Genomic DNA, 57671 nt, shown 5'->3' on the forward strand with positions numbered 1-57671 from the left:
AGTGTGAAGCGGCTCAACCCCCAACCACCAAGGTCTAATGTTGCTTCGAGCATTTTGCCAGAGGGGGCGCTTACCAGAAACCGGCTAATGCGGGCAGGCTGCAGCGGGGCAGGATCTGCACCGATAGAAGCCAGGTAAGGGAGCACTTCGTCAGAAACATATTCGCCACAGACACGGTGAAAGGGGTAGGCTTTTTTCTCGACCAGGGCTACTGAAAACCCAAGCCTTGCCAAACCTATGCTGCTGACCAGCCCGGCCAAACCACCTCCTATAATTAAGATATCTTTCAATATTTTGATCAAAAAACTATAATATGGAATTAGTACAATGTTGCTGTGAAAAATTATGTTAAAAGAGTGGTTTTGTTAAGAAAAATGCAATAACTAAATTTAATTTAAAGCGTTTTAATACAAATAGACATATATTTTTACGTATTGCGACCTAACTCTCTATGAAACAAATTATACTTAGTGTTCTTCTAAATTTGGTTGTACTGATAACCTACGCGCAAGCCCGTAGCTCTGCGTCGGGGCCTGTAGTACAGTCAGACAAAGAACAAGCGCTGGAACAGGAAAAACCAGACGAATATGAAATTTCGATATACCCAAACCCTAACTCAGGGGTTTTTACAGTTTCTTTGCCCGAAGCAGAAGCCCCACAGGCCGAACTACGTATTATGAACGTAATAGGTAATGAAATTCACCGCGAGGTGCTCACAAGATCAAATGCACAATTCTCTACCACCATTAACCTGAGCAAGTATGCCAAAGGCTTATACTACGTAAAACTCGAAACCGATAACTTCAGCGCCATCAGGCGGGTGGTTATAAAGTAGTATAAAAACTTTAAGGTACAGAATTAACTAATATAGCGTTTAGCTAACCTTTTGTTAGTAAGGCGGTGACTCTGCAAAACAGAGTCACCGCCTTTTTTGTTTTGCAAGAAAAACCGAGCAGCTGCTTTAAACCCTTTCTTTCTGAGCCAGTCAAAGAGCAAATGTTCATAAAATAGATTAATCATGAAAAAAGTAACCACACTTGGCCTGATGCTTTGCTTAGGTGTTTTCCTATCGTTTGGTGCTACAGCACAGCAGCGCGATCGGGCGCAGGGGCAACGTCAGGGGCAAACCACGGGTCAGGATCGGAGTGCCCAGATGCTGAAACAATACAAAGAGCAATTGAACCTGAGCAATGAGCAGGAAACAAAAATTGAGGCTATTCTATCCAATGCTTTGGAGCAGCAACAGGCGCTTCGCCAGAGTGCCAACCGCGAAGAAGCAATGACCAAGCGCAGAGCCATCATGGAAAAGACCCAGACAGATATAAGAGCTATTCTGACGGCAGACCAGGCAAAGCAGTTCGATGTTTTGGTGGCAGAGCGGCAGCAACGTATGCAAAATAACCCAGGGCAGCGACAACGCAGTAATTAATTTATAGTAAAAAGTAGCGCTAATGATTCAGCAGATACTGCTGTAGTTCTAGTTGTGCCTAAGATTAAAGTAACCCACTCTGGTGTAGCGCCAGGGTGGGTTTATTTTTAAAGTAGCAGGAGCGGCAACATGTTTAGATTGACCCACGCGTAAAGCGCGTGCCGGATGAACCGAGGCTAAGGTTATTCTGGTAAAATGGCTTTGGGAATAAAGCCTACATATTCTTTCTCTTCTTTCTTTACTCGCACTTTCGTGAAAATTACATCAGAGGTATCGATTACCTGCAAATCCTGTGAGCTTTCGAAGCTGGTAATGGTGGCGCCTTCAAAGCTTGCCTCGTCGTAAAGCTGTCCGCCAATAAGCGGTTTAGTGATGCTGATTACATCTGCAGGAAGTTCCTTCCGGTTCGTTGTGTTTGCCTGATCGTCAGTAGATTTGCCGCCGCACCCTGTTAATAAAAGAATAAACAAAACCGAATAGAGGATGAGCAGAGACTTCATAAGTAAAAGTTTAAATCTACAAGAAGTATATGTCTCTTTAAGACATAAGGTTGCTTTGGATCTGAGAATCTTTTTCTAAAATCAGTGAAGTGGTTTTATGCTTTAAGTATAATCAAGTAGAAAAATACCGAGAAACGGGTATTGTTAAATCTAAGTAGCACCTCTACTTTTAATTTTCGATCAATAAATTCTTTTTAAAGTTATTTTTTAAGCCTGCCAGCACAATTATTTTTCTAGGCAAGGTGCATGAGGTGCATTTTTAATTTTCAACTTAAATATAAATTACATGAAAAAAATTTTACTTCTCCTGCTTGTAATGATTTCAGTATCAGAGCTACAAGCAAAAGTACTTACGGTTAGTAATCGGGCCGGTGCTTCTGCACAATATCAAACGGTGCCAGCGGCTATTGCCGCCGCCGCTGCCGGTGACACTATATACATACATGGCTCCGAAACAAATTATGGTGCCATTACCCTCGATAAGAAACTAACAATTATTGGTACTGGACACAAACCTAAGAAGGAGCTAGCTCTTATTTCGGAGTTAACTTCAGTAACTATAGGCGTTCAGAATGCAGCTGCAAGTGGGTCTGCGCTGATAGGTTTAAAATTAAGCAGTGTCTCAACTTCGAATTATGGGCAGAAGGATATTGTCATCAGAAGGTGCTACATAAGCAATATTGTGGCCAATGGCACGACAGGTGGAATTTGTACAAATTGGATTATTGAGAACAATATATTCAGTAGTCTCCAAACGTCTAGTAATAGAACTAATGTTTACAACTTCCTAATCAGGAACAATATAATTACCAGTTATCTCTATTACACGAATGCCTGCGTCATCAACAATAATATATTTTTAGGAAGTCAGTCACCGAGCTTCTCTGATGTTCACTATGCTATTATTCAGAATAACGTATTCTATGGCAGAAGTCCACAGGGTGCTAATAATTCTACTTTAAATAACAACATCAGCTTTAACAGTACTGAAACAGCCATGCCTTACGGTACCAATAGTGGCAGCAATAACAAAGTAAATGTTGATCCTAAGTTTATTACTTACTCAGGAGGCACCTTTAACTACGAGCATAATTACAACCTGCAGGCATCTTCACCGGGCAAAGCCGCTGGTACCGACGGAACAGACATTGGTATTTATGGCGGTATGGGATTTTCTGAAACAGGAGAGCCTCCGATTCCTATGGTGCGTGCCTTTTCAATTCAAAATGGTGTGGTTGCTCCAAATGGCAAGCTTAACGTCATCATCAAAGCAGAAGCTAAGAACTAGGAGCCACGGATATGAAGCTTTATCATATTACATGGATAATAGGGCTTTTTCTTCTGTGCGTTAACTTTTCTTCCTGGGGTCAAACTGTAGTAGGGGCAGAGTATTTCTTCAATTCCGATCCTGGAATTGGTAAAGGAAAAAAAATGCCAGTAACTGCTGCCGGGGAGGTAAGCATAGCAGTCGAGATACCTACAGAGGAATTACCGAATGGTTTTCACACCTTGTTTGTCCGTTTCCGCGATTCACAAGGCAGCTGGGGCATGAGCGAGGGGCGCACCTTTTTAGTTGAACAGCAGCGACAAACGGCGGCTAGCGTAACTATTACGAAAGCAGAATACTTTTTTAATACTGATCCGGGTATAGGAAAAGGAAGAAGCTTGCCTGTAACTGCTGCTGGGCAAGTGAATGTGGTAACTGAAATAGCTACAGAAGGACTGGCAAATGGTTTTCATACGCTGTTTGTGCGGTTCCGTGACCAACAGGGGAACTGGAGCCTGAGCGAGGGGCGTACCTTTCTACTAGAACAACGGCAGAGTACTTCCAATACTTATATTGTAAAGGCCGAGTACTTTATAGACTCAGATCCCGGGGCTGGTAAAGGTGAAAAAATAGCTGTTGCCCCCTCAGAACAGGTGGACCTTGTAGCAGAAATTGCTATAAATGAGCTGGCTCATGGTTTCCATACTCTGTATACCAGAGTCTTGGATAATGCAGGTAACTGGAGCTTGGCAGAAGGTCGCCCATTCTTTACTGATAAGTCTGTAGAATCGTTTGCTACGATTGTGGCTGCCGAGTACTTTTTTGATGACGCCAACCCTGAGCCTGGTAAGGGAATTCCTTTAGTCTTTGAGCCGGGATCACACTTAACCTTAGAAGAGCAGATCGATTTGAGGGGGCTGGCCCTTGGTAAGCACCGGTTGCACCTGCGCATGCGCGACGATAAAGGAGTCTGGAGCCATACCGAAATCAAGGAGTTTACAGTGGCGAATCCCCGCTTAGATGAAATTACACCTGTGGCTGGTGGTAACGTGGGAGATGTGACTGTGAATATTGTGGGGGCAAGCTTTGATAAGGGGACAAAAGTTAAACTTACTCGCAGTGGCCATCCTGATATTATAGTTCCAGATTCAATGATGGCAATTAATAGAGGTGAGCAAATTCAGGCACTTTTTGATTTACGCGGTAAGGCAGTTGGAGAATATAATATTGTAGCTACTTTGGCCAATGGTACAGAGCTAACTATACCCAACGGGTTTTCAATCTTAGAAGGTGTAAAGGCTCATCCTTGGGCCGACGTAATTGGCTTTGACAGGATAAGGAGAGGCCAATGGCAGACATATACTGTTACTTATGGCAATAAAGGAAATGTTGATGCCACAGGCGTACCGCTCTGGATTCAGATTCCGGCTGATAGTGAGTATGAGCTTGATTTTGAATTGTATAAGCCTGAGAGCAGTACCATCCTATGGGATACTATTCCGGATTCTTATATAACTGACACAATTATGGGAGTGCCAGAAAGAGCAAGGATTATTCCATTGGTAATACCTCATATGGCCCCAGGAGAACTAGGTACTTTGACTTTCAAATTAAAAACAGATAATAATGAGAGTTTTGTGGTTTCAGCTTGGGCATCTCCTCCGATGTATCGTAGTCCACTTGATCCCAAAACTATTGATTGTTATGCCGACGTAGCTGCAGCTGTTGCAGGTCTAATTCCAGGTGTGGGTTGTGCCTACAGTTTTTTAGATATTGCAATTAGACCCATGTTCAAAAAGGCAACTACAGGTATTGATGGATGGTTCTCAGGTGATAGTGGGTTACATGATAGTAACGGTAAGCCAAAAGCTGGAAGTTTTTTTGCCAGTGTAGCCTTTGCAACAGCTGGTTGTATACCAGGGGGGAGGCTAATTGGTACAGTAGGAAAAGTTGTCAGCGGAATGGCAGCGGCTGGGCATGTAAACAATGGAATGAACGCAGTTTTAAGTTGTCGTGATCCATTCTTGCCTCCTGAATATCCAAAGAAGAACAAGCCAGTACAACCCGTAGCCTCTTTCGACCCGAATGACAAGCTGGGTTTAGAAGGTGCCGGTATGAAAAACTATATCACAGGCAATGAGATCTTCCCTTACCTGATTCGGTTTGAAAACAAAGCTTCGGCTACGGCAGCAGCCCAAACGGTACTGATCATCGATACTCTGGATACAAATACCCTGGATATCTCTACGCTGCAGTTAGGCTTCTTCAGCTTCGACGATGTGGTGGTGAACATACCGCCCGGACGTAAAAACTATACTGCCGATGTAGACCTGCGGCCTAAGAACGATCTGATAGTAAGAATAGAGGCAAATCTGGATGAACAAAAAGGTATACTCACCTGGCTATATACTTCACTAGATCCCAGAACGCTGAGACCTACCGAAGATCCGGATGCAGGGTTTTTGCCACCAAACAAAACTGCACCGCAGGGAGATGGTGGTGTCTTCTTCACGATCAGGCCAAAAGCTGATCTGTCGACCAACGCTGATATCAAAAACATGGCCTACATCTACTTCGATAACAATGAAGTAATTCCTACGCCTGTTTGGGTAAATGCCATTGATAAAACACCGCCTGTGAGTAAGGTTAATGAACTGGCGGCAGTGCAGACCAGCAGCGAGTTTACAGTGAGTTGGAGTGGTACAGACGAAGGATCAGGTGTAGCGACTTATTCCATATATGTGGCCGTGAACGATCAGCCTTATAAACTGTGGCTCGACAAGGTGCCAACCACCTCGGCTGTGTTTACTGGCAAGCAGGATTCGACCTATCACTTCTACAGCATTGCTACAGATAGTGCCGGTTATGTAGAAGCAGTTCCTGCCGTAGCACATGCTTCTACTACCATGGCTATTGTAACAGGAATAGAGGCGGATATCGAAAAGCAGGTGGTGGTTTATCCAAACCCCGCTTACCATACACTAATTGTGGAACTGCCGGCCCTGCTGCGAAAAAGTAACCTCAGCTTAATTAACATGCATGGCGCTGTGGTCTTCCAACAGCAAGCAGAAGATACAAGTACCAGCATACCTGTCAGCCAAGTAGCTAAGGGAATGTACCTGCTCCGCATTTCAACCGAGAATTATGTGATAACCCGCAAGGTGATGATCAGGTAACATGTAAAGAAACATGAATCTCTAAAAAACCAGAAGGCCCATCTCATAGATTATTCTAATGAGATGGGCCTTCTTCAGTTACATCAATTGCTGCTTATTTCTTCACCATCTCCAGCATAGCGGCGGCACGTTTGCTAAGCCACTCGTAGCCATCGCCGGCATCTGCTGGTTTCTCGAACAATTTAGAGCCAAGGCCTGTGGCGGTTACGCCGGCGCTAAACCACTCGTTCAGGCTTTCTTTGGTTGGTGCCACACCGCCTGTTGGCATAAAGAGCAGGTTCGGGAACAGTTCTTTAATCGCTTTCAGGAAGCCACTGCCCAGCACGTTGCCAGGGAACAGTTTTACAAGGCTGGCACCAGCTTTCTCGGCCTGATCTATTTCGGTAGGAGTCATACAACCTGGAATCCAGAGCAGACCTTGCGCGTGTACCGTTTTGGCAATGTCGGCGTTCATGATAGGGCTCACAATAAAGTCGGCACCTGCCTCTATAAACTTAGTGGCCATTTCGCTGTCTTTAATCGTGCCGATACCCAGCTTCATTCCAGGATATTGCGCTTTGGCAGTTTCTACCAAAATTTTAAAGTTAGCAAGCGCCTGCTCGCCACGGTTGGTAAACTCAAATACCCGCATACCGCCTTCGTAGCAAGCGGCCAACACGGCCTTACAAACCTCAGGGTCAGCATTAAAAAACACGGGAATAACCGGAGATGATTTGATGGTATCTAATACCTGGTTTTTATCTGTTGCCATTTTAAATTTTTTAAATGGACACAGGACATAGGACACAAGATGTAAGACTTTTTACTTTTGAAAAACCCTGTGTCTTATGTTCTATGTCCTGTGTCTTTTTAAGCTGGAATAATATGTTGTTTGATATGCGATAAGGAGTGGTTGCCGAAGTCGCCGGGAACGAAGAGCTTTTGGTAAGCAGAGGCTGTAGCGAAATCAATCACGTCTTGTCCCTCCAGTTGCTCGTGCAGGCTGTAGATGAGGCCGGCCATAAAGGCGTCGCCGCTGCCGATCCGGTCTACCACTTCCTGGGTTTCGTAAGTGTGCGATACGTACTGCTGCTGCCCGTTGTAGTACGTGCCGTAGAAGAGGTTGTGGTTCGGGTTATCCATAAAACGGAAGGTGAAGGCTACGTGCTTGCACTCCGGGAATTTTTCCATAATAGCCTTCGCCGACTGCTCGGCATGCTGCAGGTACTCTTCCTGGCTGGTTTCGCGGTTCAGGCCTTCTGCCACTGGGGTACCCAACATAACGTTAGCGGCCCAGATGTTGCCCATTATTACATCGCAGTACTGCACCAGTTCCGGCATTACCTCGAGAGGAGTTTTGCCGTAAGTCCAGAGGCGGTTGCGGTAGTTTAGGTCTACAGATGTAGTTAGGCCCAGCTTTTTAGCAGCTACCAGTGCTTCTTTGCAAAGAGCGGCCACATTCTCGTTGAGAGCCGGCGTAATGGCACTCCAATGGAACCAGGAAAAGTCTTTCAGGATGCTTTCCCAATCGATGCTGCCGGGAGTAAGCTGGCTGAAAGAAGAATACTTACGGTCGTATACTACCTGGCCGGTGCTCAGGCCATTGGCAGATAATAAAAAGTAAAGTCCTACACGGTCACCCTGCTTTTGCACCAGGTCTGTTTTAACGCCCCGGCGCACAAGTTCCTGCAGCGCTTTGGCTGAGAGTTCGTTTTCGGGTACGCAGGTTAAGTAGGAGCAGGGGATGTCCCACAGGCCCAGGGAGGCGGCGACATTGGCCTCAGCTCCACCCGGATAAATCTGTAATAAGTTATCTGCAGATTCCAGGCTTTTGTTTACGGAAGCCAGGCGCCATAATAATTCTCCGAAAATGAGAACTTTCCCTTCTCTCATATGCTATAATTATGTTAAGAGTGTGCTTAATTTTGACCGTTTGAGGTTGAACTTTGACTAAAGTTAGGTAGTTTTACTTTCTTTGCAAACGATTGCAGGAATAATACATGAAGAAACAGGTTCAGCACACAATAAAGGATGTGGCAGCGGCCCTTGGCTTGTCTGTTTCTACAGTGTCGCGTGCGCTGAACGACCACCCGCACATTAGCCAGGAAACCAAGCAACGCGTACGGGAGGCGGTAGAAAAGCTGGATTACCGCCACAACGCCCTGGCGGCCAGCCTCCGCAACAGCCGGTCCAACATGATAGGCCTCATCGCCCCGCGCATTACCATGTACTTTCAGTCTACTGTTATCACGGCTATTCAGCACAAGCTGCATGAGTACGGCTATAACCTGATGGTGTGCCAGTCGAACGATTCGCCCGCCATAGAGCAGGAGCTGGTCGGCGTGATGTATGCCTCGCGGGTAGAGGGCCTGATTGTGTCGTCTACGCTCTATACCGAAGATTTTTCGCATTTCGATATCTTTAACCGTGCCAACATTCCGCTCGTATTCTACGACCGGGTACCGCGCGATTATCTGGCCCACAAAATACAGGGCGATGATTACCAGGGAGGCTACCAGACCACGCGTCACCTGCTTGAGCAGGGAGCCCGACAGGTAGCCTATATCACCGGCCCCTTAAGCTGCAAACTCTACAGCGACCGGTACGAAGGGTACAAAGACGCGCTCCGCGAGTTTAAGGTGCCCCTGGATGAAAGCCTGATTTACTGCCATGAGCTGAACAAGGAAAATGCGCTGCAGACCTGCAGAATGTTGTTTTCTGGTGATAAACACCCCGAGGCTATTTTTGCCGGCAATGATACAACGGCGGTAGCTGTGGTGCAATTTGCCAAAGAGAAGGGAATAGCGGTGCCACAGGCGCTGAAGGTAACAGGCTATTCTAATGACTCCCGCACCGAAATTATTGAACCATCCATTACTTCGGTAGAGCAGTTCCCTTACGAGGTGGGGGTGCAGGCGGCCTCGCTCATGATGGAGCTGCTGGAGCAAAAACTGAAGCCCAATCAAAGCTATATTTCCCTTACCACGCCTATTGAGTTGGTAAAAAGGCAGTCAAGTGGAGTAGTCGAAATACCACAAAGGCATGAATAGACTGGGAAAGACGTCTGAAAAGTTTAATTTTGATCAATATATCAACTATAAGTGTATAAGAAGCATGTAAACGTAGAAGAAAGTAGTTAACAGCCTTTGGTTGAATTAACTGAAATGTGTTACTATCTTTTATTACAAAACAGCTACCGTAAATTTCGTCCTGCATCTGGTGGTGCAGGCTTCACTCTAAAAATATATAAAATATGAGTATGCAATACGACGTGCGCTATGCAGTAAGTCCGCAGGAAACAAAGCAGATGGACACGGAAGCGCTGAGAAAAAACTTCCTTATCGAAACCGTTTTCGCAGCCGATCAGATTCAGCTGACTTATACTCATTACGACCGCTACATTGCTGGTGGAACCATGCCTGTAAGCACAAGCGTAAAGCTCGATGCTATTGACCCGCTAAAAGCCGACTTTTTTCTGGAAAGAAGAGAAATGGGCATTATTAACGTAGGTGGTGCCGGTACTGTAGTAGCCGATGGCGAGACTTTTGAGCTTCAGCACAAAGAAGCCTTGTATTTAGGCAGAGGCACAAAAGACGTTACCTTCTCTAGCGCCGACGGACAAAACCCCGCTAAATTTTATATCAACTCTGCTCCGGCACACCATGCTTATCCATCTAAAAAAGTAACCCGCGAGCAGGCAGAAGTGGTAGAGTTAGGTAGCCTCGAAACAGCAAATGCCAGAACCATAACCAAACTCCTGATTTCGGGTGTAATTGAAACATGCCAGTTGCAAATGGGCATGACGGAGTTAAAGACTGGCAGTGTATGGAATACCATGCCTGCGCACTCGCACGACCGTCGTATGGAAGTGTATCTGTATTTTGATGTGCCGGCAGAGCAGTCGGTGTGCCATTTTATGGGAGAGCCTACTGAAACGCGCCACATCTGGATGCAGAATGAGCAGGCTGTTATTTCTCCGCCTTGGTCTGTACATTCTGGGTCCGGCACCTCTAACTATACCTTTATTTGGGGTATGGCCGGCGAGAACCTCGATTATGGAGACATGGACATCCGCAAAATTACAGAATTAAGATAAGGCTATTAAAATCTGATAATATGATATTAAAGCAATTTGATCTTACCGGAAAAGTAGCCTGGATCACAGGCGGTACACATGGCCTGGGAATGGCCATGGCTATGGCGCTTGGCGAAGCTGGTGCTACGGTGGTAGTAAACGGTAACTCTTCGCAAGAGAAAATAGATCAGGCCTTAGAGGCTTATAAAGCGGCCGGTATAAAAGCATATGGTTACCGTTGCAATGTAACCGACCAGCCAAAGGTGCAGGAGCTGGTAGCTACCATAGAGCAGGAGGTTGGCCCAATCGACATACTGGTTAACAATGCTGGCATCATTAAACGTATTCCGCTGGTAGATATGCCGCTGGAAGAGTGGAAGGAAGTAATTGATGTTGACCTTACCTCGCCTTTTATTGTAACGCAAGCCGTTATCAAAGGCATGATCGAGCGTCGCCAGGGCAAGGTTATTAATATATGCTCTATGATGAGCGAGCTTGGTCGCCAGAACGTGGGGGCTTATGCCGCTGCCAAAGGTGGTCTTAAAATGCTAACCAAAAACATGGCCACGGAGTGGGCTAAGTTTAATATACAGGTAAATGGGTTGGGGCCAGGCTATTTTGCTACCTCACAAACTGCCCCGATACGTGTAGATGGTAACCCATTCTTCGAGTTTATAAATAACCGAACGCCAGCAGGCAAATGGGGCGAGCCTGATGAATTAGGCGGTGCCATTGTGTTCCTGGCTTCGCAGGCAAGCAACTTCGTAAATGGCCAGATACTGTATGTAGACGGTGGTATTCTGGCAACAATCGGCAAGCCGGCAAACGAATAGATACTTACGCCATTAGCTTATCAAAAGCCTCTCTTTCTGCTGGAAGGAGAGGCTTTTTTTATGGTTACAACTTCACCAGCCGCTCTGCGGCCTCGCGTAGCGTATCCTCAGACTTGGCAAAGCAGAAGCGAAGAAACCTGTTATCGGTTTTGTCGTGGTAAAAAACAGAAACCGGAATAGAGGCCACGCCTATTTCCTGAGTAAGGCGTTTGGCAAAGTCCAGGTCGTGCTCGTTAGAAATAGCGTCGTATTTTAAAAGCTGAAAGTAAGTGCCAGACGACGGCAGCACCTGAAACCGCGATGGCTCCAGCAACTCGCAGAACAAATCGCGTTTGGCCTGGTAAAATGCCGGCAGGTTCTGGTAGTGCGTTTCTTCATCCAGGTAATCAGCAAGAGCCATTTGCATGGGAGTAACCGTGCTAAAGGTCAGGAACTGGTGCATTTTGCGCAGTTCGGTGGTAAGGGCAGGAGGCGCTATGGCATACCCTATTTTCCAGCCGGTGGTGTGGTAGGTTTTGCCGAAAGACGATATAACAATGCTTCGCTCCCGTAGCGAAGGGTGCAGCAAAACACTGCTATGTAGCTGCTCATCGTACACCATGTGCTCATACACCTCATCGCTGATAATAATAATATCGGTGGTTTCTATAATGGCAGAAAGCGTTTCCATATCCTGCCGGGTCATAACGGCTCCTGTGGGGTTATGGGGGGTATTAATAATGATGGCGCGCGTGCGGGAGCAGATACACTTTTTTACAAGGTTCCAGTCTACATGAAAATCGGGCACTATCAGTGGCACGAAAACAGGAATACCCCCTGCCAGTCGTATGGCCGGAATATAGGCATCGTAACAAGGCTCCAGCACCACCACCTCATCGCCGGGCTTCACAATAGCGGCAATGGCGGCAAACAAGGCTTCTGTGGCACCCGATGTTATAGTCACCTCCCGTTCCGGATCTGGTAGGTAGCCATAAACCCGCTCCGTTTTCTGGCTTACCTTTTGGCGCAGGCGTGGCACACCTGGCATGGGAGCGTACTGGTTATGTCCCTCGCGCATATACTTGGTTACAAGCTCTATAAGTTCTTCGGGGCAGTTAAAGTCCGGAAAGCCCTGCGAAAGGTTTATTGCCTGATATTCAGTGGCCAACCCCGACATAACAGTGAAAATAGTAGTAGATATATCGGGAAGTTTACTGGATGGGTAGTTTATCATCGGGGTAAAGTCAATTGGAGGCTTAATATAGGTAAATACAATGAAAAATTTGTATTAAAATGAATTATAATATTAATCTGATTTGCTCTTGCAACACCGGTATCGCATCTTGCTCAAACCATGGGTTCCGTTTCAGCCAAAACTGGTTTCGGGGCGATGGGTGGGGCAGGGGCATAAACTCGGGCAGGTAAGTGTGCCATTGTTCTACTGTTTCGGTAAGCGTAGGACAGGCGCGGGGCCCCAGAAAATAATCCTGTGCGTATTTGCCTACCAGCAAAGTGAGTTTTACCGAGGGGAGCAAGGCCAGTAACTGCTGGTGCCAGTGTTGCGAACACTCCGGCCGTGGCGGAAGGTCGCCACTTTTGCCTTTGCCAGGGTAGCAAAAACCCATCGGGATAATGGCTACCTTTGTTTCGTCGTAGAATGTTTCTTCGTTCAGGTTAAGCCATTGGCGCAGGCGTTTTCCGCTTTGGTCGTGCCACGGAATGCCGCTGGCGTGTACGCGGGTGCCTGGCGCCTGCCCCACAATAAGCAGTCTGGCGCTGGTCGAAGCCGTGAGCACCGGCCGTGGCCCCAGCGGAAGGTGCTCTTCGCAAAGGCGGCAGCTGCGCACTTGCTGCAGTAAAGTTTCTAAATCCTGATTTACTGGCATATGAAGTACAAAGATACACACCCCGCTTCTATGGCACTAGCAAGTGCATAAGGTAAATTCTGCTAATCAAAATGGCCTTCCGGAGGCATTTGTATCGACACAAGACATAGGGCCCAAGATGTAAGACCTCTTAAATCACAGCCTTATCTTATACCTGTCTGGTCCAGACATTTGCAGGTCTGAAAGACGCTGCGAACGTATTCCCTGCTCTTCTCCAAATCAACAATTTAACCATTCAACAATCAGCAACCGACAATTAGCCATCAACAACCAACACCTAAGTTCAGCTAATGAAAAAGGCCTTTCGGAGCGTGTAGGTTACCATGCGAAGTTGGTAGTTGGCATCCGGATTAGTGAAGACTCCTGCAGGAATATTAACTTTATAGCTTCTTGGGAGTAAAAGCAGAAATATGTGTCGTATCTGGTTTATCTTATGGCTTTTGGTTTTGAGTGTTTTGCCCATTGCTGAGCTTAAGGCGCAGGAGGCTCCTGCATTTAGAAATGCCATTACTGTAAAGGCATTTGGGCTTTCGATACATCTAAAAGAGAGTCCTTATCCCGAAATTTTTCCAAACAGGCTCGACGACAAAGGCTATGCCACTGTAAATTATGGTGGTATTGTTGGCTACGATCGCTTCGTTATAGGCAATGACCTGAGTGTGCGGGCGGAGCAGGGCTTTTATGCCGACTGTGCAGCGTCTATGGCAGGGTTTACGCACATTGGCTTCCGGGGCAAGATCTTCCGCAAAGGCAGGCATGAAATAAACGGTGGCATAGGGCCTACCCTCGTATACCGCCACGACTGGAACCGGCTTGAGGGCTACATAGACGATGGCTACTTTAGAAAAAGAGGCGACTGGCAATATAAGTTCTACTGGTACGGGGGTGAATTCGAATACAATTACCAGCTATCTGCTCAAAACGATCTTTCCATTACACTCATCCCGGGCATTCCGGAAGTGGTATCTTTCGGCATTGGCTTCAGGAGGAGGTATTAAATTGGCGCTTACTCTTTGTGTTTAGCAGGTTAGCTGCCAGTATGGGTTAAGCAGCCTCATAAAAAAAGACCAGATAATTATCTGGTCCTGTGGTTACTGCCTTCTTCTGTTGCGGCGGTCTTCTTCCCAATCTCTGAACTGCCTGTTGTAGCGTCTGCGAAGCTCTTCCTCGTGCATCAGGTAGTCGTCTTGGTGGTGCCAGCGGTCGTTGGCATACTGGTTATGTCTGTTATACTCTTCTTGCTGTTGCCAGTGCTCCCGGTCGCGCCCGGAGTCCTGCTGATTTCTGTACTTGCTCTGATACCATTGCTCATACTGATCGCGGTGGTGTGGGTGCTGCCCTTGCATGTTGCTATTCCGATCGTAGTTTCTGAAACGCGCACGTTCATCATCCTCTTCGGTCCGGAAGCTGTGTAAAGGAGGCACCGGCTCATTCCACCGGCTGGCGAAATCGTTAAAGTGTTCCTGGCTTTCAGGCCTGGGCCGTCGGTTTCTGGAGCCGTGCTGCCATCTTTCCTGATGGTTTCTGTGGTCGTCTTCCTCGTAGTGCATCCTGATTTTTTTTAGGTTCAAAAATATACTTTCCAGCTTCAACTTCCTTAGTTTGTACGCATGCTTTGTAAGGAGGTTCAAGGCCTTGCTAACTGTTTAAAATTCTGCTTAAACGCTATTTAAGTTTTGTAAGTAGTTTAAATATAAAGCAATAAGAAATGCAACGCAAGTGTTGGTTTAGAAGTTTGGAGCTTATGTACCCTATAAGCGAATGAGGTTCAGTGTTAAACACCACGATTTATGAGGCCAGATCTTTTAAAGATTTAATGCTTTTTTTCTGTTGAAGAGTTCTTTTTTCTGGTAGGTAGAACGCTTCAGCATCTTGTGAAACCTTTTTTTGGGGAGGTTCCAAGCCTTGGCCGTTCTGCATAAAAGTTGCCTCCGGAAGGGCTATTTCATTAGTAGAATCTGAATTGGTTGTTGGTCGCTAATGGTTGATTACTGAATTGTTAAATAGTTTATCTCAGAGTGTACATCCATTTTTAACTCCTAATTTTTAACTATCAAAGGGTCTAGCATCTAAAATCTCTGAAATGCCTCCTGAGGGCCTTTTTCATTAGCAGAATTTGACTTGTGCGACAACATAGAAGGAAAGAGCCAGTGCATGTGCACTGGCTCTTTCCTTTTATAATCTTCAGTTATCTTCTGTAGCGTTGGCTTCTGTCGGAGTCGTTGTAATAGTCGTCGCGGCCAGAGTCGGTTTCGTCGGCCCAGCGGGGGCCTCCTTCATAGCCACGGTCGTAGCGTCTGTCGCGGTATGGCTCCGACCCCATGCGCACGCGGTCACTTCCTCTTTCAGGGGCATCGTAACCCTGGCTTCTGTTCTGATAATCCGGATCGTCGGAGTGCATTATGTCGTTCCAGGTATCGCGAATGCCTTCGCCCATGCGCTGAAAAAAGCCCCTGCCATCGTCGTGCTGGTCTCGGTCCTCATCTGGCGTGTACCGGTTTTCGCGGTACCAGTTGTGGGAGCCGCTGCCATAGCGATAATCGTCTTCTTTGTAGCGGCTGCGGGAGCCAGGCCCTTCGCGGTGCAGGTTATCTTTTTGGGAAAGGGGTTCGTTGTAATTGCCAGGCTGAGAGCCGGCACCACCACCTGTATAGCGGTTTTGGCTATTAGTATTTCTGTCGCCGTGGTTCAGGTAAGAGCGCTCGTTGCGATAGGCACTACTTTGGCGGCTTCCGTAATGATCGTTTGTGTTTTGACCTTCTTTATAAGGTCTGTCGCTACCTGTGTAGGCATTGTTGTAGGAGTTGTGGTCGCGGTCCTGAGCGCCTCTTTTGCTAGGCCCGGTATGAAAGTAGGAATCTTCTCCCCATTCCTGATAGCCAGCACTCCTGGGGGTGTTTCGGTTTTGGTTTCTTTCCTGGTCTTTTCTGTATAATTCGCGGCCCAGGCGTTGGTTGTAGTCGCCACGATTGCTATAGTTAGTATCTCTCTCGTTATTTTCCATTGTTTATCTTTTTTATATAAACTTTCATGATCTCCGCTTTTGCGGGTAGTCTTTTTACGGGATAACAAGCTCAGAGTTAAGGCCGCTGTGTATTAGAGGCTTTGCAAAAGATAAAAGGCGCCCCGGTAAAGAGGCGCCTTCGGAATATCATTAAATAAAGGAGATCAAAAATACTCTGCCATAATCTCCCGCACATCGGCTTCGGCTAGCGGCTTAGAGTAGTGTTTGCGCACATCAGGATACTTCTTTAGCCGCTCCAGGTCATAGAAGCTGGCCGAAGAGGTGAGCATAAGCATCACGATCCGGTTTTTTTTCTTTTCATCGAACTTCTGGTACTCGTCCAGAAATTCAAACCCATCCATCACAGACATTTTAATATCTACAAATATCAGGTCAGGATAGGGGAAATCTTCTGCTCCCTGAAAGGCTTGTGTAAGATACTCAAGCGCTTTTTCACCGTCTGTTACAACTCTTATCTCATCTGCCAGTTCCATCCGCGAAAGGAGGCGGTGGTTCAGGTAGTTGGTGGTGTCGTCGTCGTCGATTAGCAGGATAGTTTTAAGCGGCTTCATAAGTTTTATTTTACTGATAGACTATAATAAATCTTTCTTTTGGTTAAAATACAGGTAAAACGTGGTGCCTTCGTTAAGCTTACTTTCTATGTTAATATAGCCTCCACTGTTGGTAAGTAACCTGTTTACAATGTATAATCCAAGCCCGGAGCCATTTACATGGTTATGGAAACGTTTAAACATCTGAAACAGTTTGTTCTGATGCCTGTTCATGTCTATGCCAAGGCCATTATCTTGCACCTGCAACTCAACAAAATCGCCTCTATGAGTTGTTTTCATGCTTATTTCTGCTACCCTTGTGTGGTCCCGGTATTTTATGGCGTTACTAATTAAGTTGTATAAAATGCTTTTTAAGTTCGCTCTCGAAAAGGTGATAAGGGGTGCTTCGCTAAAATCTGTAAACAAGCGGGTGCCGGTGTTAAGCATTGTTTCCTGTATACTGTCGAGTACATCGTTGGTGAGTTCCGCCAGGTCTACCTGGTCTAGGTCGCGCTCGTGGTTTTTCTGCACCTTTACCACCTCCGACAGCTCATGAATGGTATTATGGATCTGCCGCAACGATTTATTAAACATGCTAATCATCTTCTGCGCGTCCGGGTCCTGAAACTCTACGTTTCGGGTAAGCTCATCAAAAATGCTGGCCATGTTAATAATAGGGAGCTTCAAGTCGTGTGAGGCTGTGTACACAAAACTATCGAGGTCGTAGTTGATCCGTTTTAGCTCCAGGTTCTTCTCTAGCAGCTCCTCTTCGGCTTTTTTATGATCTTCTATGTCGGTGCAGGTGCCAAACCACTTCACAATATTGCCATGCTCATCGTGCATCGGCATGGCCTGCGCCAGAAACCAGCGGTAGGTGCCATCGTGCGTGTTCTGAAAGCGATACTCTATTTCATAAAACTCGCCGGTGCTGAGCGAATGCTGCCATCTTTCCCAAGAAGGTTTGCGGTCGTCGGGGTGCAGCACCGAGTTCCAGGTAAAGCCTATGCTCTCTTCAAGCGACAAGCCAGTATATTCCGTCCAGCGTTGGTTAAAATAATCGTGAAAACCGGTGGGGTCGGTGGTCCAGATAATTTGCGGAATAGACTCGGCCAGAAATCGGAACTGCTTCTCAGACCGTTCCAGCTCTTCCTGCAGCTGTATTTGATCGTGTATATCGGTGGCGGTGCCAAACCATTTAATAACACGGTCCTGCTCGTCGCGCATAGGCATGGCGCGTGCCAGAAACCACCGGTAAGTGTCGGTGTAAATGTTTCGCAGGCGAAGGTGCAGGTTATACGGTTCTCCTGTGTCTACACAATGCAGCCAGGTATCAATGGTAAGCTGCTGGTCGTCGGGGTGCAGGGCTGGCTTCCAACCTAGGTTCAGACTCTCTTCCCGGGTCATGTGGGTGTACTTATACCAGCCTTCGTTAAAAAAGTCTATATTTCCATCCGAGTTGGCGCTCCACACAATTTGAGGTATAGACTCAGACAGAAACCTTAGTTTTTTGGAAGTTTCTTCCAGTGCCAGCAGAGTCTGCTTGTTATCTTCGATATCGGTATGTGAGCCTACCCATTTGGTAATATTGCCCAAAGAATCGCGCAATGGCATAGCACGGGCCAGAAACCAGCGATAAGTGCCGTCTTTGCCCGACTTCCAGCGACTCTGGTTTGTAAAGGTCTCTTCGGTAGAGAGTGCACGAAACCAGCTTTTTTTAGCGGCATCCACATCATCCGGATGAATAAACTTTTCCCAGCCCCAGTCTTTCATTTCCTCAAGGGCGGAGCCTGTGTAGTCGAACCAGCGCTGGTTATAATAATCTACGGCCCCGCTGGGAGTGGCAGTCCAGGTCATAAGCGGCAGTGCCTCCATAATGTTGCGGCTGTGCTCCATGCTTTCCTGTAGCTGCTGCTCTATTTTACGCTTTTCGGTTATATCGAGCATGGCTCCGATCATGCGTACAGGCTGGCCGTCTGCATCGTGCATCACATATCCGTTATCCCGGATAATTAGGTATTGACCGGAGGCGCACCTGAAGCGGTACTCATCGTTCCAGTAGGTGTTGCCACTATCAATTACTGCATGAATGGATTGTTGTACCCGCTCTTTATCTTCTGGGTGTAACCTTGATTTCCAGGAGATAGCGGTAGGTTCTATTTCTTCTTCTGTGTAGCCAAAAAGGTTCTTGAAGCCGTCGTTCCACCAGATGGTATTGTCTACCAGATTCCAATCCCAGATTACGTCGTTGGTGGCTCTGGCAATAAGCTCAAAGCGTTCGTTGCTTTCTTTTAGTTTACTTTCGTGGGCCTTTTGCCTGCCAAGGTCTATCATGGTGCCAACCATGCGAACAGGCTTGCCGCTGTAGTTGTAGATGATGTAGCCTTGGTCGAGCACGTTGGCATACGTGCCATTTGCTTTGCGGTAACGGTACTCACCAGCCCAGAACATACTATTGGCTTCTATGGCGGCGGTAATTTTCTGGCGCGTATGGGCTACATCGTCGGGATGTAGGTGTTGCTCCCATACAGTAAGCTCATGCTCCAATTGGTCGCCAGCTTTGCCAAACACTTCCCGGTAAGACTCGCTAAAAGTAAGTTTATTGTTTGGGATATCGGCTTCCCAAACGGCTGCGCCAACTGGCTGCCTTATAACCAGCGGGTGCAGATGCTCTGTCTGTGCTACTTTTACCTGATTTGTCTCTGCTGTTACATCGGTTAATTCGAGGAGCAGAGAGGCTATTCCCTTATCTGCGTCGGGTATGGGGGTGATGGTGGTTTTCCAACATTGCGCACCGGAGTTGGCGGAATCCGGGTGATTTACCTTATAGCTGAAGACAGGCAGCAAGCTTTGCTCTTTGTTTTGCAGCGCCTGCTGACAAGCTTTTTCTAACTGCTGCCTGTACTCTTGTTGCCCGATGCCAGCCTCTTCCGGAAAAACATTAAAAACAGCCTGACCAGTTATGGAAGCTTTATTTGTGCCGATAGCATCTATAAATCGATCGGTAGCTGCCAGTATGGTTAATTCAGGGGAGAGCACCATACATAGCATAGGCAATTTCTCAAAAAGCTGCTCAAAGTTAACGCTATGCCGGAAGTCAGACTTATTCTTCATTTGTATGGTAAATGATTAAAACAAACGCATAGCGGCATAAAGTGTTTTATGAGCATCTGTAAATTTGATGTTTAGCGGCAAATATAGAGGCGACAGCTTGTTGTACAGGAAATTAACTTTCTCTGAGCCGGTCTGCAGCAGGGGTATGGCGGGTGTTATTGCTGTTCCCGAGCCTCCAGATCTGCAATTTTTTGTTTTGCCAGAATAAGTTCTGTTACTTCTATGGCAGAGATCAGCACGCCTTCTACTGCATCGTTGCTATCTGAAATAGGTTGGTATTTAAAGTTGTACCAAGCTTCGGTGGTGGTGCCGGTCTGTGGGTGTTGTGTTAACAGTTTGTAACCATCTACCTGCACCGTTTTGCCTTTATGGTAAACATAATTCAGCAGCATCTGGAAGTCGTACTGCTCCAGCTCCGGCCAAATTTCCTGGGCGGGTCTGCTCAGGTATCTTCTGTTGCCATACATGGTATAGACTCCCGGAGTAATAAAGCGGCAAATATGGTTTGGCCCCTGTAGCAGGCACAGGTTGGCCGGAGAAAGCCTGAGTATGTTTTCGAGGCGTCTATCGCGCTCCTGTATTTGCTCTAGCGCCTGCTTATGCTCATCTATGTCGGTAAAGGTGCCTATCCAGATTTTGGTATTGCCCTTATCGTCGTGTATCGGTTCTGCCCGCTCCAGAAACCACCTGTATTGGCCGTCTATATGGTTTTTGATGCGGCACTCCAGTTCGTAATAGCCTGATGTAAGTGCCTGATGCCATGCTGTAATAACTTGGGCGGCATCTTCTGGGTGTATTACCTTAGCCCATCCTTCTGTCTGGCCCGAAGGCATACCGGTATAATTGTGCCAGTTCTGGTTGAAATAGGCCATTTTCCCATTCGGGAAGGCCGTCCACGCCATGTGTGGGAGAGCTTCCAGCAGGTGTCTGAAGCGCTTTTCACTTTCTGCCAGGTTCTGTTCTGCCTGTTTGCTGGCGCTCATGTCGATCATAGAGCCAATCATTTTCACAGGTTTTCCGTGCCTGTCGTAAATAATATAGCACTTATCGGTTACATGAGCATAGGTGCCATCGGCTTTCTTAAAACGGTATTCGAGGGTTACTGTTTTAGCGCCTGCCTTTTTGGCTTGCTCCATGCCATCCAGCGCGGCGTAGAGGTCTTCGGGGTGCACGCAGGAGTTCCAATCCTCTGCGTCAGGCCCCAAATCTTCAGGAGTGTATCCGAAAACTTGGTACAGATTGGCACCCCAGTGAATCGTATCCTGTTCAATATCGAGTTCCCAGTTGGCGGCATTTATGGCGCTGGAAAGCATGTTGAGGTGCTCCTGGTGATACAACTGCGCCTGCTCTTGCTGTATTTGCTCGGTAATATCTTGGGTTTCGTGCACAATGTAGGTAATGGCACCAGTTTCGTCTAATACCGGGCTATTGCAGGAGCTCCAGTAGCGCTCCTCAAACTCCAGGTTACTGCCAGAGCGGGCCGTTACAATATCGTAGCGGATAATGGGCATTTTGTGCTGTTCCTTGTGCTCCAGCACATGCCGCAGCGACTGCTCCAGTACCTTTAAAGAATCGCTAGGAGCCATGTTTGGGTTAACTGGGAAAGTTTGTAGTACGTGCTTCCCCACTACTTGCTCGCGTATGACCCTGGCAGAGCGTAAATACGTGTCTGTGGCATCCAAAATCACCAGGTTCGGGTCAAGGATCATGTAAAGTCCTGGTAACGAATGGAAGATGGGCCCCAGGCTTTTAGGAAATATTTGTTCTAAGTTTGTATTCACAGTGCATAGGTAACCATTCTGGATTTCCCAAAATGGAATAGATAATCAAATTAAAGAGATCAGACTAGAACACCAAGGGAAAATCGCAGAAATATAAGTTTTAGAACAAGCTGTACACCCTACACCTTATTTGTGTCAATTCGTAACAAATTATTCTAATGAAAATTTTATTCTGGAGTCTTTTTGAAGATTATAGACATTAGGTTTTAGGTACTAAACCTTTGCTGTATTTGGTATAGAAGAGAGCTTTCTGCCCAAAAACACTCGCAGGAGTTGTGCATACGCTGGGCGGTCTTCGTGTTCCTCCTTATATCAACCATTTAACGATTTTGTCATTGAACTACCGATAACCAAATCCTGGTAATGAAAATGGCCTTCCAGAGGCTCTTATTTAAAATTTAGGGTCTGCTCCTGTCTGCTATTGTAGCAGGAGCAGGCCCTATGTTAAGGAGCTGGGGTAACCGGTACCGGTACGCCTATTTCGTCGAATATATTTTTAGCATCGCTAATGGCGCGAATGTCTTCTACAATCACAATCAGCTTGTCTTTGGCTTCCTTCAGGCGGGAGCGGCGCGAGTGCTGCTGCACGTATTTTAAAATATTGCCAAACACTTCCGACTGAAAATATTTGTCGTTGTTGGCGGTTGGCAGATAACCTTTCAGCGTTTCTTTTTTGATGGTGAGCTTCTCGAAACCGAGCTGCTGCGCCTGCCACCTCAGTTTTACTATTTCTACGAGCTTCTGCACTTCCTCCGGTAGCGGCCCAAAGCGGTCCACGATGCTCGCTTTCAGCTTTTCGAGGTCCTGCAGGTCTTTGGTGCTGTCGAGTTTGGAGTAGAGGCTCAACCGCTCCGAAATGTTGCTTACGTAGGTATCCGGTATCAGCACCTCCATGTCGGTTTCGATGTTACAATCGAGCACCGGCTCTATAAACTGCTCCAGGTTATCGCCCAGGAACAGGTCGCGGAATTCTGTTTCTTTCAGCTCTTTAATGGCATCGTCGAGCACCTGGTGGTACATTTCGAAACCGAGGTCTGAGATAAAGCCTGTTTGCTCGCCGCCCAGCAGGTTACCGGCCCCCCGAATATCGAGGTCGCGCATGGCTATTTTAAAGCCTTCACCGAGGTCGGAGAATTCTTCGAGGGTGCTGAGGCGTTTGCGGGCGTCGCTTGGCAAGCCCGAAACAGGTGGTGTGAGCATGTAACAAAAAGCTTTTTTGTTCGAGCGGCCCACGCGTCCGCGCATCTGGTGCAGGTCGGAGAGGCCAAACATATGTGCCCTGTTAATGATAATGGTGTTGGCATTCTCAATATCAAGCCCCGACTCAATGATGTTGGTAGACACGAGCACATCGTACTCGCCGTTTACGAATTTCATCATGCGTTTCTCCAGCTTTTCAGGGTCCATCTGGCCGTGGGCGTACGTTACCTTGGCATCAGGCACGAGGCGCAGAATCATAGAGGCAATTTCTTCGATGTCTTTTACACGGTTGTGCACAAAAAACACCTGCCCGCCCCGCTTCATTTCCAGCACAATGGCATCGCGTATCAAGGCTTCGTCGAACACGTGCAGCTCTGTTTTTACAGGCTGGCGGTTGGGTGGCGGCGTGGCAATAACCGAAAGGTCGCGGGCACCCATAAGCGAGAAGTGCAGCGTGCGCGGAATAGGGGTGGCGGTAAGGGTGAGAGTGTCTACGTTCACCTTCATCTCTTTCAGCTTGTCTTTGGTCTTTACCCCAAACTTCTGCTCCTCATCAATAATCATCAGGCCAAGGTCTTTGAACTTTACATCCTTGCTCACGATACGGTGTGTACCGATGAGAATGTCTACTTTACCCTCTGCTACTCGCTTTAGGGTTTCTTTGGTGTCTTTGGTTGTTTTAAAGCGGTTAATGTAATCTACTGTTACAGGAAACTGCTCCAGCCTGTCGCGGAAGGTGCGGTAGTGTTGCATGGCCAGAATGGTGGTGGGCACCAGTACGGCCACCTGTTTGCCGTCGCAGGCTGCTTTAAAGGCGGCGCGGATGGCAACTTCTGTCTTGCCGAAGCCCACGTCGCCACACACCAGGCGGTCCATGGGGTGGGGCTGCTCCATATCGGCTTTTACATCTTCGGTTGCCTTGCCCTGGTCGGGAGTGTCCTCGTAGATAAAGCTCGACTCCAGCTCTGCCTGCAGAAACCCATCGCGTGTAAAGGCGAAACCGGGCGCAGCTTTGCGTTTGGCGTACAACGATATCAGTTCGTGGGCAATGTCTTTTACTTTGCCTTTTACTTTCTTCTTCTTGTTTTCCCACTCCGGTGAGCCAAGTTTGCTCATGCTCGGTGGGCCACCTTCTTTGCCGCTGTACTTGCTGATTTTGTGCAGCGAGTGGATGCTCACGTACAGCAAATCATCATCGCGGTACACCAATCGGATGGCCTCCTGCAGCCGGCCGCCTACCTCCACTTTCTCCAGCCCCGCAAAGCGCCCGATGCCATAGTCTACGTGCGTTATATAGTCGCCGGGCTGCAGCGATCGCAGCTCCTTCAGCGTCATGGCTTTGGACTTGGAGTGCCCGGTTTTGGCCTTGTGTTGATAAAAACGGTCGAAGAGTTGGTGGTCGGTGTAGCAGGTAACCTTCAGGTTTTGGTCTATAAAGCCCTCGCGCAGCGACACAGGCAGGTGCTGAAAACGCACATCATGGTCCAGCTCATCGAAGATCATAGTCAGGCGGTTGATCTGGCGCGGCGAATCAGTAGCAATAATGTTCACAAAACCAGCACCCTGCTGTTCGTGCAGGTCTTTTACCAGCCGTTTAAAATCTTTGTTGAAAGAAGGCTGAGGCTTGGCCTGCAGTTGTATGGTTTCGGCTGACTTAAAGTGGAAGCGCTTGCCGATCTCTACTACGTTAAAGTTGTCGAGCAGCTTTTTAAACTGCTTCTGCGTTTGGAACAGTTGTTCCGGATCCGACACAATTTGCGTGCCGCCGCTGCCGGCCATCATCTTCTGGAAAGCGTGTGAGGCTTTGTCGAAGTACTCCTCAATTACATCTAAGGTAAGGCGAATGTCTTTAAACCAGATGTTGGTATTGTCGGGCAGGTAGTCCAGAAAAGCCTCGCGAGTTTCCTGCAACAGCTTCGTTTGCACGTTGGGTATAATCGAGATGGCTTTCTTCGTTTCCACACTCAGCTGCGTGTCGGGGTCGAAGGTGCGGATACTTTCTATTTCGTCGCCAAAAAGCTCGATGCGATAAGGCAGGTCGTTAGCGTAAGAAAACACATCCACAATGCCACCGCGCACGGCATACTGGCCTGCCTCGTACACAAATTCTGTGCGTTCAAAGCCGTACTCTGCCAGCATCTCACTCAGAAAGTTGGTGTCGAGTTTTTCGCCTACTTTGGCACCCAACGTATTTTCTACCAGCGACTGCTTGTTAATTACCTTCTCGGTTAGTGCCTCGGGGTAGGTAACGATCAGTTCGCCTTTGCCGGTTTTTTGGTTAAGGCGGTTAAGCACCTCGGCCCGCATGAGTATATTGGCATTCTCGGTTTCCTCAAAGCTGTATGGGCGCTTGTACGAAGTCGGGAATAGCATCACCTCCTTCTCGTCGCCAACAAGGTTCCGGAGGTCGGTATAGAAATAAGCGGCCTCCTCTCTGTCGTGGAGTACAAAGAGTTGGTGTTGTTTGTTTAAGGTATATACTGCCGAGGCCAGCACAGCATCTAAGCTGCCGGTAAGGCCTTTGAGCTGCAGGCGGTAGGCTTTGTTCGCCTTCAGCCGGTCGGCAATAGTTTGCACCACACTATCGAGGCGGTACAGCTCCAAGAAATCTTTAACTTTCAAAGGTATTTCGTTTTAAGACAAATTTGCCAGACATCTATAACCTCACTTTCTTGCCGGTAGCTTAAAAAGGGAGGACTGTGCCTTAGGCTGTTATGATACGCCGTCTTTAAGTGCATCTTTACAAAGATACTACATCTTACTGGTTTATCAGAACTGACAGGAGGGGGAGAAGGTTACGCAGCAGAAATTTAACTGGTATTACTTTATTCTGAAATGTGGTAGTTTTACTCTTCTATAAAAACCTTCATAAATGGAAAATATCTTTACTCTTATAAAAGCAACAAGACACAATTTTTTGCAACTGATAGAAGGTTTATCTTTAGAGGCTCTGAATAAAGTTCCTGACGGCTTTAACAACAATGTTATCTGGAACTTTGGGCATATTATTTCTACGCAGCAGGTTTTATGCTACACCCGCTCCCAATTAGAGCCAATGGTGGAGCAGCACCTTATTGGCAAATACAGAAAGGGTACCCGGCCAGAAGCGTTTGTTGCGCAAGAGGAATTGGATTTGCTGAAACAGTACCTCTACAGCACCCTAGAACAAACAGCCAACGATTTTGAGCAGGGTGTTTTTACCGTTTACGATCCCATTAAAACGAGTATGGGCATTGAAATAGCGAGTGCTAAAGAAGCTTTTCAGGCGGTGGCGATGCATGATGGCTTGCATCTGGGCTATGCTATGGCGCTGAGGAAATTGGTGAAAAAATAAATACTGCCTCATAGACTTAGAGTGTTTATGAATACAAACATGCTCCGATACCGGTTAGAAAGTGGACCGGGTGGTTACTCAAAGGTGTTTGCCGGTGTTATTATAGCTGGCGGTTTGTATATTTTCAGCTCTATGCCCTTGGCAGGTTTACTAGCCATAGCCTGTGGTGTTTTTCCCTTTCTGCTCTACAAATGCCTTGAAATTGATCTTAGCAAAAGGAGTTATTGTATGGGGCTAAACCTTTTGGGACACACCATTGGCGAAATAGAGCCCTTTCCTGGTGTTCAGTTTATATTTCTTAAAAAGAACAGGACCATAAGCAGGAGCAACAGCCGAGCCTGGTCCTCTACTTATTCCATTTCATTTGATGGTTACATACTACTCTCCGATGGTACTAAGTTGCTGATTGTGCAAGAAAGGAACAAGGAAAGAGCCATGAAGCAGCTTGAGCTCGTTGCCCAGGACCTGCAAACAGAAGTCCGGGATCTGACAAACTCAGTAGGTTAGGATTTCACCCATACCGTTCGTTTAAGTACAGCCGTAACTGGTGGTTAACTATGAGGCGACTATGTAACCTGAAAATATACGTCTTCCTGCGCTTGCAGATGTTTTCGTTCTGCACCAACTAAATTCTGGTAACAAAAAAGGCCTCTAAGAGCTAAATTAGGCCAAAACAGGCCAAGGTTACACCACAGCACCTGTTCCCACTTTACTTAAAATTACCACTCAATTACAAGAACGGCAGATGCTGTTGCCGGCAAAATCGCCTTTATCAACATTTTTTAAGCAGGCAAAAATATTTGGGAGGGGTTGGGTAGTTTCATGGATTTTGTATCGTTGGAGCATCCTTCCATACCACTCATCTACACTTAGAGTTGTTTTACTGAAGAAAATTTGAGCCAGGCAGAAGTTTGCAACACATGCTACCACGCGTGAAAGCCATAAAAAGAAGCCGCCCCCGGATTGCTCCAGGGGCGGCTTTTGCTGTAGGGGGAGGAATCGAACCTCCACGGAGCAGTTAGGCAAAAATCTTTGTACTGTAGTAGTTTAGGTCAAGTTGCTTTATCCCAGATTCTCCACCCCCGAGAGAGGAGGGCTTGTCTGCCAGTTTCAACACCCTACATTGTTTGTTGATGATGTAAAGGTAACAGATGTTTAATTATGATGCAAATATTATAACAAAAATTTATTTTTATTGATTGAGTTTTAATATAAATGAATTAACGTTACTGAAATTATAAAGTTGTCCCTGAGAAAAAATTAGGTTCTTGTCTTCTTCTCTATCAGGAGAAGTGGTTTTTGGTGATAGTAAGAAGCCATGTTAGTAAGTAGCAAAGCGTATTCTGTTGCACCACTGTGTTGAAGCCTTGGGAAAAGAAATATCTGTACTGAGTGCAGCGGTAGCCACCTAGATGGGCAGGCCTGGTATAGCAGATTTTACTGAAGCTGTGGCATTCTGCCCTGCTCCCCCTTCTTTACCAATTTGCCCGAACTGGTGGTATGGGTAGGGTAGGAGCCTGGAAGCTAACTGCCAAAGCTATGCTTCTTTGTTGGCCTTATCTTTAAATGTTGCCTCAACAGGTACACCGTTCGGAGCAATAAACTGCACCTGCTGGCGAGGGTACACTGGTATAATCTTCTGGAGGTACTCTGACTTGTTCAGTTCCTGGGTTATGCGTAGGGTTAATTCGCTTTTCCATTTGCGACGCTCACGGGCTCCAACCAGGTAGCGGATGGTGATGTTGGTCCAGGAGTCGTCCATAGAAATAAAAACCTGCGGCTTGTCGGATACATTATCGCCTAAGCCGGCGCGTTTCAGGAGTTGGGCGTAGGCATGGGCGGGTTCTACCATATAATCGCCTAGCAGTTGTTGCGCCACTTGCTCCAGCACCGTCATGGCCAGCGGCATATCCGATTCGTTGGCCACCGACACCGCCAGCTCATCCCACACATAAGGAAAATCGCCGGTCAGGTTTATGACGGAGCCAGTCAGAATTTCGTTGTTCGGAAACGTAACCAGGCGGCCGGTTGGTTGCTCGGCCTGCACAAAACCGGGTTGGTAAGGAGCGCCAATTTCCCAGACGGTGGTGTTCAGAAAATCAATGCGGTACACATCGCCAAATACCTCGCCCACCCTTATTCTGTCGCCAACGCGGTAGTAGCCTTTAAAGGAGTTCATGAGCCAGCCCGTAAAACTCTCGATCGGCGTTTGCAGCGACCACGACAAGGCCAGGCCAATGAGGCCAAGTGAGCCAACCAAGGCACGAATGTCTCCGGCGACTACACTCAGAGCCACGCCAACTGCTAGCAGCCACACGGCAATAGAGGCCAGCGAAATAATGGCGCTGGCGCTTTGCCAATTTCTCACTACTTTTTGCAGCAAGGCCGTCAGGAGCCGGACAAAGACCCAGGCCAGGAGCAGAATGCCAAGCGCAATCAAGATTTTTGGCAGGTTGTAAAAAAAGCTTTGCCACAGCTCCTGCAGGGCTCCAATGGCTTCGTAAGTGGCCTCTTTGCTCGATAGTGCCTCTGCCGTGGTTGGCAGATCTTCTGCGGAAACCTCTTCTGCTAAGGCAACAGAATCTTCTGCCTGCGTACCATCTTGTGCCAAACCGGCTTCTGAAGGAGCAAACAGTAACATGATAAAGCCTGTAATGGCAACCGCCAGTATAGAGGCTTGCCTGAAATTCTTTAGTCGGTTTTGGGCTCCTTTTACTGCTCCGCCGCTGCTTGCCTTTCTTTTCCGGCCTCTGTTGTTTCTTCTGGCTGCCTTCCCCCGCTGCTCCATTGGCTGTGCTCGTGTTGAGGTATTGGCAGCCGAGGCGGTTGATCTGATGTTTCTGGTACGTGTGCTGTTTCTGTTGTAAGAAGGCATAGTTTGCAAGTGTTAGCTGATCAGTTGCACCCGGTGTAAGTATGGTAAAGCGCTTTTTTGCTATACGGGAGAAGCAGTGCATCCGGTGCAGGCCTAAAGGTTCCAAACTACCTTAACAGCTCTGGAATCCCTTTGGGCGGAACAGCATAAAATACCTCCCGAAGGCTCTTTTCATTAGAATAATTTTGTTGTAGGTCGCTGATTATTGAATGGCTTAATAGTTTAACTGCTGAATGGTTGACCATAGAGAGCCACAAAAATTGCGCAGCTCTTGCGGGTGCCTGAGAACACCAGTTTTCAGAAAAGTCCGGCATATAACATCTAGCGCCTAACATTTCTAAAAAGCCTCCGGAGGCCCATATTCATTAGAATAATTGCCAAATTAGCAGTAATAGATAACCTGCAGAAACAAGTATTTGTGCTGAGTCAGACGAATATGTCTATATTGCTTTCCTGCTATTAAGCTACTTTGCAGCAATTATACGTATGTAACAGTATTCTTTAGATGGCAGTAAGTGTTTGAAACAAGCTGGAGAAGTACATGTTCCATAAAATTAATTTTAATAAAATTAATAGCTACTCCCTTACAGAAGTGTGGGCCTCTGTAAAAGACTTCTGCGCCGTGTTCGTGCAAAGCAAGTATTCTTTTATCCGGGCTATTGTACTAAGCTTGTTTGTGGTATTTGTTTACCACATGCTTTCGGCTCCGGAATACACCATCTCCAGTACTATATTTCTTCAGAACAACGACAACGAGGAGGGGCAGTCGCAGCAGGCTGGCAAGTTTAAGGCAACCTCTGTAAATGCTACGAGTGCGGCCACAGAGCCAGTTACTCTTGATGTGGGGCAACTTCAGCTAAAAGGCGCTGCCAGAAAAGCCATCGCAGACCTGAACCTGAATGTGCATTACTTTTCTAAAAAGTGGCTAGGTAAAAAGGAGGTTTACGGACAAAAAGCTCCCATAAACGTGGTGCTCATATCTTACAGCCCCAGAATTACCCAATATACCCTCGATATAAAAATTATTGATCAGAATACCTTTGTAATAAAAGAAGATGGGCAGGTAAAGGCATTTTTGTTTAACCAGATCATCGAAAAGCCTTTTGCCACTTTTAAGGTATTGCCTGGGCCGGCATTCAGTAAAGATCAGCAGGAGGTAAGGGTGTCGTTCAGCGATATTAACCTAATGGCCGAAGCCTACCTGGAGCAGCTGTCTTTTAAACGAAAGCACATGCACCCCGACCTTCTCACCATTAGCCTGAAAGATGAAATACCAGAGCGCGGAGTTAATTTCCTGAAACAAATGACTGCTGTTTATGCTGAAGGGTATGATGTGCACAAAGAGTCTTATAAAACAGCCCTGGACGTGGTGTACAATAACCTGGACAGCATACGCCTGGAGATTGCGCGCCTCGATTTGATGCTGGAAGGGTATGGCCGGCTTATTCCGGAAGAGCCTGAGGAGCAGCCGGAGGTATCGGCATCCGAAGCAGCCCTCGCCGATAAGCAGGCACAGGTGCAGGCGTTGCAAGCCCTGTACCCGTATGTGCACAACCCTATTTCGCAGATAACCATTATACCGGAGAATCTGGAGCTGAAAGATGGTATGCTGCAGGGGCTCATAAAAGAGTTTAACCAACAGCAGCTAGACCGGCTCGATCTGTTACGAACGCACTCGGAGGATAGCCCGCCAATAGCTAAAAGCAATACCAGGTTGGCTGCCGTGCAAAAATCTATTGTGCAACGGGTGGGTTACTTGCAGCAGGATGCTAATACTGTAAAGCAGAAAGAGCATCCTGCCGAAGCTAGCCCTGAGACAACAGAGCAGCGGCGCTACCTGGCAGAAGCTGACCTGGAAGAGCTACAGAATGAGCGGCAGGCGAAAAAAGCACAATATGATTATCTGCTTGAGAGGCGGGAAGAGTTGAGTAAGCTACTCGCTGCCTCTAAATACAAACTGCTTACCATTCACAAGCCAGAAAATAATATTAAGGCGAAGTCGTATTTTAAAAACTATGCCCTGGCATTTTTGTTCGGCCTGGCCATGCCCCTGTTCCTGATAAAGGTTTTAAAATGGTAGTACAGAAGTAAAATGTGCTCGTAAACTAAACCGATGGAGTAAACTCCTTGTTAGCCGCAGTTTTGGACTTTATAGCAGTCGCGGCTTTCTCCAACGATTTCAGAAGATCCTCCAGGTCTATGGGTTTGCTGATGTAGTCGTCCATGCCGGCACCTAAACATGCTTGCACATCTTCTTTCATGGCATTAGCGGTAGTGGCTATAACGTAAGGCTGAGGACCTGCTGTGTTTCCACGTATGGCACGAGTAGCAGCCAAACCATCCATTTCAGGCATTTGCACATCCATTAATATCACATCGTAGATTTTATGGTTTAGCGCTTCCAGCACCTGGAGCCCGTTTTCAGCCAGGTCGGCTGTGTAGCCTAGTTTTTCCAGCACCATGTGGGCCAGCATCTGGTTTATAGGGTAATCTTCTGCTACCAGAATTTGCATAGGGTGCTTGTTGGCAAAGTTTTCTGAAAGCTTCCTCTTCTTTTCAGGTTCTTGCTTTTCCGTTTTTTGCTGTTGCTTCAGGCAGTTGCTCAGCTGCTTGTACAGCTGCTGGTGTTTTACTGGTTTGGTAAGCGTACAGTAAAACAGGTCTTTATTTTTAGCGCCTATGCTATCTCCGATAGAGCTCAACAATATGATAGGAAGCTGCGGGTTCCGTTTTTTTATCTTTTTCGCTAGCGCCACACCATCTGTCTCTGGCATGTGCATATCACTGATTACAATATCGATTGGCTGCCTCTCCAGTATATCGATTGCTTCCTGGGCACTTTCGGCCAGCAGTGGTACAAAACTCCATTGTGTCAGCTGCGCCTTCAGAATGCTTCTGTTGGTTCTGTTATCGTCTACTACCAGTATGCTTTTACCTTTTAGCTCCGTCGCGCTCAGGTGCACATATGCCTGAAGTGCCTCCGTGCTTGGCTGCGCCAGCATACTAAAGCGGAAAGTAGTGCCTTTGCCAGGCGTACTTTCTACGGAAATGTTGCCGCCCATAAGTTCCACCAGGCGTTTGCTTATTGCCAGCCCCAAGCCTGTGCCACCATACTTGCGGGTCGTAGAAGAATCTACCTGCATAAAAGCTTTGAATAACTGTTCGGCTTTATCATCCGGAATGCCAATGCCTGTATCGCGTACTTCAAAGCTTAGTTCCGCCAACTGGTTATCGAGCAGAGAGTTTAAGGTTACACCTACAAAAATCTCTCCTTCGGAAGTAAACTTAACGGCATTTCCAACCAGGTTAATCAGGATCTGCTTCAGGCGCACACTATCGCCAATAATTTGGATGGGAGTATTGTGAGCAAGCTGGTACATCAGGTCCAGGTTCTGCTGTGCTGCCTTACTGGCAAACATATCCAGTACTTCTTCTATAGCCTCCCGCAGGTCGAATGGCTCCTGCTCCAACTCTAAATTGCCAGCCTCTATTTTAGAGAAGTCTAAGATGTTGTCGATAACAGAAAGCAGACTTTTGCCCGAACTGCTGATGATTTCGGTGTAGTTCCGCTGTTCCGAGGTTAGTTTTGTTTCGGAGAGCAGTGAGGTCATGCCGATAACACCATTCAGAGGAGTTCGTATTTCGTGGCTCATGGTGGCTAAGAACGTGCTCTTGGCATGGTTGGCTTTTTCAGCCTCCTGCCTTGCGTCCTCAGCTTCTTGCCGTGCCTGGTGCTCATGCACCTGCTGCTGGTGGAGCTGCGTATTTAACTCAAGCAGCCGGATGGTGTAATCTTTTAATTCGGCAGCCTGTGTTTGCAGGGCTTCTTTCTGTAAAATAACTTCGGATGTGCGTGCCTTTACTTGTTCCTCCAGCTCTTGCTTCTGTTTGTTTACAGCCCTCAGGCGATATTTGTATAACGCAACACAGAGACCTATAAAAGATAAGCCCATTAGTGTTCTGAACCACCAGGTAGCCCAATAGGGTGGAGTTATAATTAGTTTAATAGAGCTGCCTGTTTCATTCCAGACGCCGTCGTTGTTGGAGGCTTTTACCCTGAAAACATACTCTCCCGGATCCAGGTTCGTGTAATAGGCTTTTCTGCTGGAGCCCACGTAGTTCCAGTTCGTATCAAAACCTTCCAACATATAAGCGTATTGGTTCTTTTTGCTTCTGGTGTAATTTATGGCCACAAACCCAAAAGAAAGTACCGACTGCTTATGCGATAACTTTATTTCATAGGCTTCAGAAATGGCTTGTTTAAGTGGTGAGCCTTCTGTGCCTATGGGTACTTCTTTGTTAAATATCTGGAAATCGGTAATGTAAACAGCAGGTGCTTTTTTGTTGTAAACAAAAGTAGCCGGATTAAACTTGTTGAAGCCGTTCAGGCCACCAAAGAGTAGCTCTCCTGAGCGAAGTTTAAGGGCGGCACGCGGCAAAAACTCATCTAGCTGTAATCCGTCCTCTGTCCTGAAATTTTGGAAGGTACCCTGGTCTGGGTTAAAGCACGACAAGCCCTCGTTAGTACCAAGCCACAGGTTGCCTTGCTCGTCTTCCTGTATGCTGTTAATGGTGTTGCTGGGCAAGCCATGTCTTTCGGAGTAAGTGCGAAAGGTGCCGTATTTCTGGTTTGCCAGGTTCAAGCCATTCCTTGTCCCGATCCATACCCTGCCCTGCCTGTCTTCGTAAATAGTAGTAATAATATTGTTGCTCAGACTTGCCGGTTTTGCCGGGTCGTGCCTGAAAACTTTAAAGATGCCTTTTTGCTCATTTATTTTATACACGCCTTCTGAGGTAGTACCGAGCCACATGGTGCCTGCTTTATCAATATAAAAACTGTTAATGCCATCAGCGGGAACTTTCTTTCCTTTCCAGCCATAGCGGTAAAAGGCGCGTGTTTCGGGGTTGTACTTAAAAATGCCCGTGTTCAGAGTTGCCAGAAAAAGCTCGCCCTTTGGGTTCTGCTGTATATGCCAAATGTCGCGGAGCAGCATGGTGTCCTTTGTTACAGGGTCTATGCCTACATAATGCTCGAAGGTATTTTTGTCGCGGTCGTAGGTCATAACGCCGGCATCGAAAGTGCCCAGCCAAAGGTTGTTTTGGGTGTCTTCGTAAAAAGAAGTAATAGTGCCCAGCCATCTGCCTGTTTGGGTTTCTTCGTGGTGGCGGAATTTCTTGGTTTTTGGATTGAAGGAATCAAAACCGCTGCGAAGGCCTATCCAGATGTTGTCTTTTTTGTCCTGGTAAAATGCGGATACTTCGCGCGAGCCTAAGCCGTCGGGTTTGCCAGGGTTGAAAACATAGTGCTCAAAGTTAGCCGAATAAGCTTCTTTTATAGAAATGCCGGCAATGCTGCCAATCCAGATGTTGCCATTGGGGTCTGCGTAAATTGTGTTGAGGCCATTGTCCAATAAGGAGCTTCCAACAAAGGAGTCGTGCTGGTAGTTGGTAAAAGTGTCGTTTTTTTTGTTCAGAATGCTGAGGCCATAGTTGGTGGCAATCCAAATGCGGCCATCTTTGCCTTGGCAAATGCCAGGTACATAATCTGCCAGCAGTGTAGGCTGTTTGGCGTTTTGGTATATGTAATGCTTAAAGGATTTTGTTTTAGGCAGAAATCTGTTCAGGCCGCCAAATGCCGTCCCGATCCATACTTCGCCTTCAGTATCTACAAAAATCTTCCGGATAGAGTTGGTGCTTAAACTGCCAAGGTCAGATGGTTTATGTTTATAGTGCGTGTAATGTTTTCTGTCTTTGCTGATGACGCTAATGCCAGCCTCGGTACCGATCCACATGTTGCCTGCCTGGTCTTCTTCCAGCGCCCGTACAATGTTACTGATGGGACTTTGCGGGTTTTTCGGGTTGTGCAGGAGGCGGGTAAATGTCTTGGTGTCGCGGTTGAAAATATTCAGGCCCCCTTTGTCGGTGGCGATCCAGATTAGACCGGAATAATCTTCGGTAATAGAAGTAATACGATCGTCGCTGAGGCTGTTGGGGTCGCTAGGGTCGTGCCTGTAAACCGTGAAATTATCCATTTCCTGGTTGTACACGTTTAGTCCACCATTGTCGGTGCCAATATACAGGGTGCCTTTTTTGTCGAGAAAGACTTTGATTACTGCATTAGTGCTGAGACTCTCTTTAACAAGCGGGTTATTGCGGTACACCTTTGTCTTATAGCCATCGTACTTGTTTAGCCCATCGGAAGTGCCAATCCATATGAACCCTTTCTGGTCCTGTACAATGCTCCTGACAAAACTTTGCGACAAGCCGCTTTTAGTAGTAAGGTGCCTAAAGGAGATATCTGTTGACTGCGCCAGACCTGCCAGCGTGTACAGCAGAAATATAATTAGACTGTAAAATTTCTTCATGCGCGTTACTACTGTTTTGCCTTCGTGTTTCTGTCCGGCTCTGTTCTGCTCTAACTCAATGAAGGCATGAACACCTAAAATTTGCAAACAATTCCTGGTGTTGATAATTCAAACCTGTTAGTCTTGGCTAAAATAAAATGAGCTTGCTAGGCTGAGGTAATTTAAGTTTGTTTTCTGCCTGGGTGTGTCATTAGCACGAAGCAGCCAGCTATGGGCAAGCTACAGAAAAATCTGTTTCAGGAAGAGAGAAGCATAGTAGCAATAAGTATGATTGACTGGAGCCAATAAATTACAGTGGTGATAAATACTCTTTATTTAGTTCTAAACTTTGTGGAGCAAATATACTGAAATAACTTCTTCTGCCAGATGAATAGATAAATATTAATCAAAGAGAATTTTGCAGCAAATACCGTGTAAATCAATTTATAAATACTTTAAGTACGGGTTCCTGGTGCGAGTAAAAAAAACTGCACCTGCTTGGGCAGGCTGTTCTATTTTGCGGAAGCTCCAACAGACTCCGTAAGCTGGGTTGCCGGAACAGCTGTGTTATAGCTGGTAGGGCTGTAACACAGATTAGCTAAAAGTACGCTTCAATTATTCTAATGAAATGAGCCTTCCGGGAGCTTTTTTTGTCTCAGAGCAGCTATGTTATTTTGGATTTCTTTTAGTGGTTGAGCCGAAACGAATGAGGGTAACTTCGCTGCACCAAACCTGTCAGCCCTCACGGGCAATAGGCATAGAATGCCTCCGGAAGGCCTGTTTCATTAGCAGAATTTAGCCGAATGAGCTTTCTTCGTTGCTAACTTGCCTCATGAGCGGTAGCGAAGCAAAGTAGCAGGCTACTTGTGTTTTGTAACCAGAAGTAACACAAGCAGGTACTACACTCCTATACGCTCGGTGCATTGCCATTTACTCTTTTGTTAAACTACTACATGATACGCCTCCTGTTTTCTTTATTTCGCTTCTTTGGCATTTATTGTATTGTGCTAGCAGCTGCCACCGAAATGCGGGCACAAACAAGCTCTGAAAACGAATATTACCAGCCCTTTCCGGATCTGCTGACAACCCGTTTTTACTTCTCGCAGAAATACACTGGTTTGCGCATTCGCGACAAAATTGACGACTCCAGGTATCTTTATGTGCCTAATACCACCCTCAACATGGGTATAGGAGCCACTTACAAATGGGCGACCCTGAACCTGGGCTATGGTTTCGGCTTTCTGAACCCAGATAAGAACCAGGGCGATACCCGGTACCTGGACCTGCAGGCGCACATTTACCCCAGAAAGTTTGTGGTGGATGTCTTTGGTCAGTTTTACAAGGGCTATCATTTACAAGAGCGGGGAAGGGGAGTTGCCACAGACGAAGCATTTTATGTGCGACCAGATTTGGCCCTTACCAAGATCGGGGCATCGGTGCAGTACCTGTTCAACCACGAGCGGTTTTCTTACCGGGCGGCTTTTATGCAGAACGAGTGGCAAAAAAAATCGGCAGGTACTTTTCTGCTTGGGTTCGAAATGTATGGGGGCCGTGTGGCAGGCGACAGTGTGCTGGTGCCTGTGCCTCTAATCAGAAATACTGCGGGGAACTTTACCAGTCTCAATTTTTTTGAATTTGGCCCTAATGCCGGCTATGCCTATACCTTGGTTTTTAAAAAGCATTTTTTTGTTACAGCCTCTGCTGCTGCTAACCTGGGCATAGGATATACTGAGAAAGAAACAGAAACTAACTCCCACACGCAATGGGGTGTAAAGCCGAATATATTTTGGCGGGGCGTTATAGGGTACAATGCCAGCCGCTGGTCTGTTAATGTCAACTATGTTCGCAACAATGTGCGCCTAGTATCCAACGAGGGCTTTTCTAATACTATGCTCACGGGCAACTACCGCCTGAATTTTGTATACCGCATAAATCCGGGGCCAAAGCTGAGTAAGCTACTCCGGCACCTGGATCGGGTAGGACCGGAATAACAGCAGGCAAAAGAAGGTGCATTGCACTCTTTGTAGCCGGTGCTGCTGTGCTACAAAGCAGAATGCCAAAAAGTAATTTTATAATATATAGCAGATTTTCAGTTTATATAAGTTAAATGCATAACATTATTTATTAAAATCAGGTACAGAAAAGCTGAGGCGAAAGCCGAGTCAATAATTGAATTTTCTTGATGCAGGTTTTATAGAGGTAACAAGCATACCCTGTGTTTTAGTTGGAGGCAGGATTTATGGAGAAGAACAGATTACTTTTTATGGATTCCCTGAGAGGAATCGCCGCTTTTTTGGTCGTACTTTACCATTATACCACAACATACAGAAGTTTATACGGACATAGTTTTTCGAAGCAGTTCGATTTTGCCTATGGCCACTATGGTGTAGAGCTATTCTTTATGATCAGTGGCTTCGTGATTTTTTTTAGCTTCAAGAACCTAAAAGACGGCAAAGACTTTTTGTTTAAACGCATTACCAGGCTTTACCCTGCCTACTGGTTTTGCGCTATTGCTACATTTTCGGCTGTATATCTCTTTGGCTTACCAGGCCTTGAAACCTCCTTCACTGATTTTATAATAAACCTCACCATGTTCCAGAAACTGGTGGGAGTGCCGGAAGTAGACGGCGTATACTGGACCCTGTTTTATGAATGGATGTTTTACCTGATGCTGCTGGTTGTCTTTGTGGCTGGTAAAATCGACAAAATTCTTTACATCGGCGCCGCCTGGATGGCTCTTAATTTTGTAAACATGCACCTCTATGAAATACCAGTTGCAAGCAAGCTGCTCAACCTGTATCATGGTGCCTTCTTTTATTCCGGCATCTTATTTTATATGCTCAAGTTTAAGCCGGAGGTGCGAAAGCAAGTGCTGGTGCAGTTAGCGCTAACAGCGGCCATGGCCCTCTCTTTTTACTTGAATAAAGGCCTAACTGATGTGTTGATAATAGGCGGTATGTATTTCGTTTTTTACCTCAGTATAAGCGGGAAACTCGATTTTATGTCGAATAAAGTATTTTTGTTTTTAGGTAGCATCTCATACCCGCTTTACCTATTTCACCAATACATCGGCTTTATTATTATAAATAACACGAAAGCATTTTTCAGTGGCAGCATGCTGGTTATTGTGCCGCCTATTGTGTTTAGTATTGTTTGCGCTTACCTGATTTCGGTGTATGTGGAGCAGCCGGTTATGCAGCTCATGAAGAATTGGTACAGGTCCCGCACAGGCAACAAGCCTGCAGAAGTGGGTCAGGAGGTGGCGAGTAGTGCGTTTGCCCAGCCTAAGCCGGAGAAATCGGACAAATTCCAGATGGGCAGTGTGAGCCCCCGCACCGAACTGTCCTAAGCCTCATAAAGATCCCTAAACAACCTTTACAAAAATTATTAGATTAACTTGCGGTTGACGGGCCCTTAACCTCTTGTTTTTGGAATGCAGCTGCTTTACCCCGTGCAGTACCTCTTCCATTAAAATAAGAGAGGCGCAAGGCTACAGACAAGGTCGCGCAATGCGTTGCTAAATAACTGTTAATTAAATTTTTATTGAGGGTTTTTTCATATAATGGCAGCATCATGGGGCAACAAGCCTCCGAATCTGCTCTTTTACCTGCAACTCGAAAAAGCAGGCCTTACATTCTCAGATAAGTTAGATTATGATGTTACCAAGGTCCCTGTATGGTTTCACAGATAAGGAAACTAGGGAGCGAAATACGATTTCTGGGGGCGACGGCAACAGGTGAAATGCCATAAAAGTGCTTTGAGGTAGCACAGATGTTCCTAATTTGCTGTGGCATGTCTTGTCTGCAACTAAGCAATCTCATACCTACTAAATAATTTTTTCTGCTGCCTATCATACTGCTCTTCCTAAAGCCATCTTCTCCCGCATAGCTGTATCTAAAGTTAATGTTTATATTTATTGTTAAAATAATTTAATATTTTTATCTTCCGCGCCATATTCACTCCACTTTATCAGGTAAATATGCCTCAGATTGTCAATGGAAAAGTGCCGGTAACGTTAAATGGTGCAGGCGCCTTAAAAGAAGTTGCTCTTGTAAAGGAGAAGGCCAGTGCCGATGCGCTGCCTATTTACAGTGCCAACTTTATAAAATATTTGCTGTTGGTAGCAGGAATTTTACTTGTGCTCCACCTGCTCGTGGTGCTGGTAATTCTGGCCGGCGATGAGTACAACTTTTTACCAACCTGGCAAGGCAAATTCTATTTCGCTAAAAAAGGAAACCTGCCTTCTTTTTTTTCCTCGTTTATTTTGCTGCTGTCGTCGTGCCTGTTGGCTTTAATCGCAGCAATCAAACGCAAAGCAAAAGACTATTTTGCAACTCATTGGGCAGGGCTGGCACTTATTTTTATAGCCATGGCGGTAGATGAGGCGGTAGGCATACATGAGCTGCTGCTAGCCAGGTTCAGCCCGGCAGATGAAAGATATCTGGTATGGGGCGTGGCAAGTGGTGTCTTTGTGCTTCTGTTTGCCGTGTTTTATTACCAGTTTTACAAAAGCTTAAACCTCGCGGCCCGCAGAGGCTTTTTTACAGCCGGTTTTTGTTTTTTGCTAGGGGCTATAGGCTTTGAGATGCTGGGGGCAAGCCTACTGAACCAAGGTTACAACGACCGCAGCCTGCTTTTTATGGCAGTAATGACAACAGAAGAAGTACTGGAAATGGGAAGCATCCTGTTTTTCGTAAACGTGCTGTTTAACTACCTGAAACCATATGCCACATTCGGCTTTGTGGTAAAGTAAGAAAAGACTTTTGTTGTTGCCATAGGCGTTCATATCTATAAAACGGGCAACTATTTCTCTAGAAGCGCCCGCATGCTGGGTTGGGTGCTAACAGGTATTGGCGTGGTAGCAGTGCTGAAAGGAGTAATGGTTGGCGCTGCTTTTTTCGGCTGCCATTATTACACAGTTAACCTACAAGGCAGTAAAATTCGATCTGCAGCAGCGGAGGTATGGGCAGGGGGTGCAGTTGCTTGGCAAGTTCTTCGGTGCAGAGCAACCGCTTCCGGAGTTTGAGTTCCTGTACCTGAAGCGTAACAACTACAGTCAGGTAGCTGAGTCAAGGGGATCTATGTCAACACTTTATAACACCAAATATGATGGCTTCCTGAAATTGGCAGATGGCACCAGACTGCACCTGCTGCAGCACCAGTTAAAAGAGGTGGCTTTGCAGCATATAAATAAAATTGCACAGGAACTGGACGTGCCGCTGCGTGACTTGACAGAAGTGCAGCACTAAACCTCGACGCCCCCTTTCACAGTGAAATTCTGAACATTACAAGTTCCTTCCTTCGTAAACTCTTTTCTATCGCTCTTTTAGGTTTCTTCAGGTGCGGCACCAAAAAGAAGCGGCCTCAGATTTGCACCTGAGGCCGCTTTTGCTGTAGGGGGAGGAATCGAACCTCCACGAAGTAGTTAGGCAAAAATCTTTGTACTAAAAAGTTTAAAATAGCTGCTTTATCCCAGATTCTCCACCCCCGAGAGAGGAGGGCTTGTCTGCCAATTTCAACACCCTACATTGTTTGTTATTGATGATACAAATGTATGTGATTGTTTGTTTTGTTGCAAATATTTTACAAAAAATAGATTAACTTTTTTTAATTTTTAACTAATATACGATTGTGTTGATAAAATAGTAATACAAGATTTGTTCGATTAGGGGTATACGGTAATAGGTAAGGCGGGTTTGAGTATAGTTAAGCAAAAATTATTTCTTCATCAGTTTATAATTCTTAATGGCTTGTGTATGAACGAAAATAGCCTTAAACCTAATCTGCTAAATTTATGAAAGAGTTTATGCTCATGAAGTTTTAAGCTTTACTTACCTTTAAATTAATCCCTGTAAAAAAGTAGCCATGTTTCGGAAACATATAAGGAAATATAGGGTGGTTCAGATAAAGATCTTTCAGTCTTTGATCTTCTAAAGCATTGTGTAGTAGAATACTAATTTGTTTCTTATCTTTCTCATACAATCAAAACAAAATAAGATATGAAAAACAACCATTTGTTCAGTTCGCTTCTTATGCTGATGGTGAGCCTGCTTATTTCTGTTGGTGCCAATGCCCAGACCGACAAAGAAAATCGCCCAAGCCCACCGGCTACTGCCTCTGGCAAAATTGGCCAGGCTAACATCACCATCAACTACAGCAGCCCCTCTGTAAAAGGGCGTACCTTGTGGGGCGATAAAATTCCTTATGGCAAAGTGTGGCGCTCCGGTGCCAACGAGGCTACTACCGTTGAGGTAGACCAGGATGTGACTGTGGAAGGAAAAGCACTTCCGGCCGGAAAGTACAGCTTCTACACTATTCCGGGAGAAGACCAATGGACTGTTATCTTTAATAAAACTGCAGACCAGTGGGGCACCCAGTACAAAGAAGACCAGGACGCGCTGCGTGTAACGGTTAAGCCTAGAAAAGCTGCTGCTATGACTGAGCGCCTGGTGTACGAGGTAAAAGAACCTGGTATAATCCTGCGCTGGGAAAATCTGGAACTGCCTATAGCTGTTAAAGCCAAATAAAGGCAATGCTTGTTCAATTCTAAAAATAAAACAATAACACAGTTCAAGGCTGTGGACCGTGGCCGGAGCAAATCTTTCTGTTCCGGCCACGGTCACTTTTCCATTTAGTATAAACTGAGTAGCCAGCGGCTGCCACACAAGCCAGAGAAATACTGCGGCTTCTCATGATACAGTTTAAAGAAGAACTTAGAACAGAAAGGCTCCGGCTAAAGGTGCTCGACCAGGAAAACGCCGACACCTTATCAGGCTTGGTATCGGAAAATAAAGCAAGGCTGCAGGAAAGTTTCCCGATCACTGTTTCCCGAACAACAGATGCCGCGTCAGCCGTCCACTACCTGAACGAGTTGGAGCACGATCGCCTGCACGGCAGATCTGTGCTGTATGGAGTTTGGTATAGGTCTGCGCTTATAGGTTTGGTTATTGTCAAAAACATAGACTGGCGCATTCCGAGGTGCGAGGTCGGCTACCTGGTTGCCGAACCCTACGAAGGACTTGGTTTTACTTCAGAAGCTTTGAAAGCGGTGTGCCAGTACTGCTTTAGAGAGCTGGCGATTCTCAAGATATCCGCTAAAATAATTCCGTCGAACCAACAGAGTAGACAGCTGGTCGAAAAGCTGGGCTTTGAATTGGAAGGCACCCTTCGGAAAGAATATATAACAGGTTTAGGAGAAGTAGTAGATGTGAGTTACTACGGCCTGCTTAGTCAAAAAGAATCTGATTAAAAGCAACATCTAGCCAGCCTCAAATTATTCAAATAAAAATAGCCTTCCAGAGGCTTTTTGAAGACGCAAGACCTAGGGCACAGGACTTTATCCGGTACAGGCTCCACTAGCAAGTTTTTCATCAATTTTAACTTCCAATTTTGAATTTGGCACAGCCACACCAATTCTTCTAATGAAAATACCCTTCCGGAGCTGCTTTTACCTGGTATCTATCAAGAGTTGATTATTGAACTACGGGGGGCACATCTTCTGGCCTGAACCTCTTCAAAAAGCTGCGGGCATCTGTAATATTGGCGTTTTGCCAGCCGAGCAACCGGGCAAGTAGCCGCCATAGTTCGGTGGTGGTCATACCTTTCCGGCGCATGCCATACAACGACTCTGCCCCTTCAGACTTAGACAATTTTGTGCCATCGTGTTGGAGCAGCAGGGGGTGGTGGAAAAACTGAATTTGGCTGAAAGCTGCGCTGCCGGAGCACTGCGCCAGAAAAACCTGTGCTGCCGTGGAGTTAAGCAAGTCCTGCCCCCGCACCACCAGGTTAATGCCCATTTGCAGGTCATCGCAAACAGAGGCTATCTGGTAGGCCGGAATGCCGTCTTTTCGCCGCACCACAAAATCAGGCATCTGCTCCCAAAGTGGCACCTGGTACGCTTTTCCTAAAAATTGATCGTGAAAGGTAACCATTGAATGGTCTGGCACCAAAATGCGCCAGGCATTGCCCGGCTGCTCTAGCGGCACCTGCGTGCTTCGGCAGGTGAGGGGGTAACGCCCTGCTGGCGAGGCCGCCGCTATCTGACTCCTGGAGCAGGGGCAGGCATAAAGTAGACCTTGCTCCCGCAACTGGTGCAGGTACTCCCGGTAAAGCGGCAGCCGGAGGTGCTGTGAGTAATTCCGCAGAAAATCGTCTGGGTTGGCAGGGCCTTCGTCGTAGTCGAGGCCCATAAACTGCAGCGTGTCAAATATGTTGTGCAGGTACTCGGGCCGGAAGCGGGTATTGTCGAGATCATCGATACGCAAAACTACTGTGCCGTTCTGCTTCCGCGCCAGCGCCCAGGTAAGGGCAAACGAGAGCACATTGCCCAGGTGCAGGTAACCACTGGGTGTAGGCGCTATCCGGGTTTTAACTTTGGCTTCTGAAAACAATGGCTTCTGAGGTTCCAACTGCTTTATGGCTGGTGCTGCTATAAATTAGAAATTAAAAATTAGAAATTAAAAATAAGGGTGGTAAGAATGGTGTAAGCATCTTTGCTTTATCTGGTCTTACTGACCACCCTTGGAGCCTGCAAAGCTGAGTAGGTTTGTAAAAAAGGATGCTTTATCTGATAACGGATTCAACAGGGAAAGCCATATAGAATGCTTTGGCATGTACTTTTGTTAATTAATTTGTGGCCGGTTTAGGATAAAAGTGCAAAAGCTATTATCTAGTGATGGGGCAAATGAACAAGTAGCCATCAGAGATCGTGGTACCAACATATTTTTAGCACTTGCAACCACGATACTTTCTGTTGTTAAACTCATGAACCCAAAATCTATTATTTAACAACTAGCATTTAGAATAATGAAGAAAATCCAGTTTTTGCTGTTGCTTTTGTTGCCTGTGCTTTGGTCCTGCGCCTCCTCAAGGCAGGCAGCTGCTTCCGAAGAAGAAGTTTACCTGTTCTCTTACTTTAAAGGAAATGGCGACGGGCTGCACCTGGCCTACAGCACCGATGGCTACAACTGGCAAGCTCTCAAAAACGATTCTATTTTTCTAAGACCTGCGGCAGGCAAAGACAAGCTTATGCGCGACCCCTGCATTATACGGGGCGGCGATGGCAAGTTTCATATGGTATGGACGGTAAGCTGGAACGAGCGGGGCATCGGCTATGCCAGTTCTTCTGATTTGCTGAACTGGTCGGAGCAACAGTATGTGCCCGTAATGGAGCACGAGCCGGGCGCCCGCAACACCTGGGCACCAGAAATTACCTACGACGATAAAACTAAGGAGTACATGATTTACTGGGCCACCACCATTACCGGCCTCTACCCCGAAACACAGTCGAACGAAGAGAGTGCCTACAACCACCGCATGTACTACGTTACCACCAAAGACTTTAAAACCTACAGCGACACTAGGTTGCTCTACGAGCCGGGCTTTAATGTAATAGATGCCACGATTGTAAAAGATAAGAACCGCTTTGTGATGTTCCTGAAGGACGAAACACGCGAGCCGGCACAAAAGAACCTGAAAGTTGCTTTTGCTGATAACCTGACCGGCCCGTATTCTGTCGCAGGTCCGCCCATTACAGGTAATTACTGGGCCGAAGGCCCCACAACTTTAAAGCTAGGCGACACCTGGATCGTGTACTTCGACAAATACCGCGACAAAGCCATGGGAGCCGTGCAGTCGCAGGACCTGCAAAACTGGACCGACATTTCCGATAAGATCTCTTTCCCGAAGGGCATGCGCCACGGTTCTATTTTTAAAGTAACCAGGTCTGAGTTCGAGAAGCTGCAATAAACAAAAGAACACAAGTATCAGGATACAAGATTCAAAAGTTTTTTATGTGCAATAAAATGGTCTACATGTTATCGTGATTTGTTCGATCAGATAAAATAGCTTCATGTAAATTTGTCCTGGTGTTTAGTATTGATTACTGCTCCTGTTGCGCAGGCTGCCTGCAGCCAAAGCGGACATAAAACAAAAAGCTCCTTTTGCATATAACGCAAAGGAGCTTTTTGTTTTATTAGAAGTTAGGTTTAAAATTCAATGCGGTAGTTCAGCACCGGCACCAGGCCCATCTGGTAGTTCGTTTTAATTTCTTTTGCCTTCCGGTCGTAGTACTGTGCGTACATGTTCTGACGGTTGGTTACGTTTTGCAGGTCCAACGACAAAATATAGGAGGCTTTCGGGTTGTTCTTCCGGAAGCTCACCCGGATGTCTGACCTGAAATAAGCATCTGCCTGTGCGGCATAAGCCTGGTCTTCTCTATAAACCGCATCGCCCTTCTCCCGCGATTTTTCCAGATCGATAGGGGTGTAGCGGTTGCCACCGGCCCAGAGCAGTTTAATGTTGGTGCCGATCAGGTTTTTGCCACCTTTGCCCACTCTAAACTCTTTGCCTGCCAGAAAATTGGTTATATAGTTACCGTTAAAGCGTGTGCTGCGTTCTATGCCGTCCGTGGCAGTGTACTTCGACTCGTAAAGCGAGGCCGTCATCAGGTAATAAAAGTTGTTGGTGAAGAACTTCTCCAGTGTCAGCTCCAGCCCATAGTTGCGGCCGGTTCCTTTGTTTATCAGGCTGTCGGTAGTAAAACCGCCGGAAGCATTCAGAGTCGATAAGCTGCTGCCATTTACGCCAACCGGCACGTTGTAAAGGTGCTGGTAATAGGTTTCTGCCTTCAGGCGCAGGTCGGGGCGGAGCAGGTGATCGTAGGCCAACACATAATGAGCCGCTTTGGTAAAGCCAAGGTTCCTGTTTGGCAGCACTACAGCATCCTGCACCCGTTGCTCGGTAAAGTAGGTCGACAAGGCTTCATGGCGGCTATGCAAGCCCACACCGGCACTAAGCGACCGACCAGGCACTAGCTGCCATTTCAGACCGAAGCGTGGCTCAATGCTGCTTTTGCTGTTTAAGGCAAAGTAGGTGGCATGCAAACCTGTGTTTACGGTAATTTTTTCTGACAAGCGGTACTTCCACTGGCTATAGCCTTGCACCATGCTGGTAGTGCCTTCCTGCCGGATTAGCCGCACAAACCTGTAGTCATCATCCTGGCCATCGGAGCTGGCATCGTAGCCCATATGGCTTAGAATAATGCCCGACCGCAGAGTGTGCTGGTTGTTGAACTTGCGGTTATAAAGCGTGGAAAGGCGGGTGGTATTGTAGGCAATACGCTGGTGATAAATAGGAAATGCTTCTGCTTCCGTAGAAATAGAGTCGAAGTTAATGCTGGTGGTTTTGGCAGAGTAACTGAGGGTGGTCTCCAGGTAATCGTCTTTGCCCAGAAACAGCATGTGCGTAAGGCCTGTTGCTCCCATGTTAGAAGAAAAAACATCGTCAAACTGATCATAGTATTCTTTCCAGTTGTCCGGGTTTCTGTCGGCGCGAAGGTTCTGGTTGCTCAGGCCGCCTAAGCCCCACAAAGAGAAAATGCCTGCTTTACTGGTCGGCACCCGCACTTTAAAAGAAAAGTCCTGGAAGTTTGGAGTGGCATCGCCTGCAATCTTAATGCCGGCTGCGTTGAGCATGGCCAGTGTGGAGTAGCGGTAGTTAGCCAGGTAAGAAGCCTTAGCTCCTTTCTTAAATGGGCCTTCCGCGGCAAAGTCCACGCCCAGCACACCCGCCTGAAAAGCATATTCCCGCTTTTCGTTGTTGCCATTGCGCAGCCTGATGTCGAACACGCCAGAGAGGGCATTGCCGTACTCAGAAGGGAAGGCACCAGTATAAAAATCGGAGTTGTCGAGCATGTTTACGCTCAGCATACTAATGGCGCCTCCTGCGGCTCCTTCATCAGCAAAGTGACTTGGGTTGGGTACTTCCACGCCTTCAACACGCCATAGCACACCACGCGGAGAGTTGCCCCGCACTACAATCTCGTTGCTCATGTCGTCGCTGCCGCCTACGCCGGCATAGTTGAGCGCAGCACGCGCCGGATCGTTTATGCTGGCAGCGTAGCGTTTGGTTTCTTCTACAGAAATGGAGCGGGCGCTAAGCGTAGCCATCTCGTTCAGGGGAGCGCCTTTGGCCTGCTGCCCTGCGCTTACCACCACTTCTTTTAGGTTCCGGAAAGACTCCGTAAGGCCAATGGTTAGTATCATTTCCTTGCCTGAGCCCAGCAGCAGTTCCGGCAGCACTTGCTCTTCGTAGCCTACAAAGCTGATGCGAAGGGTGTGGCGGCCCACCGGTACCTGCTCCAGCCTGAAGTAGCCATCCACATCGGTAGTGGCGCCAATAGCCGGGCTGAGGCTGTAGATAGTGACTGTAGCGCCAATAAGTGGTTCCTGTGATTCTTTGTCGATCACTCTGCCCCTGATCGTTTGCGTAAGCTGTTGGGCAACAGCAAAGTTGGGAATGCCTGCCAGTAAGGATAGGATTACCAGCAGACGGAAAACGCCTGAATTTTGTAACATCATCATAGTTTTATTTTGTGTAGAGATACTGGTGCGTAATTGGGTGGCAAAGTTACAAAAACAGTGCTTAAATATTGGTTCTTGAATATTATGAGAGTGCTAATTAGACGAACAGCCTGCTTTGCCAGATAAACGCCCTGTTTTTTAGGATATAAAAGTTTGAGTTGAGTTATTTTGTTGATATGCAGTTGGTTGTGAAATAATGTCTTCCCAGGATCAGCCGATGTAGGGGCAGGTGACTCAAGGAGAGGTACAGGAAAGCAAACGATCAACATTCCTGCACTGGATCTCGTTTAGCTGGCTAAACTAAATTAAGAGAAAGCAACATGAAAAACACAGCTCTGATAACAGGCGCTTCGGGTGGTATTGGCTACGAACTGGCAGAACTTTTTGCGAAGGATGGGTACAACCTGGTGTTGGTGGCACGCTCCGAAGATAAGCTGCATCAGATTGCTCTGCAGTTTGCCATAAAATACAAAGTGCATGCAAAGGTGGTGGTACAGGATCTGGCCATACCGGAAGCACCGCAGCTGATTTTCGACGAGCTGAAAAAAGACGGGGTGCAGGTAGATGTGCTGGTAAACAATGCCGGCTTTGCTAACTATGGCTACTTTCGCGAAACAGACCTGCAGAAAGAGCTGGATATGATGCAGGTTAACATACTCGCCCTGACCCACCTTTCCAAGCTTTTCCTGGGCCAGATCCGCACCGACAAGCCAGCGCGTATTCTAAATATTGCTTCTACGGCTGCTTTTCCGCCGGGTCCGCTCATGGCAGTTTACTATGCCTCCAAAGCCTATGTGCTTTCATTTTCGGAGGCCCTGGCGGCAGAGCAGAAGGGTACTAATGTGAGTGTAACGGTGCTATGCCCGGGAGCCACTGCCACAGACTTTAAAGAACGGGCTAACCTATCTGGTTCCGGTATTTTCAGCGAGGCCCTGCTCGACGATGCAAAAAGTGTAGCCAAGGCAGGTTACGATGGCTTAATGGCTGGAGAAGTGATCATGTTTCCTGGTTTTAAAGACAAGCTAACGGCTTTTTCTGTGAGGGTGTTTCCGCGCAGCCTGATGCGGAACCTTGTAAAGAAAGTGCAGGAGAAAAGGCAGTAAGGAAGCTGCTTTCTCCCGGGTAATCTAAAGACGCTTTAACTAAACCCTATAAACTAGATCTTTGGCTCAGCCCTTTCCTTTTTGTCATCCTGGAAGGATCTAGTGGGCGAGAGGCAGAAGCAACGGCTACTGGTATTGCAGTTGTAGTTTAAGTTTGCATAGTAGCTTTTATCGCTGTGACAGCGGAGTGGAGTTATTTCATTGCCTAAGTCTTTGTTCTTTTTGTCTTGATACAAAAAGAACCAAAAAAATCAAGACGATTTTGAACTCGCTGAACGCTCAAACAAAAAATCGTCAATAGGTGCACCTGGCATTTGTGCTCTATTCGTTGCCTACTGCCGCAAAACCTTGCCTTTAGTTAGTTTTAACTGAAATTATTCTAATGAGAATCCCCTTCCATAGGCTTTCTCAGGATCAGGAGGTTCGGGGTTCTCCTAGGTTACAGCAAGACAACCATAATTTTTAATTTCTAATTTTGAATTTGGCGCAGCCTGCAATTCTTCGAATGAAAACGGCCTTCCGGAGCCGTTTTAGGGATTTAAGCCTTTGGGAGTAGAGTTTATTGTTGGCAGCTTTGATCCATGAGTTGCAGTTCCTCCACCGGGAAGCCTTTGCTGCTTGCCAGCTGTACCAGACGCTCATATTCAGATGGTGGCAATTGGGATTCGCGAGCCAGAATCCAGAGGCTCTCGCGGTCTGGGGAACCTACCAGGGCATAGCTATAGTCGTCGGCGAGGTCCAGAATCCAGTAATCGCCTTTAAAGGGCCAGAAAAACTGCACTTTTAACTTGCTGTTGCTGCTGCCTTCTACCGGAAAAGCTTTGCCTTGTACATCTTTAGTATCGCCGGTGGGAGCATCTTCGCGGCAGGAGTTATATACCTCTACATAACCATCGGGGTGAGGCTTGTATTGAGCGGTGGTGCAATGGCAGCCTTTGGTAAAACGCTGGGGCAGCGAGGCTATTTCATACCAGGTGCCGGCGTACCTGTTCAGGTCTACAGAAGCTACTGTTTGTAAAACAGGGTACTGCTTGCTGCAGGCGCTAAACAAACTGGCTCCTAACAATAGGAGACCAGTCTGGAGCGTACGAATAGTTTGTGTCATAACTTGTAGGGCACCTTAATGCCAGACTTGTTCTGAGGAGCAGTGCCGCACAAAACTGCAGTCTGACAATTACAACTGCTTGGCCATTTTGTAATGTTGAATGGTGCCGAACAGCAAATAGGTTTTTTCTATCACCTCATACTTGTTTCGGCGATAAAAGTTTACTGCGTAATCGCGGGCCTGCAGGGTCATGGTAGTGGCTCCTAGACTTCTGGCCTTATCTTCCAGGTAGTTAATAAGCAAATTTCCTAGCGCCTTTCCTTGCATATCTTCCCGTATGCCCATAAACCGGAGCTGTCCTTCCTGCGGCGTGTTCAGGTGTAGGCGGCAAACACCGGCTGGGTTTCCTTCGTCGTCGAGCAGCAGGGCGTGCAGGGCAGTGTCGTCATCGTCGGCACGTTCGCTGCCGGCGGGCTGGTTCCAGGGGCGGCGCAGGGTGTCGTAGCGGAGCTGGTAATATTGTGCCAGTTCTTCCGGGGTTTGGGGTTCTATAATGGTCATGTGGCAAGTAACCGATTTGGAATTTACCAGTCAATAAATTTTAAATTAGAATAACTTTGCACGTATAAATTGTGTAACTCTAATCTTTAAACAAGAATAATAAAGACTATGGCCTCTTTCGATATTGTAAGCAAAGTTGATCCGCAAACCATGGACAATGCTGTAAATACAGCCCGAAAAGAAATCCTGAACCGCTACGACTTCCGCGATACCAAAGGAACGCTGGAGTACGACAAAAAATCGAGCGAAGTGCACATCTCTATGGAGAACGAGATGCGCCTGCAGCACACAGAAGATGTGCTGATCGGAAAAATGGTGAAGCAGGGGCTCGATGCCACCGCCCTCGACTTCTCAAAAGAGCATTACCAGTCAGGTGCTATGGTCAAGAAAGACATTAAAGTAAAGGCCGGCATCGACAAGGAGACATCCAAAAAAATAATGAAGCTTATTAAAGACAGCAAGGCAAAAGTGTCGGCTGCTATCATGGATGAACAGATTCGTGTTACAGGCAAAAAAATAGACGATTTGCAGGAGGTAATCGCCATTATGAGAAGCAAAAGCGAAGAGATTGGCATGCCCTTGCAGTTCGTGAACATGAAGTCTTAGCTTCTGCAAAATCCTAATTAAAGTTGTTGCGTATTGGGGTTAGCAAATTATGTGTGTAGTTCCTGGAAATCACCTGGTTGTTCTGCGCTAAATCAATACATTTGCCTCTTACTATTAACTCTAATACAGACAAACTATGGAAATATTTGCAAATCCGGATACCTGGGTAAGTTTGCTCACACTAACCTTTATGGAGGTGGTGCTTGGCATAGATAACATTGTGTTTATTTCGATAATAGTAGGGCGCTTACCGGCTTCGGAGCAAGGCAAAGGGCGTACCATTGGCCTTTCGCTGGCGCTTATTTTCCGCGTAATACTGCTGTTGGGTATTTCCTGGATTGTGAGTGCCAACACACCACTGTTTACGATAAACCTGCCTTTTACCGAAAATGATTTCCCGGTTTCGTGGCGCGACATCATTCTCTTTGCCGGTGGCCTGTTTCTGTTGGCTAAAAGTACCACCGAAATACACAACAAGCTCGAAGGGGAGGAAGAAGGGCATGGTGGCACTGTCAAAACCGTCACACTCTCTAAAGTGCTCGTTCAGATCGTGCTGATCGATATTGTGTTCTCGTTCGACTCCATTCTGACTGCGGTTGGGCTGGCGCAGCACGTAGAGGTAATGATTGTAGCCGTTATTCTGGCCATGGGCATTATGCTGATATTCGCTAAAATGGTAAGCGACTTTGTAAACAAGCACCCTACGGTAAAAATGCTGGCTCTGTCGTTCCTGATCCTGATAGGGTTTATGCTGGTTATTGAAGCCTTGCACATGCACATTCCGAAAGGCTACATTTACTTTGCTATGTTCTTCTCGCTGTTGGTAGAGTTCCTGAACATGAAGCTCCGCAAAAAATCGGAGCCGGTGCAGTTGCGGCAGAGCGAGGTAAGAGAACCTGGTGTAACAAGTGTAGAAAAATAAAGCCTGCGCCTTTTTTAAAACCAGAACGGCTCCACTCTTAAAGGTGGAGCCGTTCTGGTTTATAGCGATTGCGGATGGTGGTGTTTTGTTCGTGCAGGAAGTAAAATCTTCTAATCATAATGCCCTTCCGGAGCATTTTTATGTGCCAGAGGCCTTAGGCTTGCATATAAACTACAGCCGCAGATTCTTTTATATAGAACCTATATTGTGTAATATTAGTCAATTTATAAGCTATACGGCATGTCTTACCGAAACACTTCTCTTGCTGTTTTCCTGTTGCTGGCCATCACAATTCTATGCTGGTTTAGTATTTACCTGGCTCAGCCCCCAGAAGCACTGCCAGCCACTGCTCCTGCTCATGAGTTTTCGGCGGAAAGAGCTATGCGGCATGTGCAACAGATAGCGCGTGAGCCTCACGCTATGGGTACTCCCGCACACGCTGAGGTACGTGCCTACCTTGTAAGGCAGCTGGAGCTGCTTGGGTTAGAGCCGCAGGTGCAGGAGGCAACCGTAAGCAGTACAGGGGGTGGTGCGGCAAATGTAGGTTATGTCTATAATGTTTTGGGTCGCCTGCGCGCAAGAGGTAGCGGTGGCAAAGCGGTACTGCTGGTGGCGCACTACGACTCCCAGCCAAATACGCTCGGAGCCGCCGACAATGCAGGTGGTGTATCGACACTTTTAGAAACTGCCCGTGCACTGCAGCAGGAGGAAACACTGCAAAATGACCTTATCTTTTTATTTACCGATGGGGAAGAGTATGGCTTGTACGGAGCTTACGCTTTTTTGGAGCACCCCTGGGCCAAAGAGGTGGGCGTTGTGCTTAACCTTGATGCGCGGGGTAATGCAGGCCCTAGCATGACATTTGAGTTCAACAAAGGAAACCGGTGGGTAGTAGAACAGTTTGCCGAAGCTGCGCCTTATCCTTTTGCCAGTTCGCTTATGTACGAAGTGTATCGCCTGATGCCTAACAACACTGATTTTACTCCGTTCCGCGAGGCTGGCTATATCGGTATGAACTCGGCAGCTGTAGATGGCTTTGTGCATTACCACAAAATGACAGACTCGCCAGCAAATCTCGACCGGCGCACCTTGCAACACCATGGCAGCAACCTGCTGACTGTGGCGCGGCATTTAGCAACTACCTCGCTTGCTGCTGCCTCTGCTACCTCCGACAAAGTGTTTTTTAACCCTGCCGGAAGCTGGCTGATACAATACCCCATTTGGTTAAGCTATGGCTTGCTGGCGTTATTAACTGTTTTATTTATAGCTACCTGGCTTATAGGGGCCAGGCGGCAGGTGCTGAGTGGGCGGCAGGTTGTAGCCAGTTTTTTTATGTACCTGCTCCTGCTGGGAATCACCACTGGGCTTGTTTTCCTGCTGAATAATTTGGTCAATAACCTGCTGCCTTACTCGCACGAGATGAACGGGGTATATAGCGCAGACCTGTTTTTTATCTCCTACCTGTTGCTTACACTGGGCTTGTTTCTGTTGCTAAGCTGGCTGGCGCTGCGCTGGATAAAACTGTTCTCTTTGCTGATGGGAATTTACCTGCTGTTTTATGTGCTGGTGCTGGTGTTGTGCGTGTATTTGGTGTCGGCCTCTTACCTGTTACTCTTCCCGCTGCTGTTCTGCCTGGCAGGTACTTTGTTCATTTTCCTCTTCAGGCTGTACCAGTCGCCCACACAGTGGCGTACGATCCTGCTTTTGCTGCTAGGGGTGGTTCCTGCTATTTTTATGCTGATGCCGATTGTGCGGTTTCTGTCTGTGGTTTTTGCGCTGCAGTTTCCGGTGCCGATGGTGGTGTTGCTCTTGCTGCTGGCTGGCTTGTTGCTGCCTTTGCTGCATGTATTGGAGCGTAGTTATAGCTTGAGCCAGTGGCCATTGCTGCCGCTAGTTGTATTGGTGGCTGGAGGCATACAATTAGCAATCGCTATTAGCAGTGAGGCGCCTTCGCCTGAACAGCCGCTGCATAGTTCGGTTTCTTACTACCTCAATGCTGACCTTGGCGAAGCATATTGGGTATCTCCGTTTCAGAAAACAGACGATTGGAACCAGCAGTTTTTTCCTTCGCCCACCACTGGAGCTTTAACGGCGCTTTATCCTTTCGCCACCCGCACCTACCTGCTAAATGCTGCTAAACCGGTAGCGGTGCCAGTGCCTGTAGCCGGAGTGCTTGGCGATTCTGTAGCCGGAGGCAAGCGGTTTCTGCGCCTGAAACTGGCTTCGCCGCGTGGTGCGGCACACCTGGAGGTTGTGTTGCAACCGCAACAAGATAGCCTTTACAGTGCTGCCTTAAATGAACAGGTGCTTGCGCTCAAGCCAATAAATGTAGAAGAGGAGCCGCCTTACTATTTAGCCAGACTGCATGGCTTGCCTGTTTCGAAAGAAGTAACGCTAGAGGTGCAACTAAACCAAAGTGCTAAACTGCGCCTGCTCCTCTACGATCAGCATATTGGCTTGCCACAGCAACTTATTAAAACACCCATGCCTGCCCATGTCATACCCGAGCAGGGCCGCGACAGTAACCTAATGGTTGTAAGGAAAGAGTACTTGTTTTGAGGTATATTACGCCTGCTGCAGTTAAACTAAGTTATGGCGGATCAACGTATGGCTAATTGTGCCTATTTGGTCTTTAGAAGGCTTTTTTTATTAGAATGATTTGAGCCGGGCAGTAATAAATGGTGCCAAATTTATCAGACTCTGTTAATCTATAATGCAAATCGTTGATAATAGACCTTATTTTCATTTTTAATATTTTAAATTGCCGATAATTATATTCTGGCGCTTGGAGGCTAAGGTAACTGTTGCGAAAAGTGGGGTTAGGAAAAGTTAAATGGCTGTGCCGCATTTTAAAAGGATAAGGATGTTTAAGTTATTAAAAGGACGTTATAAGCGGAAGGTCACTTGTCGTGCGTCCTTTGTCTCCGGGCACTGTATTTCTTCAGAAGACCTACATGCGTCATCAAAGCCAGTACAGGATACGCAGACGTTTTTTCTGCTGCTATTGCTGCTGGGACTTCTTACGCTTCTACCACTTTTACTTTTAACCGCATATAATTACCCTGGAGCAGACGATTTCGGCTTTGCGGTTAGAGATCGTACCATGGGATTTTGGGAATCACAGGAGTATTTCTATAGAGAGTGGTCGGGCCGTTATTTTGCAACAGGCATTATGCGTATAAGTCCACTTGTTTGGGGCTCCATTGCCGGGTATAAATGGTTATCGGCGCTGTTACTGCTAGCATTTGGAGGAGCATTAGGTTGGTTGGCGCATGTTTTATTTTCTGGGAAGCTTCCCTGGCTTCAGAGTTCGGCGCTGGCAGCTTTCATTTTTTGTTTATATGTAAGGCAAGTGCCTGATATTACACAAAGCTTGTTTTGGCTATGTGGAAGTTTAACTTATCAGCTGCCCTCTATTATGTTCCTGATACTCCTGGCCTATATCGCCAGGCTGATCAAAAGCAGTAATACTGGAAAAAATAATTGGCGAGTATTGGTATCGGCCGTTCTTTGTGTCATGATAGTAGGTAGCAACGAAATGGCGCTCCTCATGACATTATCTGTTCTTTTTCTGTTGGTAGTTGCCTGCTGGCAGTATCGGGAAGAACACGCTACTCACATGGCTATTCTATTTGGAGTTGCCTTTATCGCGGCACTGGTTGCTGTGTTGGCTCCCGGAAATTATGTCCGTATGAGTACACATCCGAGATATGCGGAATTCAGATGGAGCATCATTTATACTTCCTACCTCAGCCTTATGTTCTTTATGCAATGGGGCGGGTTATTACTGATTGCGTCGGTTCTTTATGTACCACTTTGGGGGTATAAACTGGCTATTACAGGGCGAAGTGACTTACTAAAACAGGTAGATGCCCGGTGGAGTGTACTTTTGTACCTGGCTACCATATTTGTGATGCAGTTTCTGTTTACCTGGTCTACTAGCGACAAAGCAACACCACGTGTCGAAAATGTAATTTATTTTTACTTTGTACTTGGCTGGTTCTTTAATTTGCAATTAATCCTTGTGCAATATCCTGGCCTTTTCAAAATAAGATTTTTCCCCTCGTTCAAAGTGGCGGCATTTGTGCTGTTGGTAGTTTTTCATTTCAGCTTAAACGAGCAAGTGGCAACGGCTTACTTAGATCTTGTTTCTGGTAAAGCATCTGACTACAAAAATGAAATGGAATCCCGTTTTCACTACCTGGCTACTTCCGATTGTGAGGTATGTAAGGTGCCGCCTTTGTCAGCCATACCTGCTACCATCGTCTTTAAAGACCTTGCCTGGCATAAAGCTAACCAGGATTACTGGGTAAATAAAGGTTACGCAGCGTACTGGGGAAAAAAGGAAGTGCTCTTGACGAAGCCAAACAATAAGGCAGAGGCAAATACTGTAACACTCAGGGAGCTGCTACAGTAATTTCATTGGCTTTATAGTCATTCAATCAATTTTCCTTCCAGAGCTCCGTCGCCTTTTTTGCCATCCGGAAGAAAACGTCTCGCTCGAGGCCTGCTACTTGTTTGGCTTCTTCTTCTGAGTAACCATTTTCGATGGCGTTTAGGTAGTCGTAGTAAAGTTGAGCCAGTTCCAGGGAATCGTCTTCAAAGGATTCCACAAACTTTTCGTGGACCATTTTTTCCGGCTCAAATACCTTGGAAGGGTAAAGCTTGTCGAGTTGGTAGATCAGGTGTTTGCGGGATGTGTTGTCGGGCTGGCTTCCGAAAATCTGCTCTATCGGGAGCTCGTCTTCGTCTTTCATGTCTTCGTCTATGTCGTCTTCTACGGCCATAGGTTCATACATAATAATGTCGAAACCAAGCAGTTCGAGGTATTCCTCAAATTGCTCTTTTATCGGGATCAGGGTAGGGGTTTCGTAAGGGTTGTTAAGCACTTCTGCCAGGTGCAGGGCTATTTCCTTTCCTTTTTCACCAGCTCCGATTAAAATCTGGTTAAACTGGGTAAAATCGCAACCCAAGTAAATGAATTTATATTCATCATCTAGTAGCGTAAAGCACCATAAGGTGAGGAACTCCGTATCGTCGATCACGACTGTATCGATATAGAGTTCGTTTATTTGTACAAAGCGCGGTGTGTATTCCGGAGCATCCATGGCTATTCGGTCTTTCAATTGTAATGAAGCAACCTGACGGTCCGGGAACAGGATGCTGAAGATTGTTAAACTTAGTATACGACAGGGGCTATATGGCAGTTCCCGGTCCACAAAAGGTGCGGTGGCTAATCGTCGTTACGATAAACCAGGTATAAAATGGCCCCAAGCAGGATTACGCTAATGCGAATGCCCCAACTGGTAGTATATCCCCATTGGTTCAGCCAGTTGAGAATTAGCAGGTTAGCGCCAATTAGCTCTAGCAAAAGCGACAGAAGCCCAGCCATAAAAAGTAGAATTCCGAGGAATTTCATGTTGTAGCAGGTTAAAAATTGGTGAAGTACCCTAAAAAACTAACGAGTCCTGTCGCGCAATATAAGCAGAGAGTTCTTTAAATATATAAAATTTTATTCGAAAATAACAATAAAATTTAGTTGGCATTGATGATTTGGAAAAAACAGCTGCTGCTGCTGTTCCGAATAAAAAAGATGTTGCAACGCAGGATTTGATTGCAAAAATTGTGGGCGCCGAAGCGTAGCTTCTACCCTAGGGAGAAACGTGCTGTGAGCTAATGAGTTACCACATGAGAGGTGGTGCCTGCCTGGTTAAGTGCCTGACTAGTTGAAGACATTAGTACTTGTTT

43 protein-coding genes (1 of these 43 cut by a window edge) are annotated in these 57671 nt (G+C 46.8%); 23 read left to right on the plus strand and 20 right to left on the minus strand.

Translation table 11 applies throughout. The annotated features are described in order from the left end of the window. On the minus strand, positions 1-290 hold the 5' end (the start) of the coding sequence (locus ACMA1I_RS00570; protein WP_337066282.1) for an NAD(P)/FAD-dependent oxidoreductase. The gene continues 823 nt to the left of window position 1, outside the view; the window shows 290 of its 1113 coding nt (coding positions 1-290); the start codon lies at positions 288-290; its stop codon lies beyond the left edge, outside the window. Positions 291-451: 161 nt separating this feature from the next. On the opposite strand from ACMA1I_RS00570, the gene ACMA1I_RS00575 reads away from it, so the two are divergent. Both ACMA1I_RS00575 and ACMA1I_RS00580 read left to right on the plus strand, forming a co-directional pair. Further along, the gene (locus tag ACMA1I_RS00575; protein WP_337066283.1) at positions 452-835 is read left to right on the plus strand and encodes a T9SS type A sorting domain-containing protein; all 384 of its coding nucleotides are present in this window, start codon (positions 452-454) and stop codon (positions 833-835) included. Positions 836-1018: 183 nt separating this feature from the next. Continuing rightward, positions 1019-1429: a hypothetical protein gene (locus tag ACMA1I_RS00580; protein ID WP_337066284.1), complete on the plus strand. Its 411-nt coding sequence runs from the start codon at positions 1019-1021 to the stop codon at positions 1427-1429. A gap of 182 nt (positions 1430-1611) precedes the next feature. On the opposite strand, the gene ACMA1I_RS00585 is transcribed toward ACMA1I_RS00580, so the two are convergent. Beyond that, positions 1612-1929 carry a hypothetical protein gene (locus ACMA1I_RS00585; RefSeq protein ID WP_337066285.1) on the minus strand — a complete coding sequence of 106 codons (318 nt, stop codon included), beginning with the start codon at positions 1927-1929 and terminating at the stop codon, positions 1612-1614. Positions 1930-2215: 286 nt separating this feature from the next. Between ACMA1I_RS00585 and ACMA1I_RS00590 the strand changes: the two genes are divergently transcribed. Together ACMA1I_RS00590 and ACMA1I_RS00595 are read left to right on the plus strand one after the other, a co-directional pair. Continuing rightward, positions 2216-3217, plus strand: a complete 1002-nt coding sequence (locus ACMA1I_RS00590; protein WP_337066286.1) for a hypothetical protein — start codon at positions 2216-2218, stop codon at positions 3215-3217. 143 nt (positions 3218-3360) lie between these two features. Then, on the plus strand, positions 3361-6372 hold the full coding sequence (locus ACMA1I_RS00595; protein WP_337066287.1) for a T9SS type A sorting domain-containing protein: 3012 nt from the start codon (positions 3361-3363) through the stop codon (positions 6370-6372). 94 nt (positions 6373-6466) lie between these two features. Here the strand turns inward: ACMA1I_RS00595 and ACMA1I_RS00600 are convergent, their stop codons facing one another. Together ACMA1I_RS00600 and ACMA1I_RS00605 are read right to left on the minus strand one after the other, a co-directional pair. Beyond that, positions 6467-7123 (minus strand): bifunctional 4-hydroxy-2-oxoglutarate aldolase/2-dehydro-3-deoxy-phosphogluconate aldolase, encoded by a 657-nt coding sequence (locus ACMA1I_RS00600; protein WP_337066288.1) that lies wholly within the window; start codon positions 7121-7123, stop codon positions 6467-6469. Between the two features lie 98 nt (positions 7124-7221). After that, complete coding sequence (locus tag ACMA1I_RS00605) at positions 7222-8244, minus strand: sugar kinase (protein WP_337066289.1); 1023 nt, start codon at positions 8242-8244, stop codon at positions 7222-7224. Positions 8245-8351: 107 nt separating this feature from the next. Between ACMA1I_RS00605 and ACMA1I_RS00610 the strand changes: the two genes are divergently transcribed. The 3 genes from ACMA1I_RS00610 to ACMA1I_RS00620 all read left to right on the plus strand — a co-directional run bounded on the left by ACMA1I_RS00610 (position 8352) and on the right by ACMA1I_RS00620 (position 11259). After that, positions 8352-9401 carry a LacI family DNA-binding transcriptional regulator gene (locus tag ACMA1I_RS00610; protein WP_337066290.1) on the plus strand — a complete coding sequence of 350 codons (1050 nt, stop codon included), beginning with the start codon at positions 8352-8354 and terminating at the stop codon, positions 9399-9401. Positions 9402-9604: 203 nt separating this feature from the next. Further along, positions 9605-10447 carry a 5-dehydro-4-deoxy-D-glucuronate isomerase gene (gene kduI / locus ACMA1I_RS00615; RefSeq protein ID WP_337066291.1) on the plus strand — a complete coding sequence of 281 codons (843 nt, stop codon included), beginning with the start codon at positions 9605-9607 and terminating at the stop codon, positions 10445-10447. Positions 10448-10467: 20 nt separating this feature from the next. Continuing rightward, entirely contained in the window at positions 10468-11259 is a 792-nt protein-coding gene (locus tag ACMA1I_RS00620; RefSeq protein ID WP_414703851.1) for a gluconate 5-dehydrogenase, read from the plus strand. A gap of 64 nt (positions 11260-11323) precedes the next feature. Here the strand turns inward: ACMA1I_RS00620 and ACMA1I_RS00625 are convergent, their stop codons facing one another. Both ACMA1I_RS00625 and ACMA1I_RS00630 read right to left on the minus strand, forming a co-directional pair. Continuing rightward, positions 11324-12472: a methionine aminotransferase gene (locus ACMA1I_RS00625; RefSeq protein ID WP_337066292.1), complete on the minus strand. Its 1149-nt coding sequence runs from the start codon at positions 12470-12472 to the stop codon at positions 11324-11326. A gap of 64 nt (positions 12473-12536) precedes the next feature. Further along, entirely contained in the window at positions 12537-13124 is a 588-nt protein-coding gene (locus tag ACMA1I_RS00630) for a uracil-DNA glycosylase family protein (protein WP_337066293.1), read from the minus strand. A gap of 446 nt (positions 13125-13570) precedes the next feature. Here ACMA1I_RS00630 and ACMA1I_RS00635 point away from each other — a divergent pair, with 446 nt between their 5' ends. Beyond that, a complete protein-coding gene (locus tag ACMA1I_RS00635) occupies positions 13571-14122 on the plus strand; it encodes a hypothetical protein (protein WP_414703852.1) in 552 nt (183 codons plus the stop codon). A 93-nt stretch (positions 14123-14215) separates the two neighbouring features. Here ACMA1I_RS00635 and ACMA1I_RS00640 read toward each other — a convergent pair whose 3' ends face one another. From ACMA1I_RS00640 to mfd, 6 genes are all read right to left on the minus strand, one after another. Next, positions 14216-14674: a hypothetical protein gene (locus ACMA1I_RS00640; RefSeq protein WP_337066295.1), complete on the minus strand. Its 459-nt coding sequence runs from the start codon at positions 14672-14674 to the stop codon at positions 14216-14218. A 638-nt stretch (positions 14675-15312) separates the two neighbouring features. Beyond that, complete coding sequence (locus ACMA1I_RS00645) at positions 15313-16128, minus strand: hypothetical protein (RefSeq protein WP_337066296.1); 816 nt, start codon at positions 16126-16128, stop codon at positions 15313-15315. A 164-nt stretch (positions 16129-16292) separates the two neighbouring features. Then, the gene (locus tag ACMA1I_RS00650) at positions 16293-16700 is read right to left on the minus strand and encodes a response regulator (protein WP_337066297.1); all 408 of its coding nucleotides are present in this window, start codon (positions 16698-16700) and stop codon (positions 16293-16295) included. Between the two features lie 21 nt (positions 16701-16721). Beyond that, the gene (locus ACMA1I_RS00655) at positions 16722-19790 is read right to left on the minus strand and encodes a PAS domain-containing protein (RefSeq protein ID WP_337066298.1); all 3069 of its coding nucleotides are present in this window, start codon (positions 19788-19790) and stop codon (positions 16722-16724) included. A 155-nt stretch (positions 19791-19945) separates the two neighbouring features. Continuing rightward, positions 19946-21571: a PAS domain-containing protein gene (locus ACMA1I_RS00660; RefSeq protein WP_337066299.1), complete on the minus strand. Its 1626-nt coding sequence runs from the start codon at positions 21569-21571 to the stop codon at positions 19946-19948. A gap of 444 nt (positions 21572-22015) precedes the next feature. Next, on the minus strand, positions 22016-25393 hold the full coding sequence (gene mfd, locus ACMA1I_RS00665; protein ID WP_337066300.1) for a transcription-repair coupling factor: 3378 nt from the start codon (positions 25391-25393) through the stop codon (positions 22016-22018). A 250-nt stretch (positions 25394-25643) separates the two neighbouring features. On the opposite strand from mfd, the gene ACMA1I_RS00670 reads away from it, so the two are divergent. Further along, entirely contained in the window at positions 25644-26105 is a 462-nt protein-coding gene (locus tag ACMA1I_RS00670) for a DinB family protein (protein ID WP_337066301.1), read from the plus strand. A 39-nt stretch (positions 26106-26144) separates the two neighbouring features. After that, positions 26145-26612, plus strand: coding sequence for a hypothetical protein (locus ACMA1I_RS00675; RefSeq protein ID WP_414703853.1), 468 nt, complete (start codon positions 26145-26147; stop codon positions 26610-26612). Between the two features lie 1030 nt (positions 26613-27642). Here ACMA1I_RS00675 and ACMA1I_RS00680 read toward each other — a convergent pair. Beyond that, entirely contained in the window at positions 27643-28980 is a 1338-nt protein-coding gene (locus ACMA1I_RS00680) for a mechanosensitive ion channel family protein (protein WP_337066303.1), read from the minus strand. 541 nt (positions 28981-29521) lie between these two features. Between ACMA1I_RS00680 and ACMA1I_RS00685 the strand changes: the two genes are divergently transcribed. Beyond that, positions 29522-31060 carry a hypothetical protein gene (locus ACMA1I_RS00685; protein ID WP_337066304.1) on the plus strand — a complete coding sequence of 513 codons (1539 nt, stop codon included), beginning with the start codon at positions 29522-29524 and terminating at the stop codon, positions 31058-31060. 25 nt (positions 31061-31085) lie between these two features. Here the strand turns inward: ACMA1I_RS00685 and ACMA1I_RS00690 are convergent, their stop codons facing one another. Further along, positions 31086-35345 (minus strand): two-component regulator propeller domain-containing protein, encoded by a 4260-nt coding sequence (locus tag ACMA1I_RS00690; RefSeq protein WP_337066305.1) that lies wholly within the window; start codon positions 35343-35345, stop codon positions 31086-31088. Between the two features lie 932 nt (positions 35346-36277). Between ACMA1I_RS00690 and ACMA1I_RS00695 the strand changes: the two genes are divergently transcribed. The 6 genes from ACMA1I_RS00695 (at position 36278) to ACMA1I_RS00720 (ending at position 42573) form a co-directional block, all read left to right on the plus strand. Beyond that, positions 36278-37315: a DUF4421 domain-containing protein gene (locus ACMA1I_RS00695; RefSeq protein WP_337066306.1), complete on the plus strand. Its 1038-nt coding sequence runs from the start codon at positions 36278-36280 to the stop codon at positions 37313-37315. Positions 37316-37587: 272 nt separating this feature from the next. Beyond that, a complete protein-coding gene (locus tag ACMA1I_RS00700; RefSeq protein ID WP_337066307.1) occupies positions 37588-38673 on the plus strand; it encodes an acyltransferase in 1086 nt (361 codons plus the stop codon). 630 nt (positions 38674-39303) lie between these two features. Continuing rightward, complete coding sequence (locus ACMA1I_RS00705) at positions 39304-40077, plus strand: hypothetical protein (RefSeq protein ID WP_337066308.1); 774 nt, start codon at positions 39304-39306, stop codon at positions 40075-40077. Positions 40078-40207: 130 nt separating this feature from the next. Next, complete coding sequence (locus tag ACMA1I_RS00710) at positions 40208-40573, plus strand: hypothetical protein (RefSeq protein WP_337066309.1); 366 nt, start codon at positions 40208-40210, stop codon at positions 40571-40573. A gap of 750 nt (positions 40574-41323) precedes the next feature. After that, entirely contained in the window at positions 41324-41851 is a 528-nt protein-coding gene (locus tag ACMA1I_RS00715) for a DUF2911 domain-containing protein (protein ID WP_337066310.1), read from the plus strand. Between the two features lie 164 nt (positions 41852-42015). Next, positions 42016-42573, plus strand: a complete 558-nt coding sequence (locus ACMA1I_RS00720) for a GNAT family protein (protein ID WP_337066311.1) — start codon at positions 42016-42018, stop codon at positions 42571-42573. A 223-nt stretch (positions 42574-42796) separates the two neighbouring features. On the opposite strand, the gene ACMA1I_RS00725 is transcribed toward ACMA1I_RS00720, so the two are convergent. Beyond that, positions 42797-43732: a glutamate--tRNA ligase family protein gene (locus ACMA1I_RS00725; protein WP_337066312.1), complete on the minus strand. Its 936-nt coding sequence runs from the start codon at positions 43730-43732 to the stop codon at positions 42797-42799. A 397-nt stretch (positions 43733-44129) separates the two neighbouring features. On the opposite strand from ACMA1I_RS00725, the gene ACMA1I_RS00730 reads away from it, so the two are divergent. Beyond that, positions 44130-45071 (plus strand): glycoside hydrolase family 43 protein, encoded by a 942-nt coding sequence (locus ACMA1I_RS00730; protein WP_337066313.1) that lies wholly within the window; start codon positions 44130-44132, stop codon positions 45069-45071. 239 nt (positions 45072-45310) lie between these two features. Here ACMA1I_RS00730 and ACMA1I_RS00735 read toward each other — a convergent pair whose 3' ends face one another. Next, the gene (locus ACMA1I_RS00735) at positions 45311-47686 is read right to left on the minus strand and encodes a TonB-dependent receptor (protein WP_337066314.1); all 2376 of its coding nucleotides are present in this window, start codon (positions 47684-47686) and stop codon (positions 45311-45313) included. Between the two features lie 320 nt (positions 47687-48006). Here ACMA1I_RS00735 and ACMA1I_RS00740 point away from each other — a divergent pair, with 320 nt between their 5' ends. After that, positions 48007-48789, plus strand: a complete 783-nt coding sequence (locus ACMA1I_RS00740) for an SDR family oxidoreductase (RefSeq protein ID WP_337066315.1) — start codon at positions 48007-48009, stop codon at positions 48787-48789. Positions 48790-49348: 559 nt separating this feature from the next. Here the strand turns inward: ACMA1I_RS00740 and ACMA1I_RS00745 are convergent. Beyond that, entirely contained in the window at positions 49349-49894 is a 546-nt protein-coding gene (locus ACMA1I_RS00745) for a lipocalin family protein (protein ID WP_337066316.1), read from the minus strand. A gap of 69 nt (positions 49895-49963) precedes the next feature. Next, the gene (locus tag ACMA1I_RS00750) at positions 49964-50395 is read right to left on the minus strand and encodes a GNAT family N-acetyltransferase (RefSeq protein WP_337066317.1); all 432 of its coding nucleotides are present in this window, start codon (positions 50393-50395) and stop codon (positions 49964-49966) included. Between the two features lie 108 nt (positions 50396-50503). On the opposite strand from ACMA1I_RS00750, the gene ACMA1I_RS00755 reads away from it, so the two are divergent. From ACMA1I_RS00755 to ACMA1I_RS00770, 4 genes are all read left to right on the plus strand, one after another. After that, entirely contained in the window at positions 50504-51001 is a 498-nt protein-coding gene (locus ACMA1I_RS00755) for a YajQ family cyclic di-GMP-binding protein (RefSeq protein WP_337066318.1), read from the plus strand. Positions 51002-51137: 136 nt separating this feature from the next. Next, positions 51138-51923 (plus strand): TerC family protein, encoded by a 786-nt coding sequence (locus ACMA1I_RS00760; RefSeq protein WP_337066319.1) that lies wholly within the window; start codon positions 51138-51140, stop codon positions 51921-51923. Positions 51924-52163: 240 nt separating this feature from the next. Continuing rightward, on the plus strand, positions 52164-54482 hold the full coding sequence (locus ACMA1I_RS00765; protein ID WP_337066320.1) for a M20/M25/M40 family metallo-hydrolase: 2319 nt from the start codon (positions 52164-52166) through the stop codon (positions 54480-54482). A 304-nt stretch (positions 54483-54786) separates the two neighbouring features. Next, complete coding sequence (locus ACMA1I_RS00770) at positions 54787-56340, plus strand: DUF6056 family protein (protein WP_337066321.1); 1554 nt, start codon at positions 54787-54789, stop codon at positions 56338-56340. A 25-nt stretch (positions 56341-56365) separates the two neighbouring features. Here ACMA1I_RS00770 and ACMA1I_RS00775 read toward each other — a convergent pair whose 3' ends face one another. Next, positions 56366-57049 (minus strand): hypothetical protein, encoded by a 684-nt coding sequence (locus ACMA1I_RS00775; RefSeq protein WP_337066322.1) that lies wholly within the window; start codon positions 57047-57049, stop codon positions 56366-56368. Between the two features lie 107 nt (positions 57050-57156). Then, a complete protein-coding gene (locus ACMA1I_RS00780) occupies positions 57157-57342 on the minus strand; it encodes a hypothetical protein (RefSeq protein WP_337066323.1) in 186 nt (61 codons plus the stop codon). Positions 57343-57671: the final 329 nt, after the last annotated feature.

The sequence above is a fragment of the Pontibacter sp. 13R65 genome (genome assembly GCF_047525655.1).
Lineage (GTDB): Bacteria > Bacteroidota > Bacteroidia > Cytophagales > Hymenobacteraceae > Pontibacter.

What these genes read in the sequence shown, in the direction of transcription:
- ACMA1I_RS00575 (WP_337066283.1), top strand. Translation starts at nt 452, where the DNA reads ATGAAACAAATTATACTTAGTGTTCTTCTAAATTTGGTTGTACTGATA.
- ACMA1I_RS00580 (WP_337066284.1), top strand. Translation starts at nt 1,019, where the DNA reads ATGAAAAAAGTAACCACACTTGGCCTGATGCTTTGCTTAGGTGTTTTC.
- ACMA1I_RS00585 (WP_337066285.1), bottom strand. Translation starts at nt 1,929, where the DNA reads ATGAAGTCTCTGCTCATCCTCTATTCGGTTTTGTTTATTCTTTTATTA.
- ACMA1I_RS00590 (WP_337066286.1), top strand. Translation starts at nt 2,216, where the DNA reads ATGAAAAAAATTTTACTTCTCCTGCTTGTAATGATTTCAGTATCAGAG.
- ACMA1I_RS00595 (WP_337066287.1), top strand. Translation starts at nt 3,361, where the DNA reads ATGCCAGTAACTGCTGCCGGGGAGGTAAGCATAGCAGTCGAGATACCT.
- ACMA1I_RS00600 (WP_337066288.1), bottom strand. Translation starts at nt 7,123, where the DNA reads ATGGCAACAGATAAAAACCAGGTATTAGATACCATCAAATCATCTCCG.
- ACMA1I_RS00605 (WP_337066289.1), bottom strand. Translation starts at nt 8,244, where the DNA reads ATGAGAGAAGGGAAAGTTCTCATTTTCGGAGAATTATTATGGCGCCTG.
- ACMA1I_RS00610 (WP_337066290.1), top strand. Translation starts at nt 8,352, where the DNA reads ATGAAGAAACAGGTTCAGCACACAATAAAGGATGTGGCAGCGGCCCTT.
- kduI (WP_337066291.1), top strand. Translation starts at nt 9,605, where the DNA reads ATGAGTATGCAATACGACGTGCGCTATGCAGTAAGTCCGCAGGAAACA.
- ACMA1I_RS00620 (WP_414703851.1), top strand. Translation starts at nt 10,468, where the DNA reads ATGATATTAAAGCAATTTGATCTTACCGGAAAAGTAGCCTGGATCACA.
- ACMA1I_RS00625 (WP_337066292.1), bottom strand. Translation starts at nt 12,472, where the DNA reads ATGATAAACTACCCATCCAGTAAACTTCCCGATATATCTACTACTATT.
- ACMA1I_RS00630 (WP_337066293.1), bottom strand. Translation starts at nt 13,124, where the DNA reads ATGCCAGTAAATCAGGATTTAGAAACTTTACTGCAGCAAGTGCGCAGC.
- ACMA1I_RS00640 (WP_337066295.1), bottom strand. Translation starts at nt 14,674, where the DNA reads ATGCACTACGAGGAAGACGACCACAGAAACCATCAGGAAAGATGGCAG.
- ACMA1I_RS00645 (WP_337066296.1), bottom strand. Translation starts at nt 16,128, where the DNA reads ATGGAAAATAACGAGAGAGATACTAACTATAGCAATCGTGGCGACTAC.
- ACMA1I_RS00650 (WP_337066297.1), bottom strand. Translation starts at nt 16,700, where the DNA reads ATGAAGCCGCTTAAAACTATCCTGCTAATCGACGACGACGACACCACC.
- ACMA1I_RS00655 (WP_337066298.1), bottom strand. Translation starts at nt 19,790, where the DNA reads ATGAAGAATAAGTCTGACTTCCGGCATAGCGTTAACTTTGAGCAGCTT.
- ACMA1I_RS00670 (WP_337066301.1), top strand. Translation starts at nt 25,644, where the DNA reads ATGGAAAATATCTTTACTCTTATAAAAGCAACAAGACACAATTTTTTG.
- ACMA1I_RS00675 (WP_414703853.1), top strand. Translation starts at nt 26,145, where the DNA reads ATGCTCCGATACCGGTTAGAAAGTGGACCGGGTGGTTACTCAAAGGTG.
- ACMA1I_RS00680 (WP_337066303.1), bottom strand. Translation starts at nt 28,980, where the DNA reads ATGCCTTCTTACAACAGAAACAGCACACGTACCAGAAACATCAGATCA.
- ACMA1I_RS00685 (WP_337066304.1), top strand. Translation starts at nt 29,522, where the DNA reads ATGTTCCATAAAATTAATTTTAATAAAATTAATAGCTACTCCCTTACA.
- ACMA1I_RS00690 (WP_337066305.1), bottom strand. Translation starts at nt 35,345, where the DNA reads ATGAAGAAATTTTACAGTCTAATTATATTTCTGCTGTACACGCTGGCA.
- ACMA1I_RS00695 (WP_337066306.1), top strand. Translation starts at nt 36,278, where the DNA reads ATGATACGCCTCCTGTTTTCTTTATTTCGCTTCTTTGGCATTTATTGT.
- ACMA1I_RS00700 (WP_337066307.1), top strand. Translation starts at nt 37,588, where the DNA reads ATGGATTCCCTGAGAGGAATCGCCGCTTTTTTGGTCGTACTTTACCAT.
- ACMA1I_RS00705 (WP_337066308.1), top strand. Translation starts at nt 39,304, where the DNA reads ATGCCTCAGATTGTCAATGGAAAAGTGCCGGTAACGTTAAATGGTGCA.
- ACMA1I_RS00715 (WP_337066310.1), top strand. Translation starts at nt 41,324, where the DNA reads ATGAAAAACAACCATTTGTTCAGTTCGCTTCTTATGCTGATGGTGAGC.
- ACMA1I_RS00720 (WP_337066311.1), top strand. Translation starts at nt 42,016, where the DNA reads ATGATACAGTTTAAAGAAGAACTTAGAACAGAAAGGCTCCGGCTAAAG.
- ACMA1I_RS00730 (WP_337066313.1), top strand. Translation starts at nt 44,130, where the DNA reads ATGAAGAAAATCCAGTTTTTGCTGTTGCTTTTGTTGCCTGTGCTTTGG.
- ACMA1I_RS00735 (WP_337066314.1), bottom strand. Translation starts at nt 47,686, where the DNA reads ATGATGATGTTACAAAATTCAGGCGTTTTCCGTCTGCTGGTAATCCTA.
- ACMA1I_RS00740 (WP_337066315.1), top strand. Translation starts at nt 48,007, where the DNA reads ATGAAAAACACAGCTCTGATAACAGGCGCTTCGGGTGGTATTGGCTAC.
- ACMA1I_RS00745 (WP_337066316.1), bottom strand. Translation starts at nt 49,894, where the DNA reads ATGACACAAACTATTCGTACGCTCCAGACTGGTCTCCTATTGTTAGGA.
- ACMA1I_RS00750 (WP_337066317.1), bottom strand. Translation starts at nt 50,395, where the DNA reads ATGACCATTATAGAACCCCAAACCCCGGAAGAACTGGCACAATATTAC.
- ACMA1I_RS00755 (WP_337066318.1), top strand. Translation starts at nt 50,504, where the DNA reads ATGGCCTCTTTCGATATTGTAAGCAAAGTTGATCCGCAAACCATGGAC.
- ACMA1I_RS00760 (WP_337066319.1), top strand. Translation starts at nt 51,138, where the DNA reads ATGGAAATATTTGCAAATCCGGATACCTGGGTAAGTTTGCTCACACTA.
- ACMA1I_RS00765 (WP_337066320.1), top strand. Translation starts at nt 52,164, where the DNA reads ATGTCTTACCGAAACACTTCTCTTGCTGTTTTCCTGTTGCTGGCCATC.
- ACMA1I_RS00770 (WP_337066321.1), top strand. Translation starts at nt 54,787, where the DNA reads ATGTTTAAGTTATTAAAAGGACGTTATAAGCGGAAGGTCACTTGTCGT.
- ACMA1I_RS00780 (WP_337066323.1), bottom strand. Translation starts at nt 57,342, where the DNA reads ATGAAATTCCTCGGAATTCTACTTTTTATGGCTGGGCTTCTGTCGCTT.